General features: G+C 41.2%; 54 protein-coding genes and 1 tRNA gene (2 of these 55 cut by a window edge). 23 read left to right on the top strand and 32 right to left on the bottom strand.

Annotated features, from left to right (window positions below):
* Positions 1-1,432 carry the 3' portion of a pyruvate kinase gene (pyk, locus tag ACHB7C_RS02685; protein WP_042843889.1) on the top strand. The gene continues 11 nt to the left of window position 1, outside the view, so the window shows 1,432 of its 1,443 coding nt (coding positions 12-1,443); the start codon falls outside the window, past its left edge; its stop codon occupies positions 1,430-1,432.
* A 62-nt stretch (positions 1,433-1,494) separates the two neighbouring features.
* On the opposite strand, the gene lpxM is transcribed toward pyk, so the two are convergent.
* The 3 genes from lpxM to znuA form a co-directional block, all read right to left on the bottom strand.
* Positions 1,495-2,469 (bottom strand): lauroyl-Kdo(2)-lipid IV(A) myristoyltransferase, encoded by a 975-nt coding sequence (gene lpxM, locus ACHB7C_RS02680; protein WP_042843890.1) that lies wholly within the window; start codon positions 2,467-2,469, stop codon positions 1,495-1,497.
* Positions 2,470-2,587: 118 nt separating this feature from the next.
* Entirely contained in the window at positions 2,588-3,928 is a 1,341-nt protein-coding gene (gene mepM / locus ACHB7C_RS02675; RefSeq protein WP_129465874.1) for a murein DD-endopeptidase MepM, read from the bottom strand.
* Between the two features lie 21 nt (positions 3,929-3,949).
* On the bottom strand, positions 3,950-4,909 hold the full coding sequence (gene znuA / locus ACHB7C_RS02670; protein WP_042843892.1) for a zinc ABC transporter substrate-binding protein ZnuA: 960 nt from the start codon (positions 4,907-4,909) through the stop codon (positions 3,950-3,952).
* 76 nt (positions 4,910-4,985) lie between these two features.
* Between znuA and znuC the strand changes: the two genes are divergently transcribed.
* Both znuC and znuB read left to right on the top strand, forming a co-directional pair.
* Positions 4,986-5,753, top strand: coding sequence for a zinc ABC transporter ATP-binding protein ZnuC (gene znuC, locus ACHB7C_RS02665; RefSeq protein WP_042843893.1), 768 nt, complete (start codon positions 4,986-4,988; stop codon positions 5,751-5,753).
* Entirely contained in the window at positions 5,746-6,531 is a 786-nt protein-coding gene (gene znuB, locus ACHB7C_RS02660) for a zinc ABC transporter permease subunit ZnuB (RefSeq protein WP_042843895.1), read from the top strand. Before znuC ends, znuB begins: the two co-directional genes overlap by 8 nt.
* Positions 6,532-7,076: 545 nt before the next feature.
* Here znuB and ruvB read toward each other — a convergent pair.
* From ruvB to aspS, 6 genes are all read right to left on the bottom strand, one after another.
* On the bottom strand, positions 7,077-8,087 hold the full coding sequence (gene ruvB, locus ACHB7C_RS02655; RefSeq protein WP_042843896.1) for a Holliday junction branch migration DNA helicase RuvB: 1,011 nt from the start codon (positions 8,085-8,087) through the stop codon (positions 7,077-7,079).
* A gap of 16 nt (positions 8,088-8,103) precedes the next feature.
* On the bottom strand, positions 8,104-8,721 hold the full coding sequence (ruvA, locus tag ACHB7C_RS02650; protein ID WP_042843897.1) for a Holliday junction branch migration protein RuvA: 618 nt from the start codon (positions 8,719-8,721) through the stop codon (positions 8,104-8,106).
* Between the two features lie 142 nt (positions 8,722-8,863).
* Positions 8,864-9,385, bottom strand: a complete 522-nt coding sequence (gene ruvC, locus ACHB7C_RS02645) for a crossover junction endodeoxyribonuclease RuvC (RefSeq protein ID WP_042843898.1) — start codon at positions 9,383-9,385, stop codon at positions 8,864-8,866.
* Positions 9,386-9,661: 276 nt separating this feature from the next.
* Positions 9,662-10,405, bottom strand: coding sequence for a YebC/PmpR family DNA-binding transcriptional regulator (locus ACHB7C_RS02640; protein ID WP_042843899.1), 744 nt, complete (start codon positions 10,403-10,405; stop codon positions 9,662-9,664).
* 31 nt (positions 10,406-10,436) lie between these two features.
* Positions 10,437-10,868: a dihydroneopterin triphosphate diphosphatase gene (gene nudB / locus ACHB7C_RS02635; protein WP_042843901.1), complete on the bottom strand. Its 432-nt coding sequence runs from the start codon at positions 10,866-10,868 to the stop codon at positions 10,437-10,439.
* 9 nt (positions 10,869-10,877) lie between these two features.
* Complete coding sequence (gene aspS / locus ACHB7C_RS02630; protein ID WP_042843902.1) at positions 10,878-12,662, bottom strand: aspartate--tRNA ligase; 1,785 nt, start codon at positions 12,660-12,662, stop codon at positions 10,878-10,880.
* A gap of 494 nt (positions 12,663-13,156) precedes the next feature.
* On the opposite strand from aspS, the gene ACHB7C_RS02625 reads away from it, so the two are divergent.
* The 5 genes from ACHB7C_RS02625 to cmoB all read left to right on the top strand — a co-directional run bounded on the left by ACHB7C_RS02625 (position 13,157) and on the right by cmoB (position 16,383).
* Positions 13,157-13,480: a DUF4377 domain-containing protein gene (locus tag ACHB7C_RS02625; RefSeq protein WP_042843903.1), complete on the top strand. Its 324-nt coding sequence runs from the start codon at positions 13,157-13,159 to the stop codon at positions 13,478-13,480.
* Between the two features lie 98 nt (positions 13,481-13,578).
* A complete protein-coding gene (locus ACHB7C_RS02620) occupies positions 13,579-13,983 on the top strand; it encodes an NUDIX domain-containing protein (RefSeq protein ID WP_042843905.1) in 405 nt (134 codons plus the stop codon).
* 149 nt (positions 13,984-14,132) lie between these two features.
* The gene (locus tag ACHB7C_RS02615; RefSeq protein WP_210831762.1) at positions 14,133-14,531 is read left to right on the top strand and encodes an MAPEG family protein; all 399 of its coding nucleotides are present in this window, start codon (positions 14,133-14,135) and stop codon (positions 14,529-14,531) included.
* Positions 14,532-14,659: 128 nt separating this feature from the next.
* On the top strand, positions 14,660-15,409 hold the full coding sequence (gene cmoA, locus ACHB7C_RS02610; RefSeq protein WP_042843907.1) for a carboxy-S-adenosyl-L-methionine synthase CmoA: 750 nt from the start codon (positions 14,660-14,662) through the stop codon (positions 15,407-15,409).
* 2 nt (positions 15,410-15,411) lie between these two features.
* Positions 15,412-16,383 (top strand): tRNA 5-methoxyuridine(34)/uridine 5-oxyacetic acid(34) synthase CmoB, encoded by a 972-nt coding sequence (cmoB, locus tag ACHB7C_RS02605; RefSeq protein ID WP_042843908.1) that lies wholly within the window; start codon positions 15,412-15,414, stop codon positions 16,381-16,383.
* 62 nt (positions 16,384-16,445) lie between these two features.
* Here the strand turns inward: cmoB and ACHB7C_RS02600 are convergent, their stop codons facing one another.
* The 5 genes from ACHB7C_RS02600 to ACHB7C_RS02580 form a co-directional block, all read right to left on the bottom strand.
* A complete protein-coding gene (locus tag ACHB7C_RS02600; protein ID WP_042843909.1) occupies positions 16,446-17,222 on the bottom strand; it encodes a DmsC/YnfH family molybdoenzyme membrane anchor subunit in 777 nt (258 codons plus the stop codon).
* A gap of 1 nt (position 17,223) precedes the next feature.
* On the bottom strand, positions 17,224-17,841 hold the full coding sequence (locus ACHB7C_RS02595) for a DMSO/selenate family reductase complex B subunit (RefSeq protein WP_395346312.1): 618 nt from the start codon (positions 17,839-17,841) through the stop codon (positions 17,224-17,226).
* A gap of 10 nt (positions 17,842-17,851) precedes the next feature.
* On the bottom strand, positions 17,852-20,275 hold the full coding sequence (locus ACHB7C_RS02590) for a DMSO/selenate family reductase complex A subunit (RefSeq protein ID WP_042843911.1): 2,424 nt from the start codon (positions 20,273-20,275) through the stop codon (positions 17,852-17,854).
* A 281-nt stretch (positions 20,276-20,556) separates the two neighbouring features.
* The gene (gene cutC, locus ACHB7C_RS02585) at positions 20,557-21,318 is read right to left on the bottom strand and encodes a copper homeostasis protein CutC (RefSeq protein WP_042843912.1); all 762 of its coding nucleotides are present in this window, start codon (positions 21,316-21,318) and stop codon (positions 20,557-20,559) included.
* Positions 21,319-21,500: 182 nt separating this feature from the next.
* Positions 21,501-22,052: a VOC family protein gene (locus ACHB7C_RS02580; RefSeq protein ID WP_395346589.1), complete on the bottom strand. Its 552-nt coding sequence runs from the start codon at positions 22,050-22,052 to the stop codon at positions 21,501-21,503.
* A 170-nt stretch (positions 22,053-22,222) separates the two neighbouring features.
* Here ACHB7C_RS02580 and argS point away from each other — a divergent pair, with 170 nt between their 5' ends.
* Positions 22,223-23,953, top strand: a complete 1,731-nt coding sequence (gene argS, locus ACHB7C_RS02575) for an arginine--tRNA ligase (RefSeq protein WP_042843913.1) — start codon at positions 22,223-22,225, stop codon at positions 23,951-23,953.
* A gap of 200 nt (positions 23,954-24,153) precedes the next feature.
* Here argS and murJ read toward each other — a convergent pair whose 3' ends face one another.
* Complete coding sequence (gene murJ, locus ACHB7C_RS02570; protein WP_166686503.1) at positions 24,154-25,692, bottom strand: murein biosynthesis integral membrane protein MurJ; 1,539 nt, start codon at positions 25,690-25,692, stop codon at positions 24,154-24,156.
* A 91-nt stretch (positions 25,693-25,783) separates the two neighbouring features.
* Complete coding sequence (gene rimJ / locus ACHB7C_RS02565; protein ID WP_395346308.1) at positions 25,784-26,368, bottom strand: ribosomal protein S5-alanine N-acetyltransferase; 585 nt, start codon at positions 26,366-26,368, stop codon at positions 25,784-25,786.
* 274 nt (positions 26,369-26,642) lie between these two features.
* On the opposite strand from rimJ, the gene mdtH reads away from it, so the two are divergent.
* Both mdtH and ACHB7C_RS02555 read left to right on the top strand, forming a co-directional pair.
* Entirely contained in the window at positions 26,643-27,848 is a 1,206-nt protein-coding gene (gene mdtH, locus ACHB7C_RS02560) for a multidrug efflux MFS transporter MdtH (protein WP_166686502.1), read from the top strand.
* 38 nt (positions 27,849-27,886) lie between these two features.
* Entirely contained in the window at positions 27,887-28,447 is a 561-nt protein-coding gene (locus ACHB7C_RS02555) for a lipoprotein (protein WP_042843917.1), read from the top strand.
* Between the two features lie 143 nt (positions 28,448-28,590).
* Here the strand turns inward: ACHB7C_RS02555 and ACHB7C_RS02550 are convergent, their stop codons facing one another.
* The gene (locus ACHB7C_RS02550) at positions 28,591-29,142 is read right to left on the bottom strand and encodes a molecular chaperone (protein ID WP_042843919.1); all 552 of its coding nucleotides are present in this window, start codon (positions 29,140-29,142) and stop codon (positions 28,591-28,593) included.
* A gap of 194 nt (positions 29,143-29,336) precedes the next feature.
* Complete coding sequence (gene ghrA, locus ACHB7C_RS02545) at positions 29,337-30,278, bottom strand: glyoxylate/hydroxypyruvate reductase GhrA (RefSeq protein ID WP_395346302.1); 942 nt, start codon at positions 30,276-30,278, stop codon at positions 29,337-29,339.
* Between the two features lie 351 nt (positions 30,279-30,629).
* On the opposite strand from ghrA, the gene ACHB7C_RS02540 reads away from it, so the two are divergent.
* Positions 30,630-30,717 (top strand) — tRNA-Ser (locus tag ACHB7C_RS02540).
* An 8-nt stretch (positions 30,718-30,725) separates the two neighbouring features.
* Here ACHB7C_RS02540 and ACHB7C_RS02535 read toward each other — a convergent pair.
* The 5 genes from ACHB7C_RS02535 to ACHB7C_RS02515 all read right to left on the bottom strand — a co-directional run bounded on the left by ACHB7C_RS02535 (position 30,726) and on the right by ACHB7C_RS02515 (position 36,922).
* Entirely contained in the window at positions 30,726-32,243 is a 1,518-nt protein-coding gene (locus ACHB7C_RS02535) for a sodium:alanine symporter family protein (RefSeq protein WP_042843921.1), read from the bottom strand.
* A gap of 86 nt (positions 32,244-32,329) precedes the next feature.
* On the bottom strand, positions 32,330-33,814 hold the full coding sequence (locus tag ACHB7C_RS02530) for an aldehyde dehydrogenase (RefSeq protein ID WP_042843922.1): 1,485 nt from the start codon (positions 33,812-33,814) through the stop codon (positions 32,330-32,332).
* 15 nt (positions 33,815-33,829) lie between these two features.
* Positions 33,830-34,696 carry a 4-hydroxy-tetrahydrodipicolinate synthase gene (dapA, locus tag ACHB7C_RS02525; protein WP_131679986.1) on the bottom strand — a complete coding sequence of 289 codons (867 nt, stop codon included), beginning with the start codon at positions 34,694-34,696 and terminating at the stop codon, positions 33,830-33,832.
* 18 nt (positions 34,697-34,714) lie between these two features.
* Positions 34,715-35,962, bottom strand: coding sequence for an FAD-binding oxidoreductase (locus ACHB7C_RS02520; protein WP_131679985.1), 1,248 nt, complete (start codon positions 35,960-35,962; stop codon positions 34,715-34,717).
* A 9-nt stretch (positions 35,963-35,971) separates the two neighbouring features.
* Positions 35,972-36,922 (bottom strand): 4-hydroxyproline epimerase, encoded by a 951-nt coding sequence (locus ACHB7C_RS02515; RefSeq protein ID WP_129465864.1) that lies wholly within the window; start codon positions 36,920-36,922, stop codon positions 35,972-35,974.
* 152 nt (positions 36,923-37,074) lie between these two features.
* Here ACHB7C_RS02515 and ACHB7C_RS02510 point away from each other — a divergent pair, with 152 nt between their 5' ends.
* From ACHB7C_RS02510 to dauA, 6 genes are all read left to right on the top strand, one after another.
* Positions 37,075-37,878 (top strand): helix-turn-helix domain-containing protein, encoded by an 804-nt coding sequence (locus tag ACHB7C_RS02510; protein WP_042843927.1) that lies wholly within the window; start codon positions 37,075-37,077, stop codon positions 37,876-37,878.
* Positions 37,879-38,114: 236 nt separating this feature from the next.
* Positions 38,115-38,738, top strand: a complete 624-nt coding sequence (locus ACHB7C_RS02505; protein WP_042843928.1) for a CDP-alcohol phosphatidyltransferase family protein — start codon at positions 38,115-38,117, stop codon at positions 38,736-38,738.
* 13 nt (positions 38,739-38,751) lie between these two features.
* Positions 38,752-40,518, top strand: a complete 1,767-nt coding sequence (locus tag ACHB7C_RS02500) for a bifunctional alpha/beta hydrolase/class I SAM-dependent methyltransferase (RefSeq protein WP_129465862.1) — start codon at positions 38,752-38,754, stop codon at positions 40,516-40,518.
* Between the two features lie 203 nt (positions 40,519-40,721).
* On the top strand, positions 40,722-42,059 hold the full coding sequence (locus ACHB7C_RS02495) for a phosphatase PAP2/dual specificity phosphatase family protein (RefSeq protein WP_395346297.1): 1,338 nt from the start codon (positions 40,722-40,724) through the stop codon (positions 42,057-42,059).
* The gene (locus ACHB7C_RS02490) at positions 42,059-42,460 is read left to right on the top strand and encodes a hypothetical protein (protein ID WP_042843931.1); all 402 of its coding nucleotides are present in this window, start codon (positions 42,059-42,061) and stop codon (positions 42,458-42,460) included. Before ACHB7C_RS02495 ends, ACHB7C_RS02490 begins: the two co-directional genes overlap by 1 nt.
* A gap of 274 nt (positions 42,461-42,734) precedes the next feature.
* Positions 42,735-44,450: a C4-dicarboxylic acid transporter DauA gene (gene dauA / locus ACHB7C_RS02485; protein ID WP_129465861.1), complete on the top strand. Its 1,716-nt coding sequence runs from the start codon at positions 42,735-42,737 to the stop codon at positions 44,448-44,450.
* Positions 44,451-44,514: 64 nt separating this feature from the next.
* Here dauA and ACHB7C_RS02480 read toward each other — a convergent pair whose 3' ends face one another.
* Genes ACHB7C_RS02480 through hemA form a run of 7 tightly spaced genes read right to left on the bottom strand, consistent with a single transcriptional unit; the run spans position 44,515 to position 51,129 of the window.
* On the bottom strand, positions 44,515-45,249 hold the full coding sequence (locus ACHB7C_RS02480) for a tetratricopeptide repeat protein (protein WP_129465860.1): 735 nt from the start codon (positions 45,247-45,249) through the stop codon (positions 44,515-44,517).
* A gap of 22 nt (positions 45,250-45,271) precedes the next feature.
* Positions 45,272-46,174, bottom strand: a complete 903-nt coding sequence (locus ACHB7C_RS02475) for a TIGR01212 family radical SAM protein (protein WP_048607109.1) — start codon at positions 46,172-46,174, stop codon at positions 45,272-45,274.
* Between the two features lie 12 nt (positions 46,175-46,186).
* The gene (gene kdsA, locus ACHB7C_RS02470; RefSeq protein WP_042843935.1) at positions 46,187-47,041 is read right to left on the bottom strand and encodes a 3-deoxy-8-phosphooctulonate synthase; all 855 of its coding nucleotides are present in this window, start codon (positions 47,039-47,041) and stop codon (positions 46,187-46,189) included.
* A gap of 45 nt (positions 47,042-47,086) precedes the next feature.
* The gene (gene sirB1, locus ACHB7C_RS02465) at positions 47,087-47,896 is read right to left on the bottom strand and encodes an invasion regulator SirB1 (RefSeq protein ID WP_042844351.1); all 810 of its coding nucleotides are present in this window, start codon (positions 47,894-47,896) and stop codon (positions 47,087-47,089) included.
* A gap of 23 nt (positions 47,897-47,919) precedes the next feature.
* Positions 47,920-48,753 (bottom strand): peptide chain release factor N(5)-glutamine methyltransferase, encoded by an 834-nt coding sequence (prmC, locus tag ACHB7C_RS02460; RefSeq protein ID WP_042843936.1) that lies wholly within the window; start codon positions 48,751-48,753, stop codon positions 47,920-47,922.
* Positions 48,753-49,835 (bottom strand): peptide chain release factor 1, encoded by a 1,083-nt coding sequence (prfA, locus tag ACHB7C_RS02455; protein WP_042843937.1) that lies wholly within the window; start codon positions 49,833-49,835, stop codon positions 48,753-48,755. The genes prmC and prfA overlap by 1 nt, the downstream gene beginning before the upstream one ends.
* 31 nt (positions 49,836-49,866) lie before the next feature.
* Positions 49,867-51,129, bottom strand: a complete 1,263-nt coding sequence (hemA, locus tag ACHB7C_RS02450; protein WP_042843938.1) for a glutamyl-tRNA reductase — start codon at positions 51,127-51,129, stop codon at positions 49,867-49,869.
* A gap of 628 nt (positions 51,130-51,757) precedes the next feature.
* On the opposite strand from hemA, the gene lolB reads away from it, so the two are divergent.
* The 3 genes from lolB to prs are packed head-to-tail and all read left to right on the top strand — an operon-like array spanning position 51,758 to position 54,263.
* Complete coding sequence (lolB, locus tag ACHB7C_RS02445; protein ID WP_210831770.1) at positions 51,758-52,387, top strand: lipoprotein insertase outer membrane protein LolB; 630 nt, start codon at positions 51,758-51,760, stop codon at positions 52,385-52,387.
* Positions 52,384-53,259, top strand: coding sequence for a 4-(cytidine 5'-diphospho)-2-C-methyl-D-erythritol kinase (ispE, locus tag ACHB7C_RS02440; RefSeq protein ID WP_272693436.1), 876 nt, complete (start codon positions 52,384-52,386; stop codon positions 53,257-53,259). Before lolB ends, ispE begins: the two co-directional genes overlap by 4 nt.
* A 56-nt stretch (positions 53,260-53,315) precedes the next feature.
* Positions 53,316-54,263, top strand: coding sequence for a ribose-phosphate diphosphokinase (prs, locus tag ACHB7C_RS02435; RefSeq protein ID WP_042843941.1), 948 nt, complete (start codon positions 53,316-53,318; stop codon positions 54,261-54,263).
* Between the two features lie 274 nt (positions 54,264-54,537).
* On the opposite strand, the gene ychH is transcribed toward prs, so the two are convergent.
* Entirely contained in the window at positions 54,538-54,810 is a 273-nt protein-coding gene (ychH, locus tag ACHB7C_RS02430) for a stress-induced protein YchH (protein WP_034783625.1), read from the bottom strand.
* Between the two features lie 300 nt (positions 54,811-55,110).
* Between ychH and pth the strand changes: the two genes are divergently transcribed.
* Together pth and ychF are read left to right on the top strand one after the other, a co-directional pair.
* Positions 55,111-55,701, top strand: a complete 591-nt coding sequence (pth, locus tag ACHB7C_RS02425) for an aminoacyl-tRNA hydrolase (protein ID WP_042843942.1) — start codon at positions 55,111-55,113, stop codon at positions 55,699-55,701.
* Positions 55,702-55,803: 102 nt separating this feature from the next.
* Positions 55,804-56,895 (top strand): redox-regulated ATPase YchF, encoded by a 1,092-nt coding sequence (gene ychF / locus ACHB7C_RS02420; protein ID WP_042843943.1) that lies wholly within the window; start codon positions 55,804-55,806, stop codon positions 56,893-56,895.
* Positions 56,896-57,087: 192 nt separating this feature from the next.
* Here the strand turns inward: ychF and ACHB7C_RS02415 are convergent, their stop codons facing one another.
* Positions 57,088-57,671, bottom strand: partial view of a LysR family transcriptional regulator gene (locus tag ACHB7C_RS02415; protein ID WP_042843944.1) — the 3' portion only. It continues 310 nt past the right edge of the window; 584 of the gene's 894 nt are visible here — the last part of the coding sequence; its start codon lies beyond the right edge, outside the window — the gene reads right to left on this strand; its stop codon occupies positions 57,088-57,090.

Here is a 57,671-nt window from a genome sequence, read left to right as displayed (position 1 = left end):
GCTTAGAAGAACTAAAATTGTTACAACTCTTGGTCCAGCTACTGATCGTGATAATAACCTTGAAAAAATTATTAACGCTGGTGCCAACGTTGTTCGCCTTAACTTCTCCCACGGAACTCCAGAAGACCATCAAATACGTGCTAATAAAGTACGTGAAATTGCCGCTCGTTTAGGTCGTCATGTTGCGATCCTCGGTGATTTACAAGGTCCAAAAATTCGCGTTTCTACCTTTAAAGATGGCAAAGTTTTCTTAAATGTTGGGGACAAATTTATTCTTGACGCTAACCTAGGTAAAGGGGAAGGCGATCAACAAAAAGTAGGTATTGACTATAAAGGTTTGCCTGCTGATGTAGTACCTGGCGATATCCTGCTCCTTGATGATGGACGTGTTCAATTAAAAGTACGTGAAGTCCAAGGCCTGCAAGTATTCACTGAAGTTACGGTTGGTGGTCAGCTCTCAAATAATAAAGGCATTAATAAATTAGGTGGTGGCCTTTCTGCTGAAGCATTAACTGATAAAGACAAAGAAGATATTAAAACCGCAGCAAAAATTAACGTAGACTATTTAGCTATTTCTTTCCCTCGTTCAGGTGAAGACTTAGATTATGCACGTCGTTTAGCACGAGATGCAGGCTGTGAATGCCAAATTGTAGCGAAAGTTGAACGTGCCGAAGCCGTTGCTAATGATGAAGTCATGGATGAAGTGATCCTTGCATCTGATGTCGTTATGGTTGCTCGTGGTGACCTCGGTGTTGAAATTGGCGATCCTGAACTGGTCGCGGTTCAGAAAAAATTGATCCGCCGCTCACGTCAATTAAACCGCGTCGTGATCACCGCGACACAAATGATGGAATCGATGATCACCAACCCAATGCCAACTCGTGCAGAAGTTATGGACGTAGCAAACGCGGTGCTTGATGGTACAGATGCGGTTATGCTTTCAGCTGAAACGGCAGCAGGTCAATACCCAGCAGAAACTGTTGCTGCGATGGCGCAAGTGTGTTTTGGCGCAGAAAAAATGCCTGGCTTGAATGTCTCTAAACACCGTTTAGATGCAGAATTTAATAGCCCAGAAGAAGCTATTGCGATGTCAACAATGTACGCAGCTAACCACCTTAAAGGGGTTAAAGCCATTATTGCGATGACAGAATCAGGCCGTACCGCTCGTATGATGTCACGTATTAGTTCTGGCTTGCCTATTTTTGCAATGTCACGCCATGAGAAAACACTCAACCAGTGTTCACTATACCGTGGCGTTACTCCGGTTTTCTGTAGCACCCATACTGATGGAATCGCTGCCGCCAATGAAGCGGTAACTCGCCTACGCGACAACGGCTATTTAATGAGTGGTGATATTGTCCTAGTTACTCAAGGTGACTTGATGGGGACTATCGGTAGTACCAATACTTGCCGTATTTTAGAAGTCGAATAACCTTTTGCCCTCGCCTATTCAGGCGGGGGCTCATTTCATTGTTAACGTATAGTATCCGATAGTTAGCGGTATAAATCTTTACGCTGATAAGGCTCAATTTCCCCTTCTTTGCGGGTTTTTAGTAATTTCAATATCCACGTATATTGCTCAGGGTTCGGTGAAACAAGGTATTCCAATTCCTCATTCATTCTTCGTGCTATATATTCATCATCCTTACCATCAATATCATCCATCGGTTCACGAATATAAATATGTAATTGATGTGTTTTATGGTCATATACAGGAAATAGCGGAACAACTTTTGCTTTGCACACTTTCATCAACCGACCAATTGCAGGTAACGTCGCTTTATAAGTACCAAAAAAATCGACAAACTCACTGTGCTCTTCACCATGGTCTTGGTCTGGAAGATAAAACCCCCAGTATCCTTGCCTGACAGAGGCGATAAACGGTTTGATACCCGCCTCCCTTGAGTGTAAACGCCCACCAAAATGATAGCGGGCTTTATTCCATAAATAATCCGCTACAGGGTTTTTCTGGTGATGAAACATAGCGGCCATAGTCTGACCTCTTGCCGCTAATAACATAGCTGGGACATCAACTGCCCAACCATGAGGCACCATAAAAATCACATTACTTTGTTGTTGTTTTAAGCGTTCAATGATTTCTTCATTATGCCAATGTGTTCTTGCGAGTGTTTTATTTGCTCCGCGAAGACATAATTCAGCTAACATAACAAAAGACTGCGGCGCAGTTTCAAACATGCGGTCAACCAATTGTTCTCTTTGTGATTCCGTTAATTGTGGGAAACAATAAAGTAAATTGATTTTAGCGCGACGACGCGCACTTTTAGCTACCCGTCCTACCCATTTCCCTGCCTTTGCTAGTAATGGGTCCCGAACTTTAACAGGGATGTAAGCTAAGCCTGCTAATACAGCTGCGCCCATCCAAACTCCCCAATATTTAGGTAGTAGATAGGAACGATGAAAGGTTGGTACATACCCTTTTTTACTATCAGTGTCTTGGTCTTTATTCATGCTGCACTCAAGTGAATAACGGCTATCTTTTATAGCCTATAATAATAATTTTCGAAAGCATTACAAAGAAAACTGGCAGATACAAGTACCTGCCAGCTATGAAAAATAAGATCATTAATTATTGCAGTTTAAGTTGGGGTTTTGTTTCTTTAACTAACGCTAAGTATTCTTTCCTTTCTTTCCCCGTTAAACCACCAGAACTTGGTAATTTTGCTGTTAGTGGATTCACTGCTTGTTGGTTAACCCACATTTCAAAATGCAAATGAGGCCCCGTTGAACGCCCTGTATTACCAGATAATGCAATACGATCACCACGTTTAACTTTTTGGCCTGGCTTCACTAATAATTGACGTAAGTGCATATAGCGAGTGGTATACTGGCGACCATGGCGGATCGCGATAAAATTCCCCGCCGCACCACTGTATTTCGATACAATCACTTCGCCATCCCCTACTGCAAGGACAGGTGTCCCTACTGGCATAGCAAAGTCGACACCTTTATGAGGTGCTACACGCCCTGTAACCGGGTTTACACGACGTGGGTTAAATTGGGAAGAAACTCTAAATTGTTTTGCCGTTGGGAAACGTAAAAAACCACGTTCTAAACCATTCCCTTCACTGTCATAATAACGGCCATCTTCCGCACGGAATGCATAATAGCTTTTCCCATTAGTTTGCAACCGAACACCTATTAACTGGCTTTGCTCACTACGACCATTAAGCATTTCGCGGCTCATTAGAACACTAAATTTGTCGCCTTTTTTCAATTTACGAAAATCAACTTGCCATTGTAAAGCTTTAATCACGTCACGACCTTCACTACGCGTTAAACCTGCTTTACTCGTGCTTTGTGCAAATGTACCGTCGACTGTCCCTTTTAAGACGCTATTTGTCCATTCGCCAGTGCGAATTTGTTTAGCTTCTTCAAATTTATTCGTTGCTCCAACACGGGTAAACACACGAGTTTCACGGCGAGAAACCTCCCATGTTAAAGACTCTAACTCGCCTTGATCTGTCAAAGACCAATTTAACGATTGACCTATTTTAAGATTTCTTAGTGATTTATGTTGATTTGATAGCGTCGCAACATCACCTGCTTCTATACCGAATTGGGTTAAAATGGTTGTTAAATTATCACCACTTGCCACAACATACTCATGGGGTAATGGCGCAACCTCTCCACCGGTCTCAGCAGCTTCAGCCTCAGTGTCAGCTAACCCTTCATCAGGAAGTTGATCGCTACTATCTTGAATTATATCGTCAGTGGCGTCACGAGGAGAAAGTAAAGAGAGTGGAATAATAGTATCAGGCGTACCATCATTTTCAGAAGTGGCTGGTATATGGACTGGCCGCCAAATTGCGACGGCCATGGTAGCTACTGTGAGCGTACTTAATACAATTTTGTGAGTTCTAGACAGGCTACCATATACCTGAGCCAGACTTTTGGCCATTTGCTGCACTTAAACAATTCCTTCTATTTTTTAATTCAGGCAGCTGGCGTATTGTTCCGACAATTGTGTCAAAAACTGCATGTAGCTATCTGGCCCTATAGCCAGCCCAATTCCAAGTGGGTCGAGAGTTCCCATTTTTACTCCCGTATTACGTGCTACACTTTCAATCACAGCAGGCCTGAATTGTGGCTCAGCAAAAACACATTGCGCTTTATGCTCAACCAATTGAGTTCGTATTTGATGTAATTTCTGCGCACCAGGCTGTATTTCCGGATTTATCGTAAAATGCCCCAATGGAGCTAATTGATAGTGTTTTTCAAAGTAGCCATAAGCGTCGTGAAAAACGAAATAACCCTTGTTTCTAGCTGGCTGCAAAATCTTAGCAATTTTTTCATCATTTTGCGCCATATTTTCTTTGAATTTACGAAGGTTTACGTCTAGCTTATTTTTTTGTTCCGGATAAAGCTCTACTAAATGTTCATAAATGTCCTGTGCAGCAGAATTTGCAATGTCTGGGGATAACCAGATGTGCATATTATACTCACCATGGTGATGATGTTCGTGATCCTTGTCATAGTTAGCCTCATCACCATGTTCATGGGTGTGCTCATCTTCGTGAGGCTCTGCTAAAAGTAATGATTTGATATTTTCCTGCTCGGCCAATGCTAGTCTTTTATTCTGTGGTAACGTATTGATTGGCTTTTGTAAAAACATTTCCATATCCGGTCCAACCCAAACGAATAAGTCAGCCTGTTTAATTTTTTTCAAATCAGAAGGTTTAAGCGCATAATCATGGGGGGATGCGCCATCGGGAAGGAGAACTTGGGTACCGGTTACACCGTCAGCAATTCCCGCTGCGATAAAAGCTAATGGACGAATTGAAGTGACAACATCCGCATAGGATGCAGACACCATAGTTGCACTCAATACGGATGTTGCCACCGCCCCGAAAAGAAATTTACGGGCAATATGTTTCGATTTATGTATCATAGCAGTCTTTTTCCGTGATTTTAATTTTGAAATGTTATAATATAACACAACATGAATTCTGCAAGATGTTTTTCATATGCAACCATTACTCACTTTAAATAAGATTTCTGTTTCATTTGGCGAAAGACAAGTTCTCGAAAACGTCTCCTTTGAGCTAAATAAAGGGGATATCGTCACGCTTTTAGGCCCTAATGGGGCGGGGAAATCGACAATTGTACGTGTCGTGTTAGGGTTACTGGCCCCGACATCGGGTACCGTAACACGCGACTCTTCCCTTGCCATTGGCTATGTTCCACAAAAACTTCATTTGGACACAACCCTTCCTCTTACTGTTAAGCGCTTTATGTTATTAAAACTCGGTGCACGCAAAGAACATTTACTGCCTGCACTGGAACGGGTTAAAGCAGCACATTTACTTGACCAACCAATGCAAAAATTATCAGGTGGTGAAACCCAACGAGTTTTGCTCGCTCGCGCATTACTGAATAAACCTGACCTACTGGTTCTTGATGAACCTGCGCAAGGTGTCGATATTACAGGGCAAGTTGCGCTATATGACTTAATTAACCAATTAAGAACTGAGCTCGGTTGCGCGGTATTAATGGTTTCCCATGATTTGCATTTGGTTATGGCTAAAACGGATAAAGTGCTATGTATCAATGGGCATATTTGTTGTTCAGGCGCTCCGGATGTAGTTTCAAATCACCCTGAATTTGTTGCCATGTTCGGCTACCGAGGTGCACAACAATTAGGGGTATACCGTCATCAACATAATCACCAACACGATTTAGAAGGTAATATTATTTCAGGGCATCAGCATAACAAGGACTGTAAACATGATTGAATTGTTATTACCTGGTTGGATTGCAGGCATGCTACTTGCTATTGCGGCTGGCCCTCTTGGTTCTTTTGTTGTATGGCGCCGAATGTCTTATTTTGGCGATACGTTGGCCCATGCCTCTTTATTAGGTGTCGCCTTTGGGTTGCTTTTAAACATAAACCCATTTTATGCGATTATTGCCGTAACTTTGTTATTAGCTTTAATACTGGTATGGTTAGAAAAACGCCCTCAACTTGCTGTTGATACCTTGCTTGGTATTATGGCTCATAGCTCACTGTCATTAGGTTTAGTCGTTGTTAGTTTAATGGCAAATGTCCGTGTAGACCTAATGGCCTATTTATTCGGCGACCTACTCTCTGTAAGTTACGAAGATATTACCATAATACTGGTTGGTGTTATTGTTGTTTGTGGGTTGCTTTTTTATCGTTGGCGGGCACTTTTATCTATTACTGTCAGCCCTGAATTAGCATTTGTGGATGGTATTAATATCCAACGCTTACGTTTATTGCTTATGTTAGTTACTGCATTAACTATTGGTATCGCAATGAAATTTGTTGGTGCGCTAATTATTACCTCCTTATTAATTATACCCGCAGCTACAGCCCGTCGATTTGCCCACACCCCTGAGCAAATGGCATTTATAGCAATTATCATTGGTATGCTTTCAGTTACTGGGGGGCTAACCTTTTCCGCTTTTTACGACACGCCAGCAGGCCCGTCTGTGGTGTTAATTTCAGCGGTCTTATTTATATTTAGCTTATTAGTTAAAGCAAAGAATTAATTCATTATCAAAATATGCATATGCCCTAGTCTTTTTTAACTAGGGCACTTTGTTATGAGTTTACCCTCTTATTTATTACCTTTCCTTTATTTATTACTTTTCCTTTATTTATTACTTTTCTTTTGTTTTTTTGTATAGAGTGGCTAACTAATTTGAGTAAGATTAAATAAAAGCTACCTCTACCCTAGTGGGCTTACTTTCAGCATTCATCAAAAAGAATAAAGAGTCGTATTTTTATAGGGCAATTATTATTTAAAATAATAATTAAGTTTAGCCTATATTAACTTCAGACATAAGACAGCAAGGTTATATAATACGATACAATATTATAGTAATAAAAAAGTGACTACTAAGACCTTGCTACTTGCCAAGGTCGTAGAATTGAATAAGGCATAAATTATTAATAATATACGAATAATTTAAGTTTAAACAGAATATTGATACTCTGTGAACATGCCCGTTTATGCCTTTGTCGTTATTTATAACCGTATATCAAGCTTGCAAACTACCTGTTATTTAGCTTTCCCCAACCGTGAAAAAAGTAATTAAACCTCTTTTGGAGACAAACCAAAGTGATTGTAGGCGTGTGTTGTTGCCATGCGACCTCGAGGTGTACGCTGGATAAAGCCTTGTTGGATCAAATAAGGTTCCAGTACATCTTCTATTGTTTCGCGTTCTTCACCAATAGCTGCGGCAAGGTTATCCACGCCAACCGGCCCCCCCATAAATTTATCAATAATTGCGACTAATAATTTACGGTCCAAATAATCAAACCCTGCGGCATCAACATTTAGCATGTCTAGTGCTTGGTTAGCAATCTGTTCATCAATAGACCCATCACCTTTAACCTGTGCGAAATCCCGTACACGACGTAACAAACGGTTTGTTATGCGTGGAGTCCCCCTTGAGCGCATGGCTACCTGATGAGCACCACCTTCGGTGATATCTAACCCCATGTATTGTGCACTTCTTTTAACAATATGCTGTAAGTCGTCCACTTGATAAAACTCTAAGCGTTGCACAATACCGAAGCGATCCCTTAACGGAGAAGTTAATGACCCAGCACGTGTAGTTGCCCCAATTAGAGTGAAAGGTGGTAAATCAATTTTGATTGAACGTGCAGCTGGGCCTTCACCAATCATGATATCTAATTGGTAATCTTCCATGGCAGGATAGAGAATTTCCTCAACAACAGGCGAAAGCCGATGAATTTCATCAATAAATAACACATCATGGGGTTCAAGATTAGTCAACATAGCAGCAAGATCGCCTGCTTTTTCTAAGACCGGCCCTGATGTGGTACGTAAATTCACGCCTAATTCATTTGCGACAATCCCTGCAAGCGTTGTTTTACCCAGCCCTGGTGGCCCAAATATTAATAAATGATCGAGTGCGTCCCCTCGCATTTTGGCTGCTTGAATAAAAATTTCCATTTGGTTTTTAACTTGTGGCTGACCAATGTATTCATTCAACAGCTTAGGTCTGATCGCACGGTCAATAGCTTCTTCATCTGACTGCAACACTTCAGCGGTAATTAGGCGATCAGCTTCAATCATATTAATAGTCTCTCAATCAGAGTGCTGCACGTAAGGCATCACGGATCAATGTTTCTGAATCACTACCAGGTTTAGCTACTTTGCTGACCATCCGGCTGGCCTCTTGCGGTTTATAACCTAAAGCAATCAAGGCTGCCGCTGCCTCAGCTTCAATATCCGCAGTGCTTGGCTGTTTACTGTTAACATTAGGAAGATTGATATCACTTGTTTGATTAAACAGATCCCCATTAAGGCCTTTAAAGCGGTCTTTCATTTCAACCACTAAGCGTTCTGCGGTTTTTTTACCAATACCGGGAAGTTTCACTAGTGATGCAATTGCTTCTTGTTCTATTGCTGAAACAAATTGTTGGGCGGACATACCCGATAAAATCGCCAGAGCCAATTTTGGACCAACACCATTGACTTTAATTAATTCCTTAAATAGCGCTCTTTCTTGCTTATCATTAAAACCGTACAATAATTGGGCATCTTCACGAACTACAAAGTGAGTAAAAACAATAGCTTCTTGGCCAATATCTGGTAGTTCATAGAAGCACGTCATTGGCATATGGACTTCATAGCCAACCCCTTGCAACTCTAATAATACTATTGGTGGTTGTTTTTCTAATACAATGCCACGTAAACGACCAATCACATTGAGCCCCTCTGTTATCGTCTAAAATTCGACCAATTTAGCCTGCTATTATTAATACTGCTGTTTATACCATAAAAAATGCTGGATGCATATCCAGCTGAGAAGCTATTTATTATTAAAAAGTTACTTGAAGAGCAGTAAACTACCTCAATCGCCCGCGCGTTAACACCAGTCGTGGGTCTCCAACTTTCAGTAAATTTTGATTAAAATGGCAATGGGTGATCGCAATTGCCAAAGCATCAGCCGCATCAGACTGAGGGTTCGCTGACAACTTGAGTATAGACTTAACCATATGCTGTACTTGGCTTTTTTCAGCAGCACCTGTACCGACAACGGTCTGCTTTACTTGCCGTGCCGCATATTCGAACACAGGGATATTTGCATTGGCTGCAGCAACAATAGCAACTCCCCTCGCCTGACCAAGTTTTAAAGCTGAATCCGCATTTTTTGCCATAAAAACTTGTTCAATTGATAATATATCAGGTTGGTATTGGGTGATAATTTCCGAGACACCCGCGTAAATTCGTTGCAGACGACTTGGTAAATCATCAACTTGAGTCCGAATACAACCACTACCCAAATACAGCAGTTGCCTGCCTTGTTGGCGAATAACACCGTAACCGGTGACTCTTGAACCGGGATCAATCCCTAATATAATCGCCATATAAAATCTATTTATGCCTCTTTATATTAATTACATCATAATTTATTGTTCTGGTTAGCTGCATAATACTATCAATTTCAATTAAATAGCTATTTGAACATCATAATATTAGCCAAGCATATATGTAAAAATAAATTAAGTTATCAGTATTGAAAAGTATAGCGAATAAAAGAAGGGATATCATGGAAGGCGTTAGAGAAAACAGGCTGCAACAGCCCGCTTTCTCTACGCGGATATGTCTTAAATTGTAGCGAGTGTAATAAAACACCTCACTTTTTACAGTGTCGCTGCAACTTCGTCAGAAATATCACCGTTGTGATAAACTTCCTGAACATCGTCAGAATCTTCTAACATATCAATGAGTCGTAACAGTTTTGGCGCTGTTTCTGCATCCAACTCCGCTTTTGTTGATGGGATCATTGAAACTTCAGCGGCTTCGCTAGTAAAACCAGCGGCATCAAGTGCGTCTTTTACTTCACCGAAAGTTTCTGGCGTCGTATACACATCCATCGCACCATCATCGTAAGTTTCTACGTCATCAGCACCCGCTTCTAATGCCGCTTCCATCAAGGCGTCTTCATCAACACCTGGTGCATAAGTGATCACACCACGTTTAGTAAACAGATAGGCTACAGAGCCATCCGTCCCTAAGTTACCACCGGTTTTAGTGAAAGCATGACGCACTTCAGAAACGGTACGATTACGGTTATCGCTTAAACATTCAACCATAACCGCTGTTCCACCAGGGCCATAACCTTCATAAATGATTGTTTCCATATTATCGTTATCATCATTACCCACACCACGTGCAATTGCACGGTTTAAGGTGTCACGAGTCATGTTATTTGATAACGCTTTATCTACAGCTGCACGTAAACGTGGGTTAGTTGCGGGATCACCCCCACCTAAACGGGCTGCTGTAACTAATTCACGGATAATTTTTGTAAAAATCTTACCGCGTTTCGCATCCTGGGCTGCTTTACGGTGCTTGGTATTGGCCCATTTACTATGACCTGCCATGAAATATCTCCAAAAACGTCAATACAATAAATTAAATAGCAAATTCTAAAATAGCCTGACTGTTACTCCATGATTTGGTTAATTTGGCGGCTTCTTGCGGCGTCAACCAACGAAAATCAGTATGTTCAGTCAGTAATGGCATTTGTTCTTCATCGAGAACTAGTTTAAACCAGTGCTCTTTGCAATGTGATACATCTGGTGCATAACGATGCCTGAAATGCGCGAAAATTTCAAAAATGATACTATGAAATAAGTCTTGTGGCGGATTTTGTTCGACGTCAAAACCTGTTTCTTCTTTAATTTCACGACACGCCGTTTCAAACGGCGTTTCGTTAGATTCCAGACTTCCCGTTACTGACTGCCAAAAGTCTGGATCATCGTTACGCCTTAACATAAGCACCCGACCACTATTTTTAGCCACGATAATGACTAATACCGATTCTGGGCGCTTATAGATTTTCATTCGGCGTTATCACTCTTCATTTTTTACTTCTAGGTCTTTTGCAACGACGGCAATGGCTAACTCAGTTAAAGCCTCTGGGTTCGCATAGCTTGGTGCATTTGTCATTAAACATGCTGCCGCCGTTGTTTTTGGAAACGCAATAACATCACGGATGTTATCAGTCCCAGTTAGCAACATCACTAAACGGTCAAGACCAAATGCAAGACCTGCATGTGGTGGTGTACCATATTTTAATGCATCTAATAAGAAACCAAACTTCTCTCGCTGATCTTCTTCATTAATACCTAAAATACTAAATACAGTTTGTTGCATCTCATTACGGTGAATACGAACAGAACCGCCACCCACTTCATAACCATTAATTACCATATCATAAGCATTGGCAACTGCTTCTTCTGGCTTGTTAGCGAGATCTTCTGGAGTGAAGTCTTTCGGTGACGTGAATGGGTGGTGCATAGCAGTTAAACCACCTTCACCATCTTCTTCAAACATTGGGAAGTCAATCACCCACAGCGGTTGCCAGCTATTTAAGTTGGTGATTTCAAAGTCGCGACCAACTTTCAAACGCAACGCGCCCATTGAATCTGTGACAATATTTTTCGCGCCAGCACCAAATAGAATGATATCACCATCAGCAGCACCTGTGCGCTCAAGCAATTGGTTAATAACCTCTTCGCTCAGGAATTTAGCCACTGGGCTTTGAATACCTTCAAGGCCTTTTGCACGCTCATTGACTTTCATCCACGCCAAACCTTTCGCGCCGTAGATACCTACAAATTGACCATATTCGTCAATCTGTTTACGTGTCATTGCGGCACCACCAGGGACTTTTAATGCAGCCACTCGGCCTTTAGGGTCGTTTGCTGGACCTGAAAATACCGCAAACTCAACATCTTTAACGATGTCAGCAACATCCACCAGCTCCATTGGGTTTCGCAGGTCTGGCTTATCAGAACCATAACGGCGCATTGCTTCCGCAAAAGTCATGATTGGGAAGTTGCCTAAATCAACCCCTTTTACCTCTAACCATAAGTTACGGATCATGCGTTCCATGATTTCACGCACTTGCTCAGCGGTCATAAATGAGGTTTCGACGTCGATTTGGGTAAATTCAGGTTGACGATCTGCACGTAAGTCTTCATCACGGAAACATTTTACGATTTGATAATAACGGTCAAAGCCAGACATCATCAGTAACTGTTTGAACAGTTGAGGTGATTGTGGCAGCGCGTAGAATTTACCTTTATGTACACGGCTTGGGACTAAATAGTCACGAGCGCCTTCAGGGGTCGCTTTGGTTAACATTGGGGTTTCTACATCTAAAAACCCTTCTTTATCCATAAAATTACGCACAAAACTGGTAATTTTTGCACGGGTACGCAAACGCTCAGACATTTCAGGGCGGCGTAAATCCAAATAACGGTATTTTAAACGACGCTCTTCTGTATTCGTTTGATTGCTATCTAATGGTAGCGGCTCAGAGCGGTTAAAAACATCAAGCTCTTCAGCAAAGATTTCAATTTCCCCAGTTGCCATATCTTTATTTTTTTGGCTATCTGGGCGCGCGCGTACTGTCCCTGTGATTTGGATACAGAACTCATTACGCAGCTCTGACGCTTTTTCAAATATGTCTTTGCGATCCGGATCGAAAAAAACTTGTACGATACCTTCACGGTCACGCATATCGATAAAAATCAAACCACCTAAGTCACGACGGCGGTTTACCCATCCACAAAGGGTGACCTTTTGGCCTTCATGAGCAATGTTTAACTGCCCACAATAATTAGTACGCATACAATATCCTTTTACTCAGCTTGTTGTGCATTTGCTTGCTGCGGGAATTTGGCATTTTGCTGAACATTGAGCTGAAAATTCAGAATGTCAAAAAGGCAGACATTATACAGGAAATTCTGTCAGACAAATAGTTACGGATCTAACTTATCGCGTAAACCATTTTGTTTTTAATCATATTTTCATCAATTTTAATGCCACCAATAAATAACATTAAAATTAAATCACTAGGCATGCAGACAGCACACAATGATCTGTTCGATTTTAAGTGACTATGAGCACCATGTACATATTACTACAAAGGTTTATTTTATCTGTTCAAGGGAATATTGAATAAAAAAACAACCTTTTGTTGATTTCATTACCTATCGTTATTCAGCAACACCATTTTTAGTGACAAAATTTTCTATTTAGGAATCGTTACCTTTTTCAGTTTGCTATAATCGAAAACTGTATAAATGCTCAATTAATCATCATCTGCTGTTTAAGGATTGCATATGAAAAAAATGTTACTTGCCTCATCCATAATTATGCTACTTGTAGGATGCCAAACTGTGAAACCCGCAGATACTGATAATACCAAAACATTTTATGTCGATTCTTCACTCGCTGACTGTGTCGGCGTTGCCCCAATGAAATGTATGAAAGTAAAAGAAAACCCTAATGATGACTGGCAATTATTTTATAATTCAATTCAAGGCTTTGAATACCAACCCGGTTTCACTTATACCCTACAAGTGAAACAGTTTGATGTGCCAAACCCACCAGCAGATGCCCCAAGCATTCGCTATGAACTTGTCAAAATCATTGAAAAAAAATAATGTTTAATCATTAAGCTAGGGTTTCTACCCTGCTTAATGATTTTACTCAGTGTAAACTTCAAATTTTTATTATCAAAAAATAAAAGAGTGACGACATTGTGACTGATAAAATTATTGATAAGCTGGGGTTAATCGCCTTATCACAAAGCAAAATTGCCATGGTTCGCTCCCATAACAAACAGCTGTTTTATATCCCTGGCGGCAAAAGAGAGCTTGGTGAAACGGATGAACAAGCATTATGCCGTGAAATTGATGAAGAACTCACACTAAAACTGGACACTAGCTCTATTCGTTTTTACGGTGAATTCATTGGGTTAGCGGATGGCAAGCAAGATGGCACTCAAGTCCGTATTCGTTGTTATTTTGCCGAATATAACGGAAAACCGCAGCCTGCAGCTGAAATTGCTGAACTCGCTTGGTTTGATAGCCATGATTTATCACGCTGTTCCACAACAGCAGTACATATTTTACAACGATTAAAACAAGATGGTTTAATCAAATAAGATTGAATGATTACCCAAAAAAGTTGTGATTTTATTTGTCCTATGGCTTTTTAAGAATTACAATTTACAAAATATCGTTAATACACATTACTATAACTTATATTTTTAGGTGTTTTCATAGTTTGATTCGTTTTATGGTGGAGTAAAAAATGGTCAGCTCTTTGTACGCTGTACTAGGTGCCTTACTGCTGCTTAGATTATCTTTAAATGTTGTGAAGCTGCGTAATCAATATCGTATAGCTTATGGTGATGGCGGTTTTTATGAATTACAAACTGCAATCCGTGTTCATGGCAATGCCATCGAATATATCCCTATCTCCCTTATTTTGTTACTTTTTATGGAGATGAACGGCGCACAAGTTTGGATGATCCACGTTTGTGGTCTTATCTTAATTGCGGGTCGCTTACTTCATTCCTATGGCTTAAAAAACCATGACTATACATATCGCCGTTCAGGTATGGTAGCAACCTACCTTGCTATGGCATTGATGGTCATAGCAAACACTTATTATTTGCCATGGATACAAATCGTTTCGTTTAATCTTTAATTTTTATCGTCTATACGGCACTTACTCACGTGCCGCCGCATTATTCCATGGTATATGGATAGATTTTCAGAAAGCAGCCTTTCTGATACAATCCCCCACTACTTTTGTTTTTGATTAATACAGAACTTATGTCAAGTCAGGACCCAACCCAAAAAGACAGCCTTTTTTCTGCACCTATTGCTAACCTTGGTGATTGGCAATTCGATGAAAAAGTTGCCGAAGTTTTTCCCGATATGATCCAGCGTTCAGTACCGGGGTATTCAAATATTATTACCATGATTGGCATGCTTGCTGGTCGTTTTGTTAAGCCACACAGCCGAGTCTATGACTTAGGGTGTTCGCTAGGTGCTGCCACTTTATCTATAAGACGCAACATTACCGTCGAAAATAGCCAAATCATCGCAGTCGATAATTCACCTGCAATGGTCGAGCGATGCCGTCGTCATATTGATGCTTACCGTGCAGATACACCGGTTGAGGTTATTGAAGGCGATATTCGAGATATCAATATCGAAAATGCCTCAATGGTTGTGCTCAATTTTACCTTACAATTCCTCAATCCGAATGACCGCCAGTTATTACTGAATAAAATTTATCAGGGGTTACAACCAGGTGGTATCTTAGTACTTTCTGAAAAATTTAATTTTGAGGATCAAAAAATAGGTGAATTATTGTTCAATATGCACCACGATTTTAAACGTGCAAATGGCTACAGTGAGCTAGAAATTAGCCAAAAACGCAGCATGCTAGAAAATGTGATGCTGACAGATTCTGTTGAAGCTCATAAAGAACGCCTAAAAAATGCAGGTTTTACTCACTGTGAGGTTTGGTTCCAGTGCTTTAATTTCGGTTCACTTCTAGCACTTAAAGAGGCTTGAGTATGATTGATTTTGGTCGTTTTTACCAACAGATCGCTGTTGGCCCTTTAAGTCATTGGCTTGAAACCCTTCCAGCGCAAATTACTGAATGGAAAAAGCAAGGTTTACATGGCGGTTTTTCCTCATGGGAAAAAATGTTAGATAACTTACCTGTCATGACACCAACACATTTAGATTTACTCAACAGTGTCACTGCCACACGTGAGCCCGAACTGACATCCGGTGAGACTCGACGTTTAAATAATATCCTTGAGCAATTAATGCCTTGGCGAAAGGGGCCATTTTCACTGTATGGCGTCAATATTGATACCGAATGGCGTTCTGATTGGAAATGGGATCGCGTTTTGCCTCATATTTCGTCGTTAAAAGACCGCTATGTGTTAGATGTCGGTTGTGGAAGCGGTTATCACATGTGGCGCATGTTAGGACAACAAGCTAAATTTGTCGTCGGCATTGACCCAACAGAGCTGTTTTTATGCCAGTTCGAAGCAGTCAGAAAACTATTAGGGGATGACCAACGTGCCCATTTATTACCTCTAGGGATAGAGCAACTCCCTGCACTTAACGCGTTTGATACCGTATTTTCAATGGGTGTACTATATCACCGTCGTTCACCACTTGATCACTTATGGCAACTGAAAAATCAGTTAGTTAACGAAGGTGAATTGGTCCTTGAAAGCCTTGTCATTGAAGGTGATGAGTTCCAATGTCTAATCCCGGGTGATCGCTATGCTCAAATGCGCAATGTGTACTTTATTCCTTCAGCTAAAATGCTCAAAGTTTGGTTAGAGAAATGCGGTTTTGTGGATGTACGTATTGTTGACCAAGCGGTGACATCTTTGGAAGAACAGCGCCGCACACAATGGATGAGAACAGATTCATTAGCGGAGTTTTTAGACCCTAATGACCAAACTAAAACCATTGAAGGTTATCCTGCACCGTTACGCGCTATCTTAGTTGCTCGCAAACCTTAAAACTAAAACGCCTAGGGGAAGTTTCCCATAGGCGTTTATTTTAATGATTATTTATCAGAAAGTTACATTGTTATTTGCCATAAATTATAAAAAGCAATTCGACCCGACAACTCTGCTAAGATCACGGCTATTGCACAAATACCCAGTAGCGCCGTCGAATTCCGTCCCCGGTATAAAAGTGCTGGGAAAACAAACAGCATCAATGCGAGAACAACCAGTTGGAAGCTCCAAAAACCCGCTTGTTCCGCACTAATTTCAGGCCCTGTTTCACCCAAAAATGACACATAAGCGGCTCTTGTAGCAAAAATAATAACTGCCCCAATAAGGAAGGCCAAAGCCCCTAACCGCTGAGCACCCAATAGAATGGCTAATGCCCCTCCACCGACTAGCAACGTCATCCACATTTGTAAGGTTGTGAAGACAGTAAACCAATTAGCAACTGTGGCAATGTTATAAACTTGTGGAATTGACCATACAAATGCCAAACCAAAAATCACCGTGCCGATGTTACATAGTTCACTTAATACTTTATTTTTAATAAATAAAGTAAACAGTAAAGTTGCAGCCCCAAAAGCGACAAAAATACCACTCAATAAAGCTTCATTACTCATTGGTGAGCGGCCAACGCCTAATAGCATATTAAAGAAGCGCAAAGGTTGCCCCACATGCAGTGCCCCCAAAGCTAACGCAATTATCATCGTAATAAAAGCCACTATATTGGCGTTACGCAATTGGTACTCATCAACCATCCCTATCTTTTTACTCAAATAAGCAAGTAAATATAGACCCGCTGCTGACTGACCCAATACGGTAAAAAATACAAGAGGAAGTTCGTGCATGTTATACCTCCGCCGGGTTTTGTAATTTACCGCTCGTATCACCATAAGGCTTCGCGTCTTTATGCGGTTTAATCACAATATTAGGGTTGGTTAGATTAGGATTTGGCATAGGTGCAATACCACTTATATTACCGTGACGTTCACGAAGTATATTGATATCGTCAAAATCTAATGCTCGCTGAGGGCAAGACTCCACACACACAGGTTTCATCCCCTTTTCAACTCGTTCGTAGCAACCATCGCATTTGCTCATCAGATGTTTCTTTTCATCGTACTGTGGCGCACCATAAGGACAACGTAATTCGCAGTAGCGACAGCCAACACAAACACTTTGGTCGACGACAACTAAGCCATCCAGTTCTCGCTTATGCATGGCTCCCGTTGGGCACCCTTCAACACAAGTCGGGTTAGAACAATGGTTACACGAAATGGATAAGTAATAGCTATAGACATTTTGTTGCCAAATACCATCTTGCTGCTGCCAACTTCCACCACCGAACTCATAGACTCGACGAAATTTAGGCCCTAAATCGAGATCTTTTTCATCTTTACAACTGACCTGACAAGTTTTACATCCCGTGCATTTCGTTGAGTCAAAATAAAAACCATACTGTTTCATCAATCACTCCTTATGCACGTTTTACGTCAACTAAGTTAGTATGTTGAGGGTTACCCTTCACTAAGGCCGATGGCTGTTGGGTGGTTAATGTATTAATACATCCACCAATATCAACACCCTCATCATTCACTTCACGCCAAGCACCTTGTGGAACAGCAATAACCCCTGGTAAAACACGCTCAGTGACTTTAGCTTTGATATACATTCGCCCGCGGTCATTAAATATTTCGGTATTATCACCATCCTTGATCCCTCTAGCAGAAGCATCGATTGGGTTAATCCAATATTGATGGGGTACCGCTTCTCGCAATATTGCAATATTAAAATAAGACGAATGCGCATGGCCCTTATCATGGTAGCCGGTCATTTGTAGCGGATATTTTTGTTTAGCTTGTTTGTTTTCAACACCTTCTGTATTTACGCAATATTCAGGTACTGCTGGAATGCGTTGGTCTGACGGGTATTCCCACTCTTTCGCTATCTTCGCTAACCGTTCTGAATAGATCTCAATTTTCCCTGATGGTGTCGGTAGAGGAGCCGTTTCTGGTGAGTCACGGAATGATTTTAATGCAATATAGTCCGCACTATTCGCCAGTTTTCTATCGACAATTCCCATATCATTTGTTTCTTCAAATGTCGGTAAATGCGGGTTTTTCTCGCGCATTTGATTGTAGCAGTACTCAATCCACTGCTCATGGGTACGCCCTTCGGTAAATTGCTCTTTAATACCTAGTTTTTGCGCAATATCAGCCAGTACATCATAAGATTGGCGGCACTCCCATAATGGCGTAATCGCGTTTTGCAGGCGAATTGCATAATGATATGCACCACTTGCATAGGAATTATTGATCAGGTCATTAGACTCTACGCTCGTGACATCAGGTAAGATCAAATCTGCATATTTTGTCGATGGCGTCATATGTGTGTCCCAAACAAGGATAAATTCACACAAAGACTCATCCGTCAAAATGTTGTGAGTTTTATTTAAATCAGAGTGTTGATTGCCAGTAACATTGCTTGCGTAATGCCATAAGAATTTTACATTTGTTTCGAGGCGCTCTTTACCGATAAGCGTCGAATTTGTTGCTGTCATCTCCGTTCCACGGGCAATGGCATCCGTCCACATAAAACAAGGGATTTTAGTCTTGACTGGGTTAGGAATAGCAAACCCTGGCACTGAATAAGCAACATTACCGCCCCATCCTCCGGCGTTGGTACCAGGACGGCCAATATGGCCCGTAACAATGGGCAGCATCATCACTGCGCGAGAAGCCTGCTCGCCTGACGCTGTTCTTTGCAGCCCCCAACCTTGAGAGATCCACGCTGCTTTAGCATTCCCTAATTCACGAGCTAGTTGAACAATACGGGTAGCTGAAACGCCAGTAATTCGGCTCGCCCATTCAGGTGTCTTTTCTATGCCATCATCACCTTTGCCTAAAATATAATCTTTATAAGAGCCATTTTTTGGCGCAGACTCAGGCAATGTTTGGCTATCCCAACCAACACAGTATTGGGCTAAGAATGCCTCATCAGTTAGCTGTTCTTTAATTAAAGTATGGATGATTGCAGCAACCAAAGCCCCATCTGTCCCGGGGTAAATAGGTATCCACTCAGCGCCAAGTGTTGTCACACTATCTGTCCGGCGTGGGTCAATAATAATCACTTTAGCTTTGCTTTTTTCTAATGCATGGAGGGTTTCATAAAATTGCCCACCACCTGACATACGTGTTTCTGCAATATTATGACCGAACATCACCACTAAATCGCTATTCGCAATTTCAGACAACAGTGAGTCGTCTAATTTCCCATAAACATAGGGAATAACACCGTTTATTTGCGCGGTTGAATAGGTACCATGTTGGTCAAGGAACCCACCCAGTTGGCTTAATAGGCGCTTACAAGCATTACGCCCTTGTAAATTTGCTCCTGTCGAGCCTGAACCATATTGGTAATAAATAGCTTCATTACCATAAGTATCAATAGTAGAACGTAGTTTTTGTGCCACTATTGTTGTTGCTTCATCCCAAGTGATACGTTTAAATTTCCCTTCTCCGCGCTTTCCTGTACGTAATAGCGGGTACTTCAGTCTATCTGGGTTGTAGGTTTTCCAACGAACAGAGCGCCCTCTTAAGCATGGGCGTATTTGATGTAAACCAAATTGCGAGTCATCATACATAGTCTCATTGGAGATTCGGGTAATTACATCATCCTTCACATGCACTTTTAACGGGCACCTGCTCCCACAGTTCACTAAACATGCGCTGTATTTAATCGTTTCATTGATTTCATCAGGTTGAATGGTAACTGGTGGTGTTGCTTGAGCAGAGAAAGGTAAAGTAATGGAACTGACAATGGCCGTTGTGGTCGCGACTGATGCAGAGGCTTGAATAAATTGCCGCCTACTCAGCGCTTTTTTTCTGATATTGTTAATCATTACATTGCTACCTTTTATTATTATAAATTGAATTACATCGTATTTTTATAGTAATTAAATAGTAGCCATATAAAAAACATGGTTAATTGATATGCATCAACACAACCGATAATCACACCATTAATAGCAAATAAATCATATTATTTACGGTATTAAGCGGTATTTATTAATGAATTAACTGCTAAAAAGCGCAAAAGCAATAAGGAAAACCAATTCATTGATTTTCCTTATCTTATAAACAACACCTAAATACCGTATTGTTGAATGCCTTAAATTATCAGCTACGCAGAGGCTTTTTCTGTAATAGAAATAAAGTCTTTCATCGCTTCTACCGTTGGCCCATCGACACAATAATGAGTAAATTCGTCACTTTCACTATTTGATGCCATTGTGACACCGACTTTACGATAATTCATCGTTGAAGGGACGGTTTTACCCGCTGAGCTATGGACTTCGGTCAAACCTATTTCGATAAACTTACTTAAATTAGCTAAACGAACGCCAGCCCCGGCCATGATTTTCGGCCCATCCATCTGGCGGCTTTTTTCATGCAGTTCTTTCAGGAGAGGTAAGCCCAATTCTGCACCTTGTTGTTGGCCAGAAGTTAATATCCGTGCAACACCTAGCTCTTTTAACTGTTCTAGTCCAAGCATTGGGTTGATACACATATCAAATGCGCGGTGGAATGTGATATTCATTCCCTGTGCTATTTCCATTAGTACCTGCATTCGGTTAATGTCAATACGTCCCTCTGTATCAAGGACTCCCACGACTGCCCCAGGAAACCCCATTTCTTTAATCATGACTAAATCTTCACAAATAACATCAAACTCACTAACGTTATAACAAAAATCACCACCCCGAGGACGAATAATAGGATGAACTGGAATATAAAGTTTTTCCCTTGCTAATTTCAGATAACCATAACTTGGTGTCAGCCCACCATCTGCGGCGCCAGAGCACAATTCGATACGATCCGCACCATATTCTTGCGCCACTTGGGCACATTCGATCCCGAAACAGCAAATTTCCAGTTTTGCCATGATGACCTCCAAAAAGTGGCAATAAAGCTAATGCTTTAAATACCCTACAATAACAGTAGGGTTATAATGTTAAACGTTAACACTTGAATTAATAATGCCATTAATCAGTGAATGTTATCGGATGGATATCACACCCCGAAAAGTTAACGGGGACTATTGATCAATAACGTTACTTGTATCACTTATTTTTCACTTTCAATTATCTTTTTTAGCGAAAATGGATGGTATTTAACCGTTATCTCACCATTTGACACTGCTAATGTTGGATTAGGCAACCTTTCTTGCTGGCCTTTGGGTTGGCTTACTTTGGTCCTGTAGCCATAAGGTAGAGGGTCTGGCAGTAGAGCACGTGCTGCCATTTCTAATTGTGAAGGCTCAACATCAATGACCATCTCAATATGTTCCCAACTTTCTTTTGGGTAGATTTTATCTTTAGGGAATGGAAGCTCAATAATATAAACATCCTGCTGTGCAATACTAATCGGCTCTGCTAGCTCATATAAACGTATTGGGCGGCCATTGATAAGGTTATCTGACACCAGTTGCGCGCACTGCATTAAACCTTGGTGCCAACGTTCTGCGGTGTTAATCTGATGGCAACGTACTGAGATATGGTCAATAAGATATGATGACAAGGATAACTTTAATTCCTCAGCCATCTGCTGTAATTTATCCCTAAATACAGGTAAATCGTCCCATAAATCTTGTAATTGTGAAACTTCACTCAATTTCATGACGCCAAAAGCCCCTTTCAATAAAACTAATCCCCTAAACAATGGCGCAGACTGTAGCATGAGAGCCCTAAAATGTGGTATAAAACCTGCCGATTTTTCTCTTCCACCTTTTAGTTCTGCGCATGTGATGGCACAATGCGGTAACTATGTTCGTAATTTAAGGTATTTCGGTGAATATTCAGGCGATTCTTTCAGATAAAATTGGTGCTGCAATGCTAGCAGCAGGTGCTCCAGAAGGCAGTGACGCGCTGGTACGTCAGTCCGCGAAGGCTCAGTTTGGCGATTATCAAGCCAACGGGGTAATGGGCGCTGCTAAAAAAATGGGGATGGCTCCGAGACAACTTGCTGAGCAGGTTGTTAATCACCTTGATTTGGACGGGGTTGCAAGCAAAATCGAAATTGCAGGTCCTGGGTTTATTAATATTTTCCTTGAACCGACTTGGATAGAGAAACATATCGAAGACGCTTTAACTTCACAACGGTTAGGCATCGCACCCGTTAAACCTGAAACGATTGTTATTGACTACTCCGCACCAAATGTTGCAAAACAAATGCACGTTGGTCATTTACGTTCAACTATCATTGGTGACGCTGCCGCGCGTACTCAAGAATATCTTGGTCATAAAGTGATCCGTGCCAACCACGTAGGTGATTGGGGTACGCAATTTGGTATGTTAATTGCCTACCTTGAAAAAGTACAAAACGAAGATGCAAGTGATATGGCCCTTGCTGACCTCGAAGCGTTTTACCGTGAAGCGAAAAAGCATTACGACGAAGATGAAGAGTTTGCCGTGCGTGCCCGTGGCTACGTAGTAAAACTTCAGTCAGGTGATGAATACTGCCGCCAAATGTGGCGTAAATTGGTTGATATCACCATGCAACAAAATCAACAAACTTACCGCCGTTTAAACGTCACATTAACTGAAGATGACGTGATGGGTGAAAGCTTATATAACAGCATGTTACCTAATATTGTCGCGGACTTAAAAGCAAAAGGCCTTGCAGTTGAAAGCGAAGGTGCGACGGTTGTCTTTCTTGACGAGTTTAAAAACAAGGAAGGCGAGCCTATGGGGGTAATAGTTCAGAAGAAAGACGGCGGCTTCTTATACACCACCACAGATATTGCTTGTGCCAAATACCGCTATGAAACCCTACATGCTGACCGTTCGCTGTATTATATTGACTCACGCCAACATCAACATTTAATGCAAGCATGGACTATCGTGCGCAAAGCCGGTTACATCCCTGAATCCATGTCTTTGGAACACCATATGTTTGGTATGATGTTGGGTAAAGATGGTAAACCATTTAAGACTCGCACAGGCGGAACGGTACGTTTATCTGACTTACTTGATGAGGCTATTGAACGCGCACAAAACCTGATCCGCGAGAAAAACCCTGAAATGCCAGAGGACGAGCTGGTCAATGTTGCAAATGTTGTGGGCATTGGTGCGGTTAAGTATGCTGACCTGTCAAAAAATAGAACCACAGATTACATTTTTGATTGGGATAACATGCTAGCCTTCGAAGGAAATACAGCTCCTTACATGCAATATGCTTATACGCGTGTGGCCTCTATCTTCAAAAAGGCTAACTTAAGCCACACTGACCTCACTTTACCGATTTCATTACAAGATCCACGTGAAATTGCACTAGCAACACGGTTATTACAGTTTGAAGAAACCATCCTGACAGTAGCAAGGGAAGGAACTCCTCATGTTATGTGTGCCTATTTATACGAATTGGCTGGGTTATTCTCAAGTTTCTACGAGCATTGCCCTATTCTGTCAGCGGAAAACGAAAATCAACGTCAAAGCCGCCTGAAACTTGCAGCATTAACACAAAAAACACTGAAAACTGGTTTAGATACACTTGGTATAGAAACCGTTGAAAGAATGTAATTGTGGCTATCAAGCCCAAAAAACAGCCCACTATGTGGGCTGTTTTTTTATGCTTAGAGACTAAACTCTTTGTCACTTTTCTAGATTTCATTGATGGAATTACCAACCTCATCATAAAAACAAATGATAAGGCTCGCGAAAAAGCAACAAAAAAGCCCAATACATTGATTGGGCCTTTCAACATTAGTCCGATTTACAGCTTAAGCGATACTGCGTTTCATAAAATCACGTGGCCGAAAACCGAGGGCGAACAAGGCAATAAAATAACTAGCCGCACCAATAACCACCACCATAATTAAACGTAGCATGCGCATTAGCATATTCCCTTCTTGCCATGATGGCATAAAGTGCAATACACCAAATAACACAAACCCCATTACCACTAAAGCAACTAATAATTTAAATAGAAAACCTTTCCAGCCAGCTAGAGGTTGGAAAATATCTTGTTTACGTAATTGCCAATACAGAACACCGGCATTGAAGCACGCTGCTAAGCCAATAGACAAGGCTAAGCCAGCATGCTGGAGTGGCCCAATAAAAGCCAAGTTCATCAATTGAGTTAATATTAAAGTCACGATAGCAATTTTAACTGGTGTGCGAATATCTTGGCGTGAATAAAACCCCGGCGCTAAAATTTTCACTAAAATCATCCCTGTCAAACCCACACAGTAAGCCACTAAAGCATATTGTGTCATCAAAGAATCATGAGCTGTAAAATTGCCATATTGGAAAAGAGAAACCGTTAACGCTTCAGATAATATTGCTAACCCAAGAGCACAAGGTAGCGCCAATAGTAGACAAAGACGCAACCCCCAATCCATTAACTGACGATATTCATTCTGGTTACCGCTTGTGAAACTTTTCGCCAACGACGGCAGCAGAATAGTCCCTAAGGCGACCCCGAGTACACCAGACGGTAACTCCATCAGGCGGTCTGCATAGTACATCCAAGAAACCGAGCCTGACTGCAAAAATGAAGCAAAAATAGTATTAATAATTAATGAGATTTGCGCGACAGATACCCCAATAATAGCGGGTCCCATCATTTTCATTACACGCCAAACGCCGCTATCTCGAAATGAAAGACGTGGCAGAACTAACATACCAACCTTTTTTAAATAAGGTAGCTGATAGACTAACTGTAAAACCCCACCCACAAGTACTGCCCATGCAAGTGACATAATCGGTGGATCAAAATAAGGGGCAGCAAAAGCAGCAAAAATGATCATGCTGACATTGAGCAAGGTTGGGGCAAAGGCTGGAACAGAAAAACGGTTCCAAGTATTCAGGATTGCTCCCGCTAATGAGGCGAGTGAAATCAAAAAGATATACGGAAAAGTGACACGAAGTAAATCCGTTGTTAGGGCAAATTTACCCGCATCATCGGTAAACCCTGGGGCAGTTACATAAATAATCCAAGGTGCCGCCACCATACCAGCCACCGTCACAATTGCCAGTGCCAGTGTTAGCATCCCCGCAATATAAGCAACAAATGTACGAGTTGCCTCTTCACCTTGCTGATTTTTATATTCAGCTAATATAGGAACGAAAGCTTGAGAAAACGCGCCTTCTGCAAAAATCCGACGCAATAAATTTGGTAATTTAAACGCGACAAAAAAGGCGTCAGCTGCAGCCCCAGCGCCAAAAACCCGAGCAATGATAGCATCACGAATAAACCCAAGCACACGGGACATCATGGTCATTGAGCTTACAGCTGCTAGCGATTTTAATAAATTCATGATTGATAAACTAAAAGAATACAATCGTATCAGTTTAACAGCGCCCGCTGCTACTGACTACGATTGAAAAGTAAATTAGGAGTTTAGGTATTTAAACTTTATGGCGTCCCCACGCATCATCGGTTAATGCCGTCAAGACATGATCTCGCCATTCACCATTGATTTGTAAGTACTGCCTTGCATAACCTTCACGTTCAAAGCCCAACCTCGCCAGAAGGTTACCACTACGCATATTATGAGGCATATAATTAGCCATAATACGGTGCATTTTTTGATGCTTTTGCATATAACGCGTCACTTGCGTTAATGCCTCATACATCAAGCCATGACCTTGCCATTTCTCACCTAAGGAATACCCTAAATAACATGCATGAAATGAACCTCGTAGGACATTACTAAAGTTAGCAACCCCCATCACTTCATTTTCTTTATCTAGTAAAAGAAAATGATAAGCACTTCCTTCACGGTGCATTTCATTCATCACTTGTAACCGGTTTTGCCAACCTGCGGGTTGATAATGTGAATTATCCCGCGTTGGTTCCCACGGCATCAAAAAATCTTTATTCAAACTATAATAATCAGCAAGTCGATAATTATCACGTTCATAAGTCAAACGAATAATCATTCTATCAGTAATAAGACGTACTTTAGGTACATTTGAACGATAACCAAACATCGTTAACCCTTAATTAATAATAAACCCTGACAACTGTTCTAGATTGTAATTTAAAGAGCTAGGAGCATACATAAATATGTGACTAGACTTGTTTAACGCAACCAATAACACTGCGATGCAAAATATGGCGGCTATTTATCGATAAAAATAAATCATCAATAACCACCTTTACCCACGATAAAAAAATATCATCTATTGCCTCATATTATACTGATATTATTGACAAGTAACATTAAGGTTCCATCCCTCTTGGCTATTTTTCTAATGGTGTGTCATGGCGCAGGTGTCACGGGCAAGAAGCCTTGGTAAGTATTTCCTTTTATTCGACAACATGTTAGTTGTTCTCGGGTTTTTTGTCGTTTTTCCCCTTATTTCAATTCGATTTGTTGACCAGCTAGGTTGGGCAGCCGTAATCGTTGGTTTTGCCTTAGGCCTTAGGCAATTTGTACAGCAAGGTTTAGGTATTTTTGGGGGAGCTATCGCTGACCGTTTTGGCGCCAAGCCCATGATTGTAATTGGAATGCTGTTGCGTGCTAGCGGGTTCGCCGTCATGGCAGTTGCCCATGACCCGTGGGTTTTATGGCTATCCTGTGTACTTTCAGCTCTTGGGGGCACCCTGTTTGACCCACCCAGAACTGCGCTTGTGATCAAATTAACTCGTCCTTACGAACGTGGGCGCTTCTATTCTTTGCTGTTAATGCAAGACAGCGCTGGGGCAGTAATTGGTGCCTTAATTGGGAGCTGGCTTTTACAATACGACTTCCACTATGTTTGCTGGGTAGGAGCCGCTGTCTTTGTTATTGCGGCTATTTGTAACGCTTGGTTATTACCTGCTTACCGCATTTCAACCGTTAGAACCCCAATAAAAGAAGGTATGACTCGGGTATTAAAAGATAAACGTTTTGTCACTTATGTTGTAACTCTAGCGGGTTACTTCATGTTATCTGTGCAAGTTATGTTAATGTTTCCTATCGTTGTTAATGAATTGGCAGGGACACCAACTGCGGTCAAATGGATGTACGCTATCGAAGCCGCGATATCTTTAACATTGCTCTACCCGATTGCGCGCTGGAGTGAAAAACATTTCCGCCTTGAACAACGCCTGATGGCCGGCTTATTTTTGATGAGCATCAGCATGTTCCCAATTGGAATGACAACTTCGCTCAATACATTATTTGCACTTATTTGCCTGTTTTATCTTGGAACCGTTACCGCTGACCCCGCTAGAGAAACTCTCAGTGCTTCTCTCGCAGATCCTCGTGCTCGTGGCAGCTATATGGGGTTTAGCCGCTTAGGCTTAGCATTAGGAGGAGCCGTCGGTTATACCGGAGGCGGCTGGATGTATGATATTGGCCATCAATGGAATATGCCGCAACTACCGTGGTTTTTATTAGGCATTATCGGCTTTATTACTTTATGGGCACTCCACAAGCAATTTAATCGTAAAAAAATAGAAACAGTCATGTTGAGTGGGCAGTAATACGCTAAACTAGCAGTATTATTGTAAAAGGAGTCATTATGAAAAAATTTTTATTGGCGACAATGATTGGCTTTCTCACTTTGTTGACTGGCTGTAGTCAATTATCTGAATTCAGTATTAGTGAATCACAAATTAATAACTATCTGGCGAACAAAGTAAAATACGACCACAAGGTTGGGGTAACCGGCTTTGCAGATGCGGATATTCAACTGGCGAATTTAAAATCAGAAATTGGCCGCAGTGAACCGGGGAAGATAGCACTAACTGGGGATGCAACCGTTAAATTAGACTCCCTGATTGGTAAAGCGGAAGCGCAAATTAACCTCACGCTGACCGCCCGCCCATACTTTGACGCACAAACAGGCTCTATTTACCTAAAAGAATTAAATATTAGCCAATATACGGTGATGCCAGAAAAAATGGACACCGCAATGTCAGCCGTTATCCCTTATTTGAATAGCTCCCTTGAAACATTTTTCGAAACTCAGCCTGTTTATGTATTAAACCCAGATAACGGTGCAGCTGAGGCAACCGCTAAAAAATTAGCGAAAGGCTTAGAAATAAAACCCGGTAAACTGGTCATTCCATTAGTTGATTAGTTATCACCATAAATTATTTCGATTGAGAAACGCATTTAAGGCAACAGAGAAATCTGTTGCCTTTCTAGTTCAATCAAAAATATTAATCAATGCATGAGAATAATAGGCTAAAACCGGCCTCTCCTGATGTGACCCTGTCACAATCACTCTATTTCTGAATCCAACTCATCACGTAAAGCAATAACAGCGTCACGAGTAATTTGTGCCAGCGTACGATAAAATGCCGTTTTGGCGTGAGCTTCAACTTTACCTAAAAAAGTACCATACCAACTTAGGATATAACTATCGAATAACTCTTCTTGAGCGGCTATTTCATCTTCCGCTGCTTGGTCTTCCAACCACGATGCTGCCAGTAATAAAGCCCCAAATGCGTCTGTTGGTGCATCGGTTAAAGACATGCCTCTCACCGTTAAAAACTCACGGACCTCTGCCTCAGTGATTTCGGAGTCGTAATCATTCGCTAGCATTGATACTGCCGGCACTTCACCCGTAAATAACGCATGATAATCCGCACTAATGGCTTTGACATCTAACCCTGTTGACATACGAGACCAAAGTTCATCTTGCTCTAATGGCCATGATGCTTTCAGTTTATCTTGTGCGATCAGGTCAATCAGCGGTTTAACTAGGCTGTCATCAGGGCTACGTTGAAATAGTGTGCCTAATATACGGCAAACGATTGAAAATTCGTTCATATACATTTTCCTATTTTACAAATCAATAGCCACATCGTCGTGACCAACGCAATGATCTTTTAGTATATCGAAAAAATAGGAAATATATTAGGTAAGAAAAAGAGGAATAACCTCGACAGTTGAATAAATAGAAACAAGATAATAGCGAGTGGCTCTTGGTATACACCTCCCCACTCGCAATAACAGAACAGTAATTAATAACCGCGCTGCATATCAACAACACCGACTGGGGCTTCACCCGCTTCGATACGCTGAATATTACTGGTAATCATATCCATCGCTTCATTAGGTAGCGTAAACGCCGCGACATGTGGCGTAATGGCAATGCGTGGATGTGTCCAAAATGGGTGCATTTGCGATAATGGCTCGCTAGCAAACACATCTAGCGCCGCACCAGCAATTTGCCCTGAATCAAGCGCTGAGAGTAAATCTTGTTCAATTAAATGTGCGCCACGTGCTAAGTTAATCACATATGCGCCTTTTTGTAGCTGGCTAAATAATTGCTGGTTGAGAATACCAACCGTTTCAGGAGTACTTGGTAATAGGTTGATCACCACACGAGTTCCTGCAAGGAAGCTTGCAAGCTGCTCATGGCCATAATAACTCTTCACTTTATCAAGGTGTTTTTCAGAGCGGCTACATGTTTTGACGTGGAAACCAAAGCTAACTAGGCGCTTAGCCACCGCTTGCCCTAGAGCACCAGCCCCCATCACACCAATAACAAATTCGTCATGTTGATACGCTGGCAATTGTTTCCATTGGCGCTGTGATTGTAACTGCCGGTATTCATCCATACGACGGAAGTAAGATAAGACTTTCGCACAGGCATATTCTTCCATTTGAATCGCCATCCCCGTATCTTCTAACCGCATAACAGGCACCCCAGCCGGTAATGTCCCAGGGTTATCGTGCTCCTGTTTTAAAATAGCGTCGACACCTGCACCTAATGCAAAAATCCCTTTTAAATCACTGCGCCCAGCTAAACACTCATAAGGGGGTAACCAAACCATGGCATAATCAGCTGCTTGATTATCCCCTTTTTCCCATTGACGAATATTAGCTTGTGGTAATCTAGCACGCATGCCTTCAATCCACTGTTTTGAATCAAAAAATGGATGGTAAAATAAAATATTCATGGCGACTCCTCTTCGGTTTCTAACAGAGTGTGCCGAATGGCTTTTCTTTTCAAGTTAATCAACCTTATACAGCTCACTCTATAAGAATTTTGTTAACTAGCTAACGGTTTTCACTCTCCCTTCTTGCAGTTCAAAATTAACATAACAAATATCAGTCACCCTAAAATATAACAATTAAGATTAGATAATAATCAAATTGATTTTTATTTAGCTAAACAACCATAAATGTGGGAAAAAGAATAAATAGATAGTTGACGCAAGACGCTATTTTCCCTATAGTAGCGCCCCGTTGCAGAGCAGGTTTTTATTACCTACTCCACAACGGATATAGCAGTACAGATTTAGAAAAACGGTGAGGTGTCCGAGAGGCTGAAGGAGCACGCCTGGAAAGTGTGTATACGGCAACGTATCGAGGGTTCGAATCCCTCCCTCACCGCCATTTTTCTTCTAGTTTTCCCTTTCTTCTTTATACAAAACTTCCTTTTCTTGCCCATTTTTAGGGCCAATACCGATACCTCTTTCATGGTACTCGCGGCTAATGTCTTCCCAAAGTTCAGCATTTTCCACCCCTGCTACTTTTGGGTCGAAAACAGGGTCAATTCCCAGTTTTTCTTGTCGTTCATAATCCCGTAAAGCACGCAATGCAGGTTTCGAAAGAAAGACTATCGCGATTAAATTGAGATAACTCATACTACCAAAGCCAATATCGCCTAAACTCCACATTAGGCTAACTGACTCCACACTTCCCATAAAGACGATAATTAAAAATACAAACTTAAGGATCAATTTGAGTACTGGATAAGACAGCTTCCTATCAAGGTAAACGATGGTTGTTTCTGCAATATAATAGTAAGCCATCAGTGTTGTGAAAGCGAAAAGGAATACGGCAATTGAAACAAACCCTGACCCGGCTGAAGTAAATACTGTGGATACCGCCATTTGTGTCCACGCCGTTCCTGCGGCCACTCCTGGGACATATTCAACTAATGCTGTTGCAGAACCGTCAGGGAACACATTGTACATATTGGTCACGAGGATCATCAACCCTGAAGCCGTGCATACCACAACTGTATCAATATAGATTGAAAAGGCTTGGATCAAACCTTGTTTAACCGGATGGCTCACTTCAGCCGCCGCAGAACTGAATGTTGCCTCACCTGCACCAGCAACATTAGAAAAAACAGCTCGGCGTACCCCCCATGAAACCGCAGTACCGATAATTCCACCAAAAACAGCATCCATCCCCATTGCACTACGGAATATCAAGCTAAACATTGCTGGGACTTTCTCATAATGGCTACCTAAAATAATCACCATCATCACGATATAAGCAAGAGCCATAATCGGCACAATTTTATCCGCAGCACTCGCAATACGCTTGACGCCACCAAAGATTAACCACGCCATTAGCACAGTGACGATTACACCTGTCACAATCGGAGGGAGATTGAAAGATGTTTGGAAAGCATCTGCGATGGTATTGGCTTGAATACCAGGAACTAATATCCCATAAGATAAACAAATGACAGCAGCCACCACGATTGCAAACGGTTTTAACTTTAAACCTTTTTCAATGTAGTAAGGGGAGCCGCCTCGATATTGGCCATCAGAACGTTGCTTATAAATCTGAGCTAATGTTGACTCAATAAAAGCACTAGCCCCTCCTAATAGCCCCATGACTACCATCCAAAAAATAGCACCGGGACCACCCGCGGCAACGGCGGTTGCGACCCCAGCAATATTACCAACACCAACGCGACCAGATAAAGCTAAGCAAAATGCTTGGAATGAAGAAATCCCATCCTTTGATGCTTTATTTTCCTTTAATAAACAAACCATTTTGATGATATAGCGAAACTGTACTCCACGTGTCGCTAAAGTAAAGTAAAGCCCCACACCTAGCGATAATATGACTAATGCATTACCCCAGATGTAACCAACGATTGTATTAACGATGGCTTCCATTTTGTACTCCTTCGTTATTGTAATTGTTTATTGTGTGTTTGCAGGGGAAAAAAAACCTGAGCCCTTAGAGCTCAGGTCAACGTTATTTATTGGTGAATAAACCAGATAACTTTCTTTTGTGTATATTGTTCGAAAGCCTCTAACCCATTATCTTTACCGCCAAAGCCTGATTGCCGGAAACCTCCAAACGGCGTAGCGATACTACCCTCACTGAATCCGTTTACCGAAACCGTTCCTGCATTAATACGACGGGCAACATGCATAACTCGATGAATATTCTGACTATAAAACGAGGCCGCTAAGCCGTAGTGCGTATCATTCGCTAAAGCAATTGCTTCATCATCATTTTTAAATGAAGTGACTGCTAAAATGGGCCCGAACACCTCATGTTTAAACAGTGACATTTGGGGAGTAACTTCATCAAAAATTGTCGGCTCAAGATACCAGCCTGAACCTATCTCATGATGGACTTTTCCACCTGTAACGAGTTGACCTCCTTCTTTTATTGTTATGTCCAAAAATGATTGAACCTTCTCAAAGTGCGCTTGTTCAATCATAGGCCCTATTGACACCTCAGCCTGTCGTGGATCACCCAATTTCCATTCTTTCAGTGCCATCGTTAGCTTTGCTAATAGTGGCTGTTTAATACTTTCATGTACTATCAGACGAGAACCACAGCTACAGTTTTCACTCATATTCCAAAATGCAGCGGCCAAGATATGCGGAATTGCAGCCTCTATATCTGCATCTTCGAACACAAGTTGCGGGCTTTTACCACCACACTCAAGAATAATTTCTTTTAAGTTACTTTCAGCCGAATACTTTAGAAACAGGCGCCCTACCTCAGTTGAACCAGTAAAGGAAACAACATCAACATCATTGTGCCGCCCAAGTGCCTCACCGACTTTTTCCCCTAAGCCGCATACAAGGCTTAGTGCCCCTTTAGGAACACCCGCTTCATAGGCAAGCTCGACCAAACGATAAGCACTTAACGATGTTAGCTCCGCCGGTTTGACCACCACAGAATTACCCACAGCAAGAGCTGGCGCAACCTTCCATGCAAACATTTGTGCTGGGAAATTCCACGGAAGTACTGCCCCAACCACGCCAATAGGCTCATTAACAATCAGCCCTAGCTCTTGCTGACTAGTTGGTGCAATTTTACCAAACAGCTTGTCGAGAGTTTCAGCATACCAATAGAAAGTTTCAATGGTGGCGGGTAAATCCGTATTTAAACATTCAGTTATTGGTTTACCTGCATCAACACAATCCAACGCAGCTAACTCCTCGCTGTGCAGGCTAATAAGATCAGCCCATTTAAGCATTACAGCTTTACGTTCTTGAGGGGATAGGTCACGCCAAATTCCCTTTTCAAACGTGTTGCGAGCCACTCTTACCGCAGCTTCAATATCTTGGGCATCCCCATCTGCGATATACCCAATGAGGCTATTATCAATCGGCGTACGGTTTTCTAACTTATTATTATGATTTGCATACCCTTCAATCAAATTGCCCGCCCATAATTTCCCTTGATTAGCGCGTTCGAATACCTGTTCTTGAGTGATTTTCATTCTGTGATCCCCCAGCTACGATTTGACTAATTTGATAAATTCATTACGTGCTGCAGTTGCTAAATTTGATAATGGCAAGCGAACAGGCCCCGCATTAAATGAGCCATTTAAGCAGCCAGCTTTAGCTTTTTGGTTATAATCACCTGATTCCATAGAATAAATTGCTGGGTATATGGTCTTCATAATTTGCTTGGCTTTATCCCAATCCCCTAATTGAGCAGCCTCATAAATTGCCACCTGTTCAGATGGGAATACATTACCTGCTCCAGCAATCCAACTTTTAGAGCCCCAGAAGAAAAAGTCCACAGGCTGGTCATCACAACCGCAGATCACTTCAAAGTTTTTAAATGACGTTTGGAGTAAATGAAGTGCGCGGCTAAAACTACCGCTGCTCTCTTTGATAGCGACAATGTTGTCAATTTCTGCCAACTTCATCACCGTATCAATTTCAATTTCTATACCAATACGAGCAGGGAAATTGTACATAATAATGGGTAATGGGGTTGATTTTGCTACTTTTTCATAGTGGGCATATACCCCTTGTTGATCGGGTAGACTATACGGAGGCGGTGATAACATTAAACCTTCATAACCGAGGTTTTTCGCTTGTTCAGCACGTGCGATTGCTCCCTCGGTTGACAAATCGTTAATGCCAGCAATTAGTGTCACACGCCCTTTGGCGATTTTGCTGACCGTTGATAATACGGTTTGGCGTTCATCTTCATTTAATGCGTAATATTCACCCGTTGTTCCGCACACGACTAAACCAGTGACGCCCTTTGCAATTAACTGCTCCGTTAGTTCTGCTAATCCACTAATATTTAATGATAAATCATCGTGAAATGGAGTGACTAATGGTACAAGAATGCCATGAAAGTTCATTTGAATTATCCTCAAAATTTAAAGAAAACGCTCAATAGAAAACGGACTACAATCGACGGCTGTCGGCTGTTCATGAATAAAACAATTAACTATATCTGCGGTGATAGCCGCTTGGGTTAACCCTAGGTGTTGGTGCCCAAAGGCAAAGATATACGGGCCTTTGTGGTCAATTACGGGTAAAGAATCTGATGTGGAAGGGCGAAACCCCATCCACGGCGTTGATTCTTGGCTATTAAGCGAGGTGGTTAGCATCGGCTCTGCTAAGGGAAGAAAATGATGAGCACGTTGCATATTCGGCGGTCGTTTTAACCCTGCATATTCAACAGTACCCGCAAGGCGTAATCCCCCAGCCATTGGGGTCATAATAAAACGCCTATCCATACTTGAAACAGGAATATTCAGCCGCCGCCCCTCCTGCGGCAACATTAAATGATAACCCCGCTCAGTTTCTAGCGGCACATTAATGCGACTGACCATTCTGACTAATGATTTAGAAAATGCGCCGCCTGCGATCACGACTTTTCGTCCTGAAAATACGCCTTGCGTTGTTGTTACTGTCGCTTCCAAATTTGAAGTTGAAGTAATTTGCGTTACTTCACAGTGGGTTAACACTCGGCCACCCAAATTGATAAACGACTGAGTGAGCCTTGAGTGCAATTCTGCTAAATCAATAACATGCCCAGTATCAGGGTAGAAAATCCCTCCCAACTGGCTTGTTGATAGAGCTGGCTCACGCTGCAATAGTTCAGCTTGTTGAATTAATTGGTTTTTAACACCAATTTTTGTAAGGTATTCACTATGTTCACCCAGCTTATCAAGGGTTTCATTTTTTTCTGCAACCAATAACGACCCTTCCATTTTAACAAGGTCACTAAGTTGCCATTTTTGAATAAAAGTTTGCCACGAATCAAAAGCAGCACGATTCAACGTGGTCAATGTACGGTGGATGTGTGTAAAAGGCTTGTGACGCATATTACCCACCAGCTTACATAACCATGGTGTTAACGGTAATAAGTAGCGCCAATCTAAACGTAAGGGCCCAAGCGGGTCGAGAAGCATTTTCGGAATGGATTTTAACACTGCAGGGTCGGCAATAGGAAATACCTGTTCAGTTGCAATATGCCCTGCATTACCAAACGAAGCTCCAGAGCCAATTTCATGTTTATCAATGAGCAACACATCCGTACCATTAGCTTGCACACTTAGTGCAATACTTAAGCCAATAATACCACCACCGATCACGACTACAGGATATTGATAAGCCATACCATTCCCCTACGAAACCGAAATGCCAAAACGGAATGGGTCTTGCTCATCAATAAGCAAGGTATTTTGACCACTAATGTAAGCGTTGCCTCTAATCGTAGGGATAATCCCATTCGCATCAGCATGCTGAAAACTAGCTTGAAATTGGCTTCCGATAACACTGGCTTGATGCCACACTTCACCAGCCACTAATTTTTTATCCGCAGCAAGGCAAGCTAGTTTTGCACTTGTTCCCGTACCACAAGGTGAACGGTCATAAGCGCCCCCAGGGCAAAGAACAAAACTTTGACTGTTCGCTGTTGGGTGTGAACTAAATAACTCAATATGGTCAATTTCTTGGTTATCTTTACCAAAAACTTTTTGGTCTAATAAGGCTTGTTTTATTTTTAAACAGATTTCTGTCAGTAGGTTTACTTGTTGAAAATTGACTGCAACAGGCGAATTTTCAACTAAGAAAAACCAATTCCCTCCCCAAGCGATATCTCCAGTGATGGTGCCAACTTCAGGGACATCAATCTGTACACCTTTACGATAACGATATGAATAAACATTTTGAATACTCACACTGCCATCCTGATGTAACTCGGCGGTGACTTCGCCTACGGGGGTTTCAATTAAGTGTTTTCCATATGAAATCTGCCCTAAAAAATGCAATGACGCGACTAAGCCAATTGTGCCGTGACCGCACATGCCTAAGTAACCTTCATTGTTGAAGAAAATAACACCAGCTGCGGCAGCTGGGTTTTGCGGCTTACATAGGAGTGCGCCGACAAGAATATCGTTACCTCGAGGCTCTAAAATGGTTGTACGACGCCAATCATCATGATGCTCACGCAGTAACTCTAATCGTGCAGCTATACTTTCATTTCCCAACTCAGGGAAACCGCCGATCACTAAACGCGTTGGTTCTCCGGCGGTATGAGAATCTATAACTTCAATTTTTTTATAATGAGATTGCATTTGTTAGCACCCTATCCACTTTAATTGTTAATAGAATGCTTGATTTTTGTTAACAACTCTTGATATCTTTCCAATCAACTTATGCGTTTTTCTGCACAATCTCAAAATATTTAAGAAAATTAGTTAAATTAATTTAAGAACCGGAGAACAGCATGATCAATTTAAATAAATTATTATTGATTAGTCAGGAAAATATGCTTTTTCCCGTTGATAATATTGATACTTTGCTAAATCACCTAGGTTTAGTGATGCCTCTTATAAATACATTGCCTAATGTGACTTTCTTTGTGAAAGACCATAATGCAAAGTATTTACTTGCGAATGATAATTTAGCCACTCGCTGTAAAATTGAGCATGTTAACCACGTAGTAGGTAAAAGCGCTGAAGATATTTTCCATTCTGAGTTAGGCCAAAGTTATAGTTCACAAGATTATTTAGTGATGGAAAAGAAAATTAGTGTCATCAATAAACTTGAACTTCATCTCTATAAAGTAGGTTTACTGGGTTGGTGTTTAACCACTAAAGTTCCTATTTTTAATACGAATAACCAAGTCATTGGGGTTGCTGGTATTTCAGTTGACCTTCAAGACGCGAAATCAGTGAGTCCAAAACTAAACAACCAACTTAGTCGAGTTGAACGCTACATTAGCGATAACTTTGATACTGCGATTAAAATGACAACGCTTGCGGAAATTTCCGGCTTATCTCTATCCCAATTGAATCGCCAATTTAAAGCTATTTTCTTGATCACTCCTCAGCAATATATTCAAAAAAAGCGTCTTGAACATGCTATTGAATTATTGGAGGATAATTATTCAATCACTGAGATTTCCAGTAAATGTGCCTATGCTGATCACAGTGCGTTTTGCCGTAAATTCAAAGAAATGACAACCATGACGCCTAGCCAATTTAAACGGATGCGAGCAGCCATAGACAGACAAAAAATAATTGCCTAATTAATACTGAACTACTCAGTAAAGATTAGATAATGAAAGTTATTTAACATTCATTGATAATGTTTATTTTATATTTTAATTCAATGAGTTAGTTAACGTCCAATCTCAATTTCTACTCTATTCTCCCTTTTCTATAATATTAACTTAAGATAGCTCTTATTGTGGCTTAAGATGGATCGCGTATTGATATGTCACAAACCTGCATACTATTCGCAGTGATAGGAAAGGATAAACCAATGACAATTTATGATCTGAAACCTAAATTTCAAGATCTACTCCGCCCGCTAGTACGTTACTTATTTAAAGCCGGTGTGACAGCAAACCAAGTGACTATAGCCGCGTTACTTTTATCCGTAATGGTCGGTGCTGTTTTATTTTTCTTCCCCAACCCTCACTTGTTTGCTTTATTACCTTTTATTTTGTTTATTCGGATGGCATTGAATGCGATTGATGGCATGCTAGCCAGAGAACATCAGCAAAAAAGCAACCTTGGTGCATTTTTAAATGAGCTCTGTGATGTCATTTCTGATATCGCTTTATACCTACCATTTATTGTTATTTTTCACTCGTCCTTCTGGTTGATATTATTGATTTTAGTACTGTCAGTATTAACCGAGTTCATCGGTGTCATTGCCCAAGCCATTGGTGCATCACGACGCTATGACGGCCCTATTGGTAAAAGCGACCGTGCGTTTATTTTTGGGGCTCTAGGGTTATTGGTGAGCATATTCCCACACATAGCCTTATCAAACTGGGTTATTTACCTGTTGGTTATTATGTCATTGTTGCTGTTTTATACCTGCTATAACCGTATCCAGCGAGCACTTGCTCAGTTAAATACACCACTGGATAATAAATAATTAAGGAATAATTATGAACGTTCAGACAGATTATCTGACGCAACGCTCCGTTACCGAATCACACTTTACAACTAGCGACCATACCTCTATTTTTTATCGCTATTGGCCAACTGAAACCCCCACTCAGAAAGCTATTGTCTTATTCCATCGCGGTCACGAGCATTCAGGGAGAGTGGCTCATTTAGTTGATGAATTAAATTTACCTGACTTTGCAATGTTCGCATGGGATGCTCGTGGGCATGGTCGAAATGACGGCCCGAGAGGTTATAGCCCCTCATTAAGTACATCTATTAGTGATGTAGATGAATTTATTCGCTATATATCTAGGCAGTATCAGATACCATTAGAAAATATCATTGTTATCGGCCAAAGCGTTGGCGCAGTGCTCGTCTCCTCTTGGGTACATGATTACGCCCCCAAAATCCGCGCAATGGTATTAGCTTCCCCCGCATTTAAAGTTAAATTATATGTCCCATTTGCACGTACTGGCTTAGCTTTAATGCAAAAAGCTCGTGGTTTGTTTTATGTTAATTCGTATGTAAAGGCAAAATTTCTCACCCATGACCAACAAAGAATTGATTCGTTTAATCGTGACCCTTTAATCACTCGCCCTATCGCTGTTAATATTTTACTCGAACTGTACAAAACGGCCGATAGAATCGTCGCAGATGCAGGTGCGATTACATTACCAACCCAATTATTTATTTCAGGTAGTGATCACGTGGTTCACCACCGCCCTCAACACCAATTCTTTGAAAAACTGAATACACCAATTAAAGAAAAACATGTGTTACCCGGTTTTTATCACGATACGTTAGGCGAAAAAGAGCGCCATATTCCTATTGAAAAAATTCGGGATTTTGTCGAAAAACTGTTTAGTTTTCCCCTTTATCAACATAATTACCAATATGAAGACACCTGGAGTGTTAGCGCAGAAAAATACCGCACTCTAATGACCCCGCTCCCTAAATGGTGCCCTAAAAACCTTATGTATAAAACCATGAGCAAATCCATGAGTACGCTTGGAAAAGCCTCTGAAGGGATACGTATTGGTTATGACAAAGGCTTTGATTCTGGTTCAACACTGGATTATGTATATCGTGATAAAGCCCAAGGAAAAGGCTTATTTGGCCGTATTATTGATAGACAATATCTCAATAGCATTGGCTGGCAAGGAATACGCCAACGAAAAGTAAACATTGAAAACATTTTACGCCAAGCTATTCGTGAGCTAAGCGAAAATGGCATACCTGTTCGGATCATGGATATTGCTGCTGGCCAAGGCCGTTATATCTTTGACGCTATTAATGATTATGGCAAAGTCGAATCTGTTTTGTTACGCGATTATAGCTCAGTCAATGTTGAACAAGGCCGTTTACATATTAAGCAACGTTACCTTGAGGATAAGATCCAGTTTATAGAAGGTAATGCATTTGATGCTGACTCCTTAGCTGCGGTAACACCATCACCAACGATAGGTGTAGTCAGTGGTTTATATGAGCTTTTCCCCAGTAATGAGTTAATTAAGCAATCATTAAATGGGCTTTCTCGTGCCATACCTTCAGGCGGTTTACTTATTTATACTTGCCAGCCTTGGCACCCCCAAGTCGAAATGATCGCGCGCGTACTACCAAGCCACCAAGGCGGCCAAGCATGGGTAATGCGTTGCCGAAGCCAAGGCGAAATGGATACATTAGTTGAAGAGGCAGGTTTTGAAAAATTAAACCAATCTATCGATAACTGGGGTATATTCAGTGTATCTATAGCTAGACGCCGCTAATTTACTTTCATAGTAAGTGATTGATAGTATGATTAATTTCGCCATCAATCACTTACCTTTAGCGGCCGTCATTATTGGTTAACATCAACGCTGTTATGTCATGAAAGCTGATTTGAACCGACCTTATACAACATATATACCTATTTATATGGCTATTGTTTATCATTAACCTATTCGTACTTTAAGGAAGATAGCAAAGGACTATGACTGTAATTTCTATTCCTAAACAAGCACCATCACGACGTCAAATTATATTATATGGCTTGTTATGGCTCGCGTTCTTAGCCCCTTTTTTCTTTCTAACTTATGGCCAAGTTAATGCTTATACCGCAACATTAAACCATGTCCCTTCCGTTGTTTTTTCTTGGGAGCCAGAGATCCCTTTTATCCCTTGGACGATCATTCCTTATTGGAGCATCGACCTTCTATATGGGCTATCGCTATTTATTTGCACAACTCGTAAGGAACAAACGATACATGGGTTACGACTCGCCATTGCTTCGGTTGTCGCTTGTATTGGTTTTTTATTATTTCCCCTTAAATTTAGTTTCTCTCGCCCAACGACAGATGGCCTTTTTGGCTGGATGTTTGATAGCTTAGAGTTATTTGACCTACCCTTTAACCAAGCCCCATCATTGCATATTATTTTATTATGGATCTTATGGTTACGATTTCGTGCTCATACACCTAACAAATGGCGTTGGTTGCTCCATAGTTGGTCTGTATTAATTTTAATTTCAGTTCTCACTACTTGGCAGCACCATTTTATTGATGTAATAACTGGCTTTGCTGTTGGCATCATAATTAGTTATTTGTTACCTATGCATACCCGCTGGCAATGGCATTACACGGGTTCTCCTCGTAGCTTCAAAATGAGTAAAAATTATGGCCTAGGGTCAATATTTTGTTTTGCTTTAGCTTTTTTTATTCAAGGTACAGCATGGTTATTACTCTGGCCTGCAATAGCATTATTTTTTATCACTGTAGGCTATTTGGGAGCCGGCGCTAGTGTCTTCCAAAAAACCCCCGACGGCAAAATTTCCCTTTCAGCCGCTATCCTCTTACTGCCTTATCGGCTCATTGCTTGGGGAACCTATCATTACTTTGCTAAACATTGTGCACAACCGAGTATTATCAATGCGTATATTGTTTTGGGAGGGCGCCCGCTTTATCCTTTGCAAACACAAGCCGTTTTAGATATGACTTGCGAATGGCCTCGCAATACTTATAGCGAAGGGCAAGCTTACTGTAGCCAACCACAAATTGATTTGTTACCACTAAGCGCAGAAGATATCGAAAAATCAGTACATAGCATGGACCAGCTAGCAAAATTTGGTACTGTTTACATTCACTGTAAGCTAGGCTATTCACGTAGTGCTACGGTTGCTGTTGCATGGTTAGTCCACCATGGTGATGCAACAAACATAGAAGAAGCAATCGCGTTAGTTGAACAAGCACGGCCACAAGTTATTTTGAATGCGGCAACGAAAGAACAACTAAACTATTGGTATACACAATATCATTTAAATAGAGTGCCATAATGAATACTTTGATGGATAAAAATCATGGCGATATAATTATTGCTTTCACTAATAGCTGGCGCTATTTAGCAACGGGCTCCATTTTATCCTTTATTTGTCAGTTTAGCCTATTCCTCTGTTTAAATTATAATAAATACTATTTATTTATTGCCATAATTATATTTATTATTAGTCATTATTATATTTATCGACTTTGGTTAGATAACCATTTCTTTAAAATTATCTATCACCAAGAAAACACCAAAGCCTTTGATAATACTTTAACTTTTTTATTTCCTAGGAAAACCAAAGACAGAAGTATGGAGCAACGCTGGTACGGCACCAAACAGCTATTTACCCGGGCATTACTGTCAGTACTATTACTTTGGTTATGGTTATTAATTACTGTAGTTACATTATAAGTAAATTAATTAGTGGTGATTAATATATTATTTACTATTAATCACCACTAAAAAACACTAATTAAATATAATTTAAACCGGCAAAATTAAATAGGCGAATAAAATAAAACTGGCTATTTAACATTATAATATAATGGCTTTTTTTACTTTCACCACTGAAAACGTTATGATAATTGCAGATTCATTGATACATAACAGTTTTTTTCAGGTTGCTAAGCGTATCATTATAGATACATTTTCGTTTATTTTTCACCCTGTTATTTGGTAGGGTATAATGAGTACAAAAAAAATTAATAGTTTGCGCCCTTTTAGTGCGCTGATAGATTCTTGTTGGAAAGAAAAATATACCGTTGCCCGCTTAGTTAAAGACTTAATCGCGGGGATTACCGTTGGGATTATCGCAATCCCTTTAGCTATGGCATTAGCGATTGCAAGTGGCGTTCCACCGCAGTATGGGTTATATACTGCAGCAATTGCTGGGGTTATTATTGCCATAACTGGTGGGTCGCGCTACAGCGTTTCAGGGCCAACGGCTGCTTTTGTTGTAATTTTATACCCAGTATCGCAACAGTTTGGGCTAAGTGGGCTACTCGTGGCAACACTGATGTCAGGTATCATACTCCTTGCCATGGGCTTTGCTCGTTTTGGTAAATTTATTGAGTATATCCCTGTTTCCGTTACTTTAGGGTTTACCTCAGGTATCGCAATTACCATAGCAACCATGCAAATAAAAGATTTCTTTGGCTTGCAAATGGAACATGTGCCTGAAAACTATGTTGATAAGCTAATTGCGATTGGGAACACATTTCCAACGCTCCAATACAGTGACACACTCATTGGTTTATCAACCTTATTAGTTCTTATTTTTTGGCCAAAATTAAAATTAGCCTTTCCGGGGCATTTACCCGCTCTGGTTGTTGGTACTATCGTGATGTGGGTACTTTCATTATTTGGTCAAGAAGTGGCGACTATAGGTTCTGAATTTAGCTATTTACTTCCGGATGGCACCGAAGGTAATGGTATTCCGCCTATTCTTCCACAATTTATTTTACCGTGGGAACTCCCAGGAAGCTCACCAATTAGCTGGGGGATGATCACCGCATTAATGCCAGCCGCCTTTTCTATGGCTATTTTAGGTGCAATTGAGTCCCTACTTTGTGCTGTTGTATTAGACAATATGACAGGTAAAAAGCACCATTCAAATAGTGAACTCATTGGCCAAGGTATCGGGAATATTGCAGCGCCATTTTTTGGCGGTATCACAGCAACAGCAGCCATTGCACGCTCTGCGGCTAACGTACGTGCTGGAGCGACATCGCCAATATCTGCCGTGATCCACTCAATATTAGTCATACTCACCTTGCTCGTATTGGCTCCAATGCTTTCTTACCTACCACTCGCAGCAATGTCGGCTTTACTATTAATCGTTGCATGGAACATGAGTGCGGCTGGTAAAGTGATGTACCTAATTAAGCGCGCTCCAAAAGATGACATTATTGTATTAGTTCTTTGTATGTCTTTAACCGTGCTATTTGATATGGTTATTGCTATTACCGTTGGTATCGTTCTTGCTTCATTGCTGTTTATGCGTCGTATCGCCAACATGACTCGCTCAACACAACTTGCTGAAACCGATGAAGAAAAAAGCCGCTTAGTCGTTCGTATTAATGGCCCATTGTTCTTTGCCGCAGCCGAACGCATTTTCGATGAGCTACGGGTAAAAAGTGAAGGCTATGAAAGCATTATCATGCAGTGGGATGCTGTACCAGTTCTTGATGCGGGTGGTTTAGAAGCCTTTGAGAAATTCATAGAAGCGGTACAAAAAGATACACATATTTTAGTCTGTGATATCCCGTTCCAACCATTAAAAACATTAGCTCGCGCTAAAGTTATACCTATTGAAGGTGTATTGAGTTTCCATAACTCAATGGATAATGCATTGGAAGCAGTTAAAGAAATAGAGCAGAGTAAGGCGCCTACCCAAAAGTGACCCTGTAACAATTTAATTCTTTACTCTCGAAACCGCCACGTTAAATCACGTGGCGGTTTTCACATTAATATTCTAAACAAAACATTTCGTTTCCTGCTTTTTTACCTTTCTCACAAGCAAGTTCCCTAAGTTTTTTAGCTTTTTTCGGATCAATTCTTACCGTGCCTGTATTATCTTCAGAAAATTTAAATGCAGCCATCCATTCCGCATAGCCGGGATACGTCATATCATCAGCCTTATCAAACCATTGCTGCGCTTGTTTTTCATCTTTAGGGACACCTTGACCATCTAAATAGATAACCCCTAACCAAATTGGGGCAGTAAAATAATCAGGATTATTAAGAGCAACCACTTCATTAAGTAAATTCACTGACTGTGCGTAGTCTGTTTTACCAGCAGTTGGGTTAATTAAAGACTCTGCTAGGCTAATTTTCCCTCTAATACTGCCCAACTCAACCGCTTTTTTTGCATTTTTCCTTGCTTCAATAAACTCATCTTTAAAATAACTATCATTTAATAAGCTAATATCAGCCAATAATGCATATCCATCCGCATTACCATTCTTAGCTGCTTCATTGGCCCACAAGCGAGCACTATTGAGGTTTTGTAAAACACCTAAACCAGAAAAATACATCTCGGCTAATTGATATTGTGCTAATGCATCATTATTAATTGCTTTTTGCTGTGTCTGGGTAAAAACCTGCTTATCTTCGGGTGTAATATCTAGTTGAGCAACAGAATGAAAAGAAATAAAAAAAACAGAGGATACTATAATAGCTGTGTGATTTATCCGTAACATAAAATACTCTCATTAAAATAAATTAAAGTGCAGAACCTTGCCCGCCATTTTTTAAAAAATACTGATATAAATTATTCATTCCAACCCAATGATTTTCACACCACAAAGGTGCCAATAAGGTAGGTTTCCTTGCGCTAGCACTAATGCGGTGATAAACAATTTCAGGTGGTGTATAACGGATCATTTCCCCTGCAATTTGAGTATATTCATCAAGAGAAAGTGTTGCTAAGCGCCCTGCTCTCCAGCCTTTAGCCATCACACTGCCTTCGACGATATGTAATGGATGAAGTTTAATTCCATCAGTACCACAATTGAGTACTTTTTCGAGTGTCTGCATGTTCATTTGCATATTCTCACCCGGTAAACCACAAATTAAATGGGTGCAGACTTTTAGCCCTAATCGGCGGGCTTTTTGTGTAGTCTGCTGATAAGCAGCAAACCCATGACCACGGTTAATGCGATGCAATGTTTTATCATGGCCGCTTTGTAGTCCTAGTTCGAGCCAAATTTCATAGCCTTGTTCTTTATATTCGCTCAATAAAGATAATACAGAGTCGGGAACGCAGTCTGGACGAGTACCAACACACAGGCCAATAATATCCGCTTGCTGTAATGCCTCTTCATATAACTTCTTGAGTAGGCTCACTTCTGCATAAGTACTTGTATAAGCTTGAAAATAAGCAAGATAGCGCTTTGCTCGAGAAATGCGGGAGACTTGATGATTAATTTGCTCGCTAATTGTTTGCGAAGATTGGCTTTCATCTGAAAAGGAAGCGACATTACAAAACGTACAACCGCCTCGACCGAGAGTACCATCACGGTTTGGGCAACTAAAACCACCATGTAACGTGATTTTATAAATTTTTTCACCATATCGACGCTGTAAATCAGCGCCGAACATGGAAACAACTTCAGTTAGTTGCATGTCACGTCTGATTTAGCGACTTGTATCTAACTCAGGGAAGCTTTTAACAACTTCATCAATTGCTTTCATTTGCTTCAGGAATGGTTCTAATTTATCTAAAGGCAGTGCTGATGGGCCATCACAACGTGCATTGTCTGGGTCTGGATGCGCTTCAAGGAATAACCCGGCGATCCCCACCGCCATACCCGCTCTAGCTAACTCTGCAACTTGCCCACGACGACCACCCGATGCCGCTCCAAATGGGTCACGACACTGTAAGGCATGCGTCACATCGAAAATGACAGGGCAACCTTTAGAAGATTGAACCATCACGTTAAAACCTAGCATATCAACGACTAAGTTATCATAACCAAAGTTTGCACCACGATCGCAAAGAATAATTTTATCGTTACCGCCTTCAATAAATTTCTCAACGATATTACCCATTTGCCCTGGGCTAATAAATTGTGGTTTCTTAATATTAATGACTGCATCCGTTTTTGCCATAGCAGCGACAAGGTCGGTCTGACGCGCCAAAAAAGCAGGTAATTGGATAACATCGACCACTTCAGCTACAGGTGCAGCCTGTGCCGGTTCATGGACATCCGTAATGATTTTAACGCCAAAGGTTTGTTTCAGTTCTTGGAAGATTTTCATCCCTTCTTCAAGACCTGGTCCACGATATGAATGTATTGATGAACGATTAGCCTTGTCAAATGAGGCTTTAAATACGTAAGGGACCCCCAGTTTTTGCGTCACAGTGACATAATGCTCACACACTTTCATCGCCATATCACGAGATTCAAGCACATTCATTCCGCCAAATAACACAAACGGCAAGTCGTTCGCGACATTGATATCACCAATATTGACTACTTTCTGTTGCATACTCTTACCTTTAATATTTAGACAGGCTATCTGTCTGTACGTTAATTAATGTAATATGACTGGATGGTTATCCAATGAGTAAATTTGTATTTTAATCATTTCAGATACGGGGTCTTCTGGGCAATGTTCAATAAAGTAATTGAGATCACTTAATGCCACATGGTTGCAATCTAAATGTGCAAGTATTAGCCCACGATCACGAATTTCATAAGGGTCTTCTGGGTCGAGTGTCAGTAGCGTTTCGCAAACTTTAAGCGCTAACTCCATCTTTTTCTCTTCCATTAGCGCTGCTTTTAATGTGTCAAAGATTTTACGAATAACAACACTATTTTCTGCGGTCTCAAGTTGGTCATAAAAAAACTCAGAAAAAGGGTCAACGGTGCCCTTTAACCACATATTAAGAGTATGCAATGATAATGAATCGCCATTTACAGGGTTAATAACCCACTGTGAACCATCATTTTTTTCTGCAATGAACAATAATTGTGTCGGGAAAATCGCTGGCGCTATCTCTATACCTAAACGCTCTGCAATATATAAAAAAAGCGAACCTAGGGATACGGGCGTCCCTTGCTTGGAAGATAATACTTTATCAAGCCACAACATATCAGACAGTGAATAAATCCCTTCTGCCGGGCCAAATGACCAATCCCGATAGAACAAAGTAATAAGTTGTTCAATTTTTGACTCATTATCAGCTTGTAAATCAATAGCTGTTTGTGCCGCTGAAACTAAACTATCTAACTGAGCTTGCACTTTCATTAGTGGAAAATCATGGCGGATACATTGTGAAACGGCCATGATCCCTTCACTTAAGGGGAGTTGGTTAAATTCTATATTCGCTATGGTTTTCATTACATTTCCACTGCTGTGCCCACTTAACCATTCCATTGACCAAGTGAAATTCTTTCTCGTCCACCATAATCAAGACATGTCTCAATTTTGGTGTACCCATGTTCTTTAAATAAACCACGCACCGCGGGACCTTGTGTCCAACCGTGTTCAAGTAGTAACCACCCTTGATTCTTAATATATTTTTTAGACTCTTGAATAATATGTGCTAAATCGGCTAACCCTTCATTTTCAGCGACTAAAGCCGTTAAAGGTTCAAAACGCACATCCCCTTCACTTAGGTGATTATCATTTTCGTCAATGTAAGGCGGATTACTAATAATCATATCAAATTGTTGAAGAGATAGTGAAGCGAACCAATCACTTTGTATAAATTGCACATTTGAAATATTTAATCGCTGTTGATTTCGTTGAGCAAGTTTAACCGCATCAGGGTTAAAATCTACACCGATAACCTTGCTTTTAGGCATCTCAGATGCCAAAGCTAGTGCAATTGCCCCAGTTCCAGTACCTAAATCCAATAATTGGCTAGATTGTTCTGTTAAACGAGATAAAGCCTGCTCGACGATACATTCTGTATCAGGCCTAGGGATTAATGTGGCGGGAGAAACATACAACGGAAGTGACCAGAACTCACGTTCGCCAACGATATAGGCAATCGGCTCACCTTTTTCTCTTCGTTGCAAAAGTGATTCTGCATGTTGAAACTCTTCTGCTTTTAATGTTGTTTCACCAAAAGCAAATAGATAGGTACGACTACGGCCTGTCACATGTTCCAGCAAAATCTCTGCGTCACGCTTTGCACTGTCACTTGCAGACAGCCGGTTAGCTGCCTGCTTTAGCCATTCTGTGTACTGCATTATTCCTGCTCAGACAACGCTGAAAGTTGGTCTGCTTGGTATTCGTTAATAATTGGTTGGATTAACGAATCTAATTTCCCTTCCATTACTTCATCTAAACGATACAAAGTTAGGTTGATGCGGTGATCTGTCACACGCCCTTGAGGGAAATTATATGTGCGAATGCGGTCAGAACGGTCACCTGTTCCTAATAGATTTCGGCGCTCAGAAGCCTCTGCTGCATGGCGTTTATCCATTTCAGCTTGGCGAATACGAGCACCTAGCACAGACATTGCTTTCGCTTTATTTTTATGCTGAGAACGCTCATCTTGGCATTCAACCACGATCCCTGTTGGGATGTGCGTAATACGAATCGCTGAGTCAGTTGTGTTTACGTGCTGACCACCCGCTCCCGATGAACGGAATGTATCGATACGCAGGTCTGCTGGGCTGATTTCAGGCAATTCCGCTTCAGGGAGTTCTGGCAAAATAGCGACGGTACACGCTGATGTGTGAATACGGCCTTGTGATTCAGTTTCAGGGACACGCTGAACTCGGTGACCTCCTGATTCGAACTTCAAACGCCCGTATACGCTGTCCCCTGAAATTTTGGCAATGACTTCTTTAAAACCACCATGCTCACCATCACTGGTGCTCATTAATTCCACTCGCCAACGATTATTTTCTGCATAACGACTATACATACGGAATAAGTCACCTGCGAAAATAGCGGCTTCATCGCCCCCAGCTCCAGCACGGATTTCAACAAAACAGTTATATTCATCATCAGGATCTTTTGGAAGTAACAATAATTGTAACTGCTGTTCTAGCTCTTCATTGCGCGCTTTCGCTTCTTTTAGCTCTTCTTGAGCCATCTCTTTCATTTCAGGATCATCCAGCAGTAATTCTGCTGTTTCAATATCATCCTGTACTGTACGCCATGCGGTGAAGCATTTAGCCACATCAGATAATTGAGAATATTCTTTAGATAAAGCACGAAAACGGTCTTGATCGGCAATCACACCCGCATCGGCAAGGTGCGCTTCAATTTCTTCGTAGCGTTCTTGTAATGCTTCTAGTTTTGCGACAATAGAAGGCTTCATTCGTTATATCAGACCTATGATTAAAAAGTGGTTATTGATGGTCCAGCCCTAAGCTGTCCCTAAGTAGATTTAGACGCTCAATATCACCATTTCCTGCTGCTTGTTGCAAGGATTTGGTTGGGGCGTGAATAAGACGATTGGTTAATTGTTGCGATAATTGCGTGATCACTTGCTCAGGGTCTGCGCCTTGGCGAATTGCCATTAACGCTTTTTCAGCCATATTAGCCCGAATGACCTCAGCTTGTGCTCTATAATCGCGAATTGTAGACACTGCCGCTTGTGAGCGTAACCAATCCATAAAGTGACTACTTTCTTGCTCAACAATAAATTCAGCTTCAACGGCGGCTGCTTTTCTCTGAGCAAGGTTCTGTGCAATGATAGATTCAAGATCATCCACAGTATAGAGATACACATCCCTTAATTTTTCAACATCTTGTTCTATATCACGGGGAACTGCAATGTCAATCAACAACATTGGTTTACTGCGGCGCACTTTCATTGCGCGTTCAACCATCCCTTTACCGATAATAGGTAGTGGGCTTGCTGTAGAACTAATGACAATATCTGCTTCCGCTAAGCGGTTATCAATATCTGATAACGAAATCACCTGAGCATTCACTTCATTAGCTAATAGTTCTGCCCGTTCACGAGTTCGGTTCGCTATCATCATTTTTTGCACACCATGTTCACGTAAATGGCGAGCAACAAGCTCGATAGTTTCACCTGCGCCGACTAACAAAATATTTAAGTGCTTGAGTGATTCAAAAATTTGCCGAGCAAGTGTACAAGCTGCAAATGCGACTGAAACGGCATTCGCCCCAATTTCGGTTTCTGTACGTACACGCTTAGCAACCGAAAAAGATTTTTGAAAAAGACGCTCCAGCTCACTTGATAACGAATGGTTGCCTTGTGAAAGTGCAAACGCTTTTTTCACTTGCCCTAAGATTTGTGGTTCCCCTAGTACCAAGGAATCCAAACCACTTGCTACACGCATTAGGTGACTAACTGCTCTATCATCTTGATGCCAATACAGACTGGGTTGTAAATCTTTTGGGGTAATACCGTGAAAATCACACAACCATTTCACTAGCTGTTCTTGAGCCCGATCTTGCGATTCAAGGCTCAGGTATAGCTCTGTTCTATTACAGGTAGACAGCACAACGCCACCACTCACTTGGGGCTGCTTAAGTAGGTCCTCAAGTGCGTAGTCTATTTTTTCAGGACCAAACGTTACCCGCTCACGCAGGGCAACAGGTGCTGTTTTATGGTTGATGCCTAAGGCTAATAAGGTCATTGTGCTTTACGACTTACTCACATTGCTTACATTGCTAATTATTTTCAGTAGCGCCTATCAATTAAGTTAACCATTGGCAGTACTGTTATTTATATTTTTCTATTGTAAATGATCCGCGCCCCTCTTTCTACGGTTTGCAAAGCGCTAACCCTCAGAAAGATGACCAACACCAAAAAATAAACCAAAAAAATGGCTTTCAATGGCTGTTTTTACAGGTTAAAGCAGATATCGGTTTTATAATTTATTAATATATCGTTACCAATTATCAGCCACATCATTATTAACTACAATAAGATGCATAAAGAATGCAATTATTTCGCACAGAAAGCAAACGCTGGCTGTTTGCCGTTACTTTTCCTACATAGTAAATTAAATAATAGGAATCTGATTGATTGGTTAGCAATTTTAGCGCACTATTTTTCTTATTATTACACTATGTTATCTGCATGTAATGGGGAATGTTCTATTGATATTAGCTCGCTATCCTATTTATCATCTAGACCATTAAGTGACTCCGACAACACAAAACCGCTAAACTAGCTCAATGCCAGTAACTCAATGGATGCCGCTATCGGCACCGAATACAACTTTGAGATTTGATATGCAATTAACCCAAATGTTACCCTTTATTCGTCCCAATGTCCGTTTGCTACGCTTGCTCCCGCTGTCTTGCCTGCTCCTTACTGCTTGCGTGACAACGTCACAAAACACCACTAAAGGGACTAGCTCTGCTACAGATAGCCAGTGGAAAGCCCATCAACAAGAATTAAGCCAATTACGTGATTACCAAACACGCGGGTCATTCGCTTATAATGGTGGCGAAACCAAAACTTACGCTAAGTTTTTCTGGCAACAATATACCCCTGAAAAGTACCGTCTTTTACTCACTAACCCGTTGGGGAGTCGTGAACTTGAGCTAACTGTTGAACCTGATTTAGCACGTTTAACGACCAAAGACGGGCAAACACATATGAGCGATGTCCCTAACGAGTTAATTTATCAGTTGACTGGGATGGAAATCCCCATCGATGACTTAACAGCTTGGCTGACTGGCTCTCCAGGCCGTGCCACAGATTTTACCTTAGATGAAAACCACCTCTTAAAAAGTGTCACTTTTGAAAATAATGGTGAAAAATGGCAACTTAATTATATCTCTTATGACAGCAAAACATCCCCGATGCTGCCAAATTACCTTGAACTACGCCAAGGTGATAGGTTAATTAAATTGAAAATGGATAGCTGGACACTGAAAAAATGACATTAACATGGCCCTCTCCTGCAAAATTGAATCTTTTTTTATATATTACTGGCCAGCGCTCTGATGGCTACCATGAGTTGCAAACTTTATTTCAATTTGTGGATTACGGCGATGAAATCACCGTCACAACTCGTCAAGATGACCAGCTAAATTTATTGACAGAGATGGCGGGCGTCCCTGCCGATAAAAATTTAATTTTACGTGCGGCAAAACTGCTACAAACATACTGTCGACAAGTATTACAGTATTCTGGCCCGTTAGGCGCAGACCTTTCTATCCATAAAATATTACCAATGGGCGGTGGTATTGGTGGCGGCTCATCTAACGCTGCTACCACCTTAATTGCACTTAATGAGCACTGGGGGACTCAAGTTACTGATGAAACTCTGGCTGAACTTGGGGCAACATTGGGTGCAGATGTCCCTGTATTTGTTCGTGGTCATGCTGCTTTCGCTGAAGGAATAGGTGAAATTTTAACCAAAACTTCCCCCAAAGAGAAATGGTATTTAGTCGCCCACCCCGGAATTGAAATATCAACCCCGATGATCTTCACAGATCCGCAATTAAATCGAAATTCTCCAAAACGCTCCCTAGCCGCATTATTACTGGCTCCGTACGCTAATGACTGCGAACCAATCGCAAGAAAACGTTTTCGTGAGGTTGAACAGCTTGTTTCTTGGCTGTTAGAATATGCTCCGTCTCGCCTGACAGGAACAGGCGCATGTGTTTTTTCTGAATTTGAAACACAAGCGGATGCCCTACAGGTGTTAAATCAAGCCCCATCGTGGGTGCAAGGGTTCGTAGCTCAAGGAGTTAATGTTTCCCCTCTGCACAAATTCCGCGCTGGGATAACCCGTGTATTGCACCAATAAGCACTGTCGCTATTGGTCAACAATATCTCTCTGGACGCAAGCCTGAGGTTTTTCTCGTGCCCGATATGAAGCTTTTTGCTGGTAACGCTACACCGGAACTAGCACAACGTGTTGCTAACCGCCTTTACACTAATCTTGGAGACGCGGCTGTTGGTCGTTTTAGCGACGGCGAAGTCAGTGTTCAAATTAATGAAAATGTTCGCGGTGGTGATATTTTTATCATCCAGTCAACTTGTGCACCAACCAATGATAACCTGATGGAACTGGTTGTTATGGTCGATGCCCTACGCCGTGCTTCTGCTGGTCGTATTACCGCTGTTATCCCTTACTTCGGTTATGCAAGACAGGATCGTCGCGTACGTTCTGCCCGTGTACCAATCACCGCTAAAGTTGTTGCCGATTTTCTGTCAAGTGTAGGTGTAGACCGTGTTCTCACTGTCGATTTACACGCAGAGCAGATCCAGGGCTTCTTTGATGTTCCTGTTGATAACGTATTTGGTAGTCCTATTCTTCTGGAAGATATGCTACAGAAAGATTTGGAAAACCCAATCGTTGTATCCCCAGACATCGGCGGCGTGGTACGTGCTAGGGCTATCGCAAAACTCCTGAATGACACTGATATGGCAATTATTGACAAACGTCGTCCTCGTGCAAACGTTTCTCAAGTTATGCATATCATTGGTGATGTTTCAGGTCGTGACTGCATCTTAGTTGACGATATGATTGATACCGGTGGAACTCTGTGTAAAGCAGCTGAAGCACTGAAAGAACGTGGTGCAAAACGTGTGTTCGCATACGCTACTCACCCAATTTTCTCAGGTAATGCTGTAGACAACATCAAAAATTCAGTCATTGATGAAGTCATTGTTTGTGACACTATCCCTCTTTCACCTGAAATTAAAGCGCTGAGCAATGTTCGTACTTTAACACTTTCAGGTATGTTGGCTGAAGCAATTCGTCGTATTAGCAACGAAGAATCAATTTCAGCGATGTTTGAGCACTAATTCCCGTTAGCTGGTTTTTAGCGTTCTGACAACGATTAAATGTCACCACAAAAATACAAGCCCCTACAGAAATAACTGTAGGGGCTTTATGATTTTAGAAAGAAAATAAACTATAGATACCTATTTCTATGACGCCTTAAGCCATAAAAATAACCAACTTACTCAAAAAACAAAAAGTTTTTGTGACATTACACTTGCAAGAGTGAAACTCACCTGACTTCCACTCTCACCTAGCCGTTAATAACATCAACACGCCCTATAAACTAGTCACTATTTATGGATAACGGTGATTATCCCTACGTGAATGATAATGGCGTTTTAACAACCAATAACGGTCTGCAACTTTTTCTCGGCCACCGACTCTCGCACCCGTAAGCCAAACAATAGCACCGATGAAAATACCAAACAGGGAACCATTAGTAACAAGCTCAGAAAGATTGAGATTAACAATATGAGAGAATAAGTTGATGCCTATGCTCCCTATCATTAAAACCATCCCTATTCCCATAAGAACATTACCAAGAAGATGAGCGCTTTTCCGTTTCATATATACCTCCAGTACCAGTAAACTGATAAGTAAGCATGTGTAAAAAAATTCGGTAATACTTTATATTTATGTAATGATTATAGTGCATTAAGTAAAATTTTTTGCGATGAGCATCACAAGGAAGGAAGTTAGCTAGGATTTCTACACAAAAAATGCTCTTTATCAAAAAAATAGAAAATCCGAATAATTTATAGCGTAACTATACTTAGGGTAATTTTACCCATGACAATTTTGTACATCTCCCATTTCTCAAGGTAAACTAGCGTATTACTTCCATAAACTGACAGTGAAATAGTCGCCGTGAGCAAAATTAAATTAATTGTTGGACTTGCAAATCCAGGTGCGGAATATGCACAAACACGTCACAACGCAGGGGCATGGTATGTCGATTTACTGGCCGAGCGCCATAATCAACCGTTAAAAGAAGAAGCTAAGTTTTTCGGTTATACCGCACGTATAAACATGGCTGGCAATGATATTCGCTTATTAGTTCCAACCACATTTATGAATCTTAGCGGTAAATCCGTTGCGGCCATCGCTAATTTTTATCGTATTAACCTTGATGAAATTTTAGTCGCCCATGATGAACTCGACTTGCCACCCGGCGTAGCGAAAATGAAATTAGGCGGCAGTAATGGCGGCCATAACGGTTTAAAGGATATTCAAAGTAAATTTGCCAATAACCCTAACTTTTACCGTTTACGTATTGGTATTGGGCACCCCGGTGATAAAAACAAAGTTGTTGGCTTTGTGCTCGGTAAGCCCCCGCTTTCTGAACAAAAGCTCATTGATGACGCTATTGATGAAGCAACAAGATGCACTGATATTCTACTTACAGATGGAATGGATAAAGCAATAAATAGGCTCCATAGCTTTAAAGCCTCCGCATAAGAGTTCATTTCATCAAAATCAACTTTTTGTGTATAATCAGCGCCAATTTCTAAACATTAGGTGCAGCATACGTCTGCCCCTTGCTATTAAGGTGAGAAACATATGGGTTTTAAATGCGGTATCGTTGGTCTACCTAACGTGGGTAAATCCACCCTATTCAATGCATTGACCAAAGCCGGCATCGAAGCAGCCAACTTTCCTTTCTGTACAATTGAACCCAATACGGGTGTTGTACCAATGCCAGACCCACGTCTTGAGCAATTAGCTGAGATTGTAAAGCCACAACGTATTTTACCAACCACTATGGAATTTGTGGATATTGCGGGCTTAGTGAAAGGCGCATCCAAAGGTGAAGGCCTAGGTAACCAGTTTTTAACTAATATTCGTGAAACTGAAGCTATCGGTCATGTCGTCCGTTGTTTTGAAAATGACAATATTATTCACGTTGCAGGTCAAGTTAACCCAGCAGAAGATATTGAAGTCATTAATACAGAGCTAGCATTAGCCGATCTCGATACCTGCGAGCGTGCTATTCACCGTGTACAAAAACGGGCTAAAGGTGGCGATAAAGACGCAAAAGCAGAATTAGAAGCTTTAGAAAAATGCTTGCCACATCTTGAGCAAGCCGGCATGTTACGCACTTTAGACTTATCAGCGGAAGATAAAGCCGCAATCCGTTATTTAAGCTTTTTAACATTAAAACCAACCATGTACATTGCTAACGTCAATGAAGATGGCTTTGAGAATAACCCTTTCTTAGATGTCGTTTATAAAATTGCTGAAGCGGAAGGTTCTGTCGTTGTTCCAGTTTGTGCGGCGATTGAGTCTGATATTGCCGAACTGGAAGATGAAGAACGTGATGAGTTTATGGCAGATTTAGGCATCGAAGAACCCGGTCTTAACCGCGTTATTCGCGCAGGATATGAATTGTTAAACTTGCAAACTTATTTCACGGCGGGTGTCAAAGAAGTACGTGCATGGACTATTCCTGTCGGAGCAACAGCCCCACAAGCAGCAGGTAAAATTCATACTGACTTCGAAAAAGGCTTTATCCGCGCACAAACTATCGCTTTTGATGATTTTATTCAATATCGCGGCGAACAAGGTGCTAAAGAAGCAGGTAAAATGCGCGCTGAAGGTAAAGATTATATCGTTAAAGACGGCGATGTACTTAACTTCCTGTTTAATGTGTAAACTACCACTTAAGTTCTCACACTAATGCATTTTATTATCTAATAGTGTAAAGCGCATAAAACCTATGGGCTTTACACTTTTTATTTCACTTGAACATCAATATTTCTATAAAACCAAATGCCTCAATGCATTTAAACCCGCCCCTACTTGCTTCGTCCTGCATCGTATTTTTTAGTAATAAACACCAGGAATCTAGTGACTTTGGTCTTTAAGCATCTCTACCGCCAAATCATGCCATAGTTTTACACGGCGGTTTTGGTGACTGCTTTTTAATGTTGCTAAGGCTAAGTCATAAGACAGTACAGGCTCAATCACCGAAATGGCTGATAACCCTTTCGAATTGCTTTTATTCCACATGCTATCAGGAAGCAATGTCACCCCAACCCCAGCTTTAACCATTGCAGTAACCAAATCTAGGTGGTGACTACGTCCTGCAATTATTGGTTGCTTACCATAAATACCACATGCACTAATAACTAATTCATTAATTAAAAAATCATCTGAAAAGAAAATGAAAGGCTCATTCACTAATTCACTAAACTTGACCGTTTCTTTCTCAAACAATGCATGCTGTTCATTCACTAAGAGTACCAAGCGGTCAGTTGCAAAAATATGTAAATCATAGTCCTCATTGTCAAATGGCAGCATAACGGCAGCAGTTTCCACTTCTCCATTTAATAGTGCATCCATCATTTTACGTGTGCCTAACTCATGAATTTTCAACTCAATATCAGGGTAACTCTGGCTAAATTTCATGATTATGTCAGCAAAATATG

The sequence above is a fragment of the Providencia sp. 2024EL-00732 genome (assembly GCF_044006275.1).
Classification (GTDB): domain Bacteria; phylum Pseudomonadota; class Gammaproteobacteria; order Enterobacterales; family Enterobacteriaceae; genus Providencia; species Providencia huashanensis.
The sequence above is the reverse complement of the archived record's forward strand: the minus strand, read 5'-3'. Positions and strand labels throughout refer to the sequence as shown.

What these genes read in the sequence shown, in the direction of transcription:
- lpxM (WP_042843890.1), bottom strand. Translation starts at nt 2,469, where the DNA reads ATGAATAAAGACCAAGACACTGATAGTAAAAAAGGGTATGTACCAACC.
- znuA (WP_042843892.1), bottom strand. Translation starts at nt 4,909, where the DNA reads ATGATACATAAATCGAAACATATTGCCCGTAAATTTCTTTTCGGGGCG.
- znuC (WP_042843893.1), top strand. Translation starts at nt 4,986, where the DNA reads ATGCAACCATTACTCACTTTAAATAAGATTTCTGTTTCATTTGGCGAA.
- znuB (WP_042843895.1), top strand. Translation starts at nt 5,746, where the DNA reads ATGATTGAATTGTTATTACCTGGTTGGATTGCAGGCATGCTACTTGCT.
- ruvB (WP_042843896.1), bottom strand. Translation starts at nt 8,087, where the DNA reads ATGATTGAAGCTGATCGCCTAATTACCGCTGAAGTGTTGCAGTCAGAT.
- ruvC (WP_042843898.1), bottom strand. Translation starts at nt 9,385, where the DNA reads ATGGCGATTATATTAGGGATTGATCCCGGTTCAAGAGTCACCGGTTAC.
- ACHB7C_RS02640 (WP_042843899.1), bottom strand. Translation starts at nt 10,405, where the DNA reads ATGGCAGGTCATAGTAAATGGGCCAATACCAAGCACCGTAAAGCAGCC.
- nudB (WP_042843901.1), bottom strand. Translation starts at nt 10,868, where the DNA reads ATGAAAATCTATAAGCGCCCAGAATCGGTATTAGTCATTATCGTGGCT.
- aspS (WP_042843902.1), bottom strand. Translation starts at nt 12,662, where the DNA reads ATGCGTACTAATTATTGTGGGCAGTTAAACATTGCTCATGAAGGCCAA.
- ACHB7C_RS02625 (WP_042843903.1), top strand. Translation starts at nt 13,157, where the DNA reads ATGAAAAAAATGTTACTTGCCTCATCCATAATTATGCTACTTGTAGGA.
- ACHB7C_RS02615 (WP_210831762.1), top strand. Translation starts at nt 14,133, where the DNA reads ATGGTCAGCTCTTTGTACGCTGTACTAGGTGCCTTACTGCTGCTTAGA.
- cmoA (WP_042843907.1), top strand. Translation starts at nt 14,660, where the DNA reads ATGTCAAGTCAGGACCCAACCCAAAAAGACAGCCTTTTTTCTGCACCT.
- cmoB (WP_042843908.1), top strand. Translation starts at nt 15,412, where the DNA reads ATGATTGATTTTGGTCGTTTTTACCAACAGATCGCTGTTGGCCCTTTA.
- ACHB7C_RS02600 (WP_042843909.1), bottom strand. Translation starts at nt 17,222, where the DNA reads ATGCACGAACTTCCTCTTGTATTTTTTACCGTATTGGGTCAGTCAGCA.
- ACHB7C_RS02595 (WP_395346312.1), bottom strand. Translation starts at nt 17,841, where the DNA reads ATGAAACAGTATGGTTTTTATTTTGACTCAACGAAATGCACGGGATGT.
- ACHB7C_RS02590 (WP_042843911.1), bottom strand. Translation starts at nt 20,275, where the DNA reads ATGATTAACAATATCAGAAAAAAAGCGCTGAGTAGGCGGCAATTTATT.
- cutC (WP_042843912.1), bottom strand. Translation starts at nt 21,318, where the DNA reads ATGGCAAAACTGGAAATTTGCTGTTTCGGGATCGAATGTGCCCAAGTG.
- ACHB7C_RS02580 (WP_395346589.1), bottom strand. Translation starts at nt 22,052, where the DNA reads ATGAAATTGAGTGAAGTTTCACAATTACAAGATTTATGGGACGATTTA.
- murJ (WP_166686503.1), bottom strand. Translation starts at nt 25,692, where the DNA reads ATGAATTTATTAAAATCGCTAGCAGCTGTAAGCTCAATGACCATGATG.
- rimJ (WP_395346308.1), bottom strand. Translation starts at nt 26,368, where the DNA reads ATGTTTGGTTATCGTTCAAATGTACCTAAAGTACGTCTTATTACTGAT.
- mdtH (WP_166686502.1), top strand. Translation starts at nt 26,643, where the DNA reads ATGGCGCAGGTGTCACGGGCAAGAAGCCTTGGTAAGTATTTCCTTTTA.
- ACHB7C_RS02555 (WP_042843917.1), top strand. Translation starts at nt 27,887, where the DNA reads ATGAAAAAATTTTTATTGGCGACAATGATTGGCTTTCTCACTTTGTTG.
- ACHB7C_RS02550 (WP_042843919.1), bottom strand. Translation starts at nt 29,142, where the DNA reads ATGAACGAATTTTCAATCGTTTGCCGTATATTAGGCACACTATTTCAA.
- ghrA (WP_395346302.1), bottom strand. Translation starts at nt 30,278, where the DNA reads ATGAATATTTTATTTTACCATCCATTTTTTGATTCAAAACAGTGGATT.
- ACHB7C_RS02535 (WP_042843921.1), bottom strand. Translation starts at nt 32,243, where the DNA reads ATGGAAGCCATCGTTAATACAATCGTTGGTTACATCTGGGGTAATGCA.
- ACHB7C_RS02530 (WP_042843922.1), bottom strand. Translation starts at nt 33,814, where the DNA reads ATGAAAATCACTCAAGAACAGGTATTCGAACGCGCTAATCAAGGGAAA.
- dapA (WP_131679986.1), bottom strand. Translation starts at nt 34,696, where the DNA reads ATGAACTTTCATGGCATTCTTGTACCATTAGTCACTCCATTTCACGAT.
- ACHB7C_RS02520 (WP_131679985.1), bottom strand. Translation starts at nt 35,962, where the DNA reads ATGGCTTATCAATATCCTGTAGTCGTGATCGGTGGTGGTATTATTGGC.
- ACHB7C_RS02515 (WP_129465864.1), bottom strand. Translation starts at nt 36,922, where the DNA reads ATGCAATCTCATTATAAAAAAATTGAAGTTATAGATTCTCATACCGCC.
- ACHB7C_RS02510 (WP_042843927.1), top strand. Translation starts at nt 37,075, where the DNA reads ATGATCAATTTAAATAAATTATTATTGATTAGTCAGGAAAATATGCTT.
- ACHB7C_RS02505 (WP_042843928.1), top strand. Translation starts at nt 38,115, where the DNA reads ATGACAATTTATGATCTGAAACCTAAATTTCAAGATCTACTCCGCCCG.
- ACHB7C_RS02500 (WP_129465862.1), top strand. Translation starts at nt 38,752, where the DNA reads ATGAACGTTCAGACAGATTATCTGACGCAACGCTCCGTTACCGAATCA.
- ACHB7C_RS02495 (WP_395346297.1), top strand. Translation starts at nt 40,722, where the DNA reads ATGACTGTAATTTCTATTCCTAAACAAGCACCATCACGACGTCAAATT.
- ACHB7C_RS02490 (WP_042843931.1), top strand. Translation starts at nt 42,059, where the DNA reads ATGAATACTTTGATGGATAAAAATCATGGCGATATAATTATTGCTTTC.
- dauA (WP_129465861.1), top strand. Translation starts at nt 42,735, where the DNA reads ATGAGTACAAAAAAAATTAATAGTTTGCGCCCTTTTAGTGCGCTGATA.
- ACHB7C_RS02480 (WP_129465860.1), bottom strand. Translation starts at nt 45,249, where the DNA reads ATGTTACGGATAAATCACACAGCTATTATAGTATCCTCTGTTTTTTTT.
- ACHB7C_RS02475 (WP_048607109.1), bottom strand. Translation starts at nt 46,174, where the DNA reads ATGCAACTAACTGAAGTTGTTTCCATGTTCGGCGCTGATTTACAGCGT.
- kdsA (WP_042843935.1), bottom strand. Translation starts at nt 47,041, where the DNA reads ATGCAACAGAAAGTAGTCAATATTGGTGATATCAATGTCGCGAACGAC.
- sirB1 (WP_042844351.1), bottom strand. Translation starts at nt 47,896, where the DNA reads ATGAAAACCATAGCGAATATAGAATTTAACCAACTCCCCTTAAGTGAA.
- prmC (WP_042843936.1), bottom strand. Translation starts at nt 48,753, where the DNA reads ATGCAGTACACAGAATGGCTAAAGCAGGCAGCTAACCGGCTGTCTGCA.
- prfA (WP_042843937.1), bottom strand. Translation starts at nt 49,835, where the DNA reads ATGAAGCCTTCTATTGTCGCAAAACTAGAAGCATTACAAGAACGCTAC.
- hemA (WP_042843938.1), bottom strand. Translation starts at nt 51,129, where the DNA reads ATGACCTTATTAGCCTTAGGCATCAACCATAAAACAGCACCTGTTGCC.
- ispE (WP_272693436.1), top strand. Translation starts at nt 52,384, where the DNA reads ATGACATTAACATGGCCCTCTCCTGCAAAATTGAATCTTTTTTTATAT.
- ychH (WP_034783625.1), bottom strand. Translation starts at nt 54,810, where the DNA reads ATGAAACGGAAAAGCGCTCATCTTCTTGGTAATGTTCTTATGGGAATA.
- ychF (WP_042843943.1), top strand. Translation starts at nt 55,804, where the DNA reads ATGGGTTTTAAATGCGGTATCGTTGGTCTACCTAACGTGGGTAAATCC.